The sequence below is a fragment of the Pseudorhodoferax aquiterrae genome, from assembly GCF_014652235.1.
GTDB lineage: Bacteria > Pseudomonadota > Gammaproteobacteria > Burkholderiales > Burkholderiaceae_C > Pseudorhodoferax > Pseudorhodoferax aquiterrae.
Map to the genome: position 1 here is coordinate 1 of NZ_BMYK01000036.1, position 47,795 is coordinate 47,795.

Below are 47,795 nucleotides of genomic sequence, written 5' to 3' on the forward strand. Positions count from 1 at the left end.
GCTGCCCGCCATCGTCTGGAATGGGTGCCCGCGATCAGTGGAATGCGCACTTATCATCGGCTGCTCAACATATCTATTCAGCAACTCAGAAATTATCAATGAAACCGGAAGCGAGCAACAAATCAACAAAAATACATAGAGAGGCCTGGAGTCGACTTGCACGACTTCGATAAGGAATTTTGCAACCATGAAAATCACTATCATATGCACACAATAAAATGCATATGACAGTCGACCCAACCATTCAGAAAGTGGATTGGTTAGAAACCATTTGAAAAACCTATGGACAGGCCCACCCATAAAATGCAGAACTGAGAAGGTCACACACCAAGCCAATGCACCCAAACCCTGGCGCCAGCGACTTATCGTCATAAGCGCGATGCATCCAAAAATTAGCATTGCCTGGCGCCTCGACATGCGGCCATGAGCGACTTCTCGATATACACAGCAACTAACATAGCCGATAAAAAAAAGATAAAGGTTGCTCAGCAAAAATGAGCCCTGCATCCCATAGCGCGTAAGAAACAAAAGAACCCCGAGTCCAACCACCACAACTGCAATGCCGATTTTGAATCGTTTTGCAAGGAAAAGCAACAAAGGCGCGACAATGTAGAACTGCCACTCGAGCGTCAAGCTCCACGCCTGCCCCACAAATGCATAAGACGTAGAGTTCAAAATACTTTCCGGGACCAATCCATGGAGCAAAAATATATGCAAGACAAGGTGTAGTAGAAAGTTCTTTTTACTTTCAAGCAAATACCGCAACCGCCCCTCCGTTCGCAGTGAATCCCACGGCATAGTCTGCAATACCTGAATGGACCAGTCCAGAATCAGGACCGACACCGCCAGACAGACCAAGTAAACGGGAAACAGTCGGAAAGCGCGCCTTGTCAAATATTGATAATAGTTATCACGTGACTGCTCGAGATTCAGGGCTATAACAAATCCGCTAATTACGATGAAGACGCCAACTGCGGTATCCCCGTTTGCAAGCACCCAGCCCCAGCCACTGTGCTTTTGGAACGCAAGGGTGGCCATGGTTGTGACATGCGTCACCCATACCCACAGGGCCAGATAGCCTCGCATACCCTCTAGCCCATACACCTTGTTGCTCATCATTCCCCCTTGTGGTTCAGCAATGCTAACGTCGCTTCGCATCAGCGGGCATGCAGGTTCCGCGCCATCCAGCGATGTGGGCGGAACCAGGTGCACGACTGTCTGAAGGCGCGTCCGGTAGACGTGAACTGCCCCCCGCAAAGTTCGGTGAATTTAAAGGGGTCATGGGCAGCGATGCAAAAATGAGGCGCGGGAACGAGGCCGCATCCCCACCGATATGGACAAGCCTGTCAGGACGGACGGCCATCGAGGACAAGGGCTGCCGCAGTGTGATCGAAGGCGTGCGCATCTCGCTTGCCAGACAATGCCACGGCATCACCACAATGCTCGACGCCATGATCAGACGGCGCATCGCTATTGAGGCGGCTATCGGGCACATGAAATGGACCCGCAACAGGGACACAATCCGTTCAAGGATTATCTTGGCGGCGCGTATCACTGTGTGATATGCGGCGCTGGACGTAACCTGCGCCTGATCATTGCCACACTACGGCTCGATTTCGTCCGATTTAGGCCATCGATGCGAGCACCCATGGCAGCGCTGATGGCCCCTCCGCTTGAAAACCGAGCGGCCTTCGACTGAAAACGGAGTGTTCTGAGCAAACTCAGAAATTGAAGTAGATGAAGCCCCCGGAGCCGCTCTGGATCGCGAGTAACAGGTAGAAGCATCCAACAAGTGCTCCAACCTTAAGTAGGCGCGGCCAAGCCAGCACGGAACGCCGCAGACCAGCCTCCAAGCGATCAGGAACAGCATGCAGCAGTGCAGCCAACACGAGCAGCACGCACGCCTGCATTGGCAGGGCCGGCGTGGTGCCACCGCCCGAGAACAGGGCGCTGACGAATTCGACGGCCGAAGAAAGCCCGTCGGCGCGGAACAGGATGCGCGAGAACGATACGATGCTGAAGGTGAGCACGATGCTCCAGACGACGGCCAACGGGCTGAAACCGGCGACTGCGCCGCTGTTGCGCCGGTAGCGCTCATAGCCCACCACAAGGCCGTGAATGAGCCCGTACAGTGCGAAATTCCAACCCGCGCCATGCCATATTCCGATCGCCACAAAGGTAATGAGCAGGTTTAAATAGACGTTGCCGTACTTGGATCCACCGACAGCGAAGTAGAGGTAGTCACGGAAGAAGCTGGACATCGAAATATGCCAGCGCTGCCAAAATTCGGAGATGGAGCGCGCAGCGTACGGCCGGTTGAAATTTTCCATCAGCTCGAAGCCGAATATCTTCGCAACCCCACGCGCAATGTCGGTGTATCCAGACAGGTCCATGTAAATCTGGAACCCGTATGCATAAACCGCCATGACTAGGAACCAGGTGGAATAGCCGTGCGGGCTGGCGAATGCCGGATCGACGATCTGCGAGGCCAAGGCATCGGCAAAGATGATTTTCTTGGCGAAACCGCGCACCACAAGGAAAAGCCCATCTTCGCACGCAGGCCCGGTGATATTGCCGCCCCGCTCGATCTGAGGAAGCAGCTGGGCCGCGCGGCTGATGGGACCGGACAGAACCGTGGGAAAGAACGAGACGAACAGTGCGAAATCCCTGAGGGAATGCGTGGCGTCGATCTTGCCGCGGTAGACGTCCAGCACGTAGGACAGAGACTGGAAGGTATAAAACGAAATACCTATTGGCAGCACCACCCTGAGCAATTGCTGCTCACCCGGCAGGCCGAACTGCGTCAGGAGGTGGGCGAGCTCCTCCACGAAGAAGTCGGCGTACTTAAAGAAGCACAGTGTCAGCAGCGAAATGCCTACCGCCACTGCCAGCACCAGCCGGGGATGCCCCGCACCTGAATGCCGGCAACGCGCCAGCGCAGTGCCGGCCCGGAAATTGACCAGGGTCAGCAGCAGCAGGATGGCCGCGAACTGGACATCCCAGGCCATGTAGAAGTAATAGTTGGCCACGAGCAGGATGTTCTTGCGGGCACCGACCCGGGGGCCGGCCCAGAAACAGGCACACCACGCCACGAGCGCGAACACGAAAAATCCCGCCGATTGGAATGTCATGGGCGCTCCACCTTCAGGCCTGCCTGCGCAAGCGCCTCGAACAACAAGCCGCTCACCAATTCCTCTCCACGGGGGCTGAAATGCGTGGCGTCACCGAAGAACGCCTCTCCCCGAGGCACACGGCGCGCCAAGTCGAGCAATGGCACTCCGGCCGCCTTGGCGGACTGTTCGATCACCGTGTTCAGGCTGTCATAGAGTTCGATCAGCCCCGTGGGTGACAGGCAGTTGGCGAAACTGAGGGCTGACCGCGCAAGGCGCGCCTGGGTGGTTGCATCCTGCTCCGCGCCGAACGCACGCCCGTTGGTCGCTACCAGCACGTGGGGCGCCGCGGTCATCGCCACGCGCAACAGGCTGTCCATCCGCTGGCGATATCCAGCGGCGTCGAACCCCTGCACCGGAGCGGCCGATTTGGGGGCTGGCGGCCGCATGAACGACGTGAGGCGCCGGACCGTATTGAAGGACAACCACCAATCGGGCATCTTGAAGACGGGAACACGCTGTGGGACGGGAGCGTCGGAGCGCGCTCGGGTGCAGAAGTCGGATACGTCGTTGAAACCCGGCAGCACGACGATCCAGTCGGGCGCCAGCGGTCGGATCACGCGGTCGATCAGCGTCTGCTGGTTATCCAGGCGATAGCCGGCGATCCCGGCATTCACCACTTCGAACCGGCTCCCGCCTGCAGCCTCGTTGAGTTTCCTTTCCAGCCGCGCACTGAACATGCTTTCGTTCGTCGCAGCCAGTTCGCCCATCACCGTCGACGCACCCACCACCACGATCCGCACCTTGCCGCTTGGGCCAGGGGCCACTGCATTACTGCGGAACCCCAGGCTGTTGATCCGGAATGCCGGGCGCGTAGCGCGCGGATTCAAGAGTTTCAATCCGGTATCCGCATCGATTCGGTACCGGGTGGTGTCGTTCATGACCGCGATGAGCCCCTGCCCTGTGCGCTGGTATTGGCGCACCTGCAGCACCACCTCGACCGACAGCACGACGAGGAGCGTGGCCAGCACCACGAGCACGAAACCCGCCACTCCGCGGCTACCCCTGCCGTCCCCCAACCACGCGCGCTCACACAGCTTCATGTCCAATGTCCTTCCAGGCCTGTCACGGGCGGCTGAACACCGGCGCCAGGGCTTGGGCGATCGCCTCATCACCGAACGCATCGTTCAGGCGGCGTCCCGCATCGGCAGGTAGTTCATGTGGGGCGTGGGTGCCGATGCGCTGCGCCAATGCGTCCAAGTTCGGCGCCAGGACCAGGAGGTCGTCACCCACCTTGGGGGCAATCCATCGAAGGAAAGGCGTTTCAACCGCCAGCACAGGCACGGGCAACGACATGGCATAGAAAAACGAACCGCTCACGACCGTGCTCTCGCCTGCATGTGCGAGCACGATCCCATCGCTTGCGCGGATCAGTGCCTGTGCCTGGGCTTCTTCCAGATACCCAGGCCGGTAGAAGATGTTGGGACGATCGACGGCTCCGATCTCGGCGCCATAGGCATCGTCCTTTACGAAGCCGATGATCAGCAGATTCTTGTTGTCCGGAAACGCGCGCGCCATTTCCAGGATCTGCTTGTACGCGACGATTCTTCCGAACATCACGTAGTACTCGCGCGGGAGATCCCACCCTGCGGCCGCCGCTGCCGATACGCTGCACGCCACACGTCTGTACAGCGGGTGGGGAACATAGAGGTACCGCTGCGCGGGCTCGGCGCCGGAATGGCTGATCACCGAATGAAACATCCGCTCATATCGGTCGATCATTCTTTTGGCGGCATTCTCCTGCCCTCGGTGGATCAGGTGCGGATAAATGTTGTGCCGCACGAAGACCAGCCTGCGTGAAACCAGCCGGGCAAACACTGTTCTCAAAAACACGCGGAAAGCCTTGCGGGCGTTTATCTTCCCTGACCCTTCCTCCAGCGCATCGTTCTCGGTCCAGTTGAAGAAGGTAACATCGTAACGCCGCATTTTTCCGGCCAGGAGCAGGCCCAGGAATTTCTTGATTGGGACCATCTTCTCGACGGAACCAAATCGCGCCAACACGTCCTGCATTCGACTCACATACGCATTGTTCGGCTCGATATATGGGATGTAGGCAATCCGGCGCTTCGCCTCACGCATCCTCTCCCCTCCCCCGCCAGATATCGATAGGGAAGGCATCCAGCAACGGCTTGGGATCGAATCGCGGCCCTGCCATGCCGCCCATTTCCAAAGCCTCCTCAATACTTTTTGCGGCCTCCATTTCCGCACGACCAGTGCCCATCATGTAATCGTTGTACTTAAATGGTTTCTCGGTTTCGGTATAACGGACGTAGCGGGCAGGAATGCCATACGCCTCGGCAATCACAATCCCATGCAGGGAGCTTGAAATCACCAATTCGGCCTGCAGAATTTGCTTAACACAGTTGTTCCAGCTGTCCAAAGGCGATACAAGGTGTTGCACCTTCTCTTCCTGAAGTTTTTTCAGGTCGTGGAGATTAGGTACTACAGCATATCTTTTCCTGGGATCGGCACGAAACCGTCCTGGAAAGACATGCGGCAGAAGCAGCGCCGGGTCACCATAGATCTCAGGCACATCAATACCGCGCTGCATCAGGAACTCGCGGGTCAATGGGCCTCGAACCGCCCTCACGTCGAGATCGGCATACCGGTGGTGGGTGTCGTCCGTCGCCTTGCCGTTGACTCCCGAACCCCAGACCACATCGCCGGTGCGGCCGAAATGCACAACCGATCCGATGGTCAGAAGCCTTCTCGGTGCCGGCACAGATTCCTCGATCACGTGACCATGATCGGCCAGGATTTTCGTGACAAGGACGCGCGCCAAATGGTCGCCGAAATTCCGATGGCCAGAACTTGGCGACCAGCTGAATACCTCAACTTCGGCGTGGTCCGGCGCAGGTTGCTGCGGCGGTTCACGTCTGAATAGGTTGCGAACGCGTTGTTGGAGTGTCTTCATAAATATTGCGAAACCATTCTCGTTCGGGTGTATGACACCCGATGAGCCCGATGGACGCTGCCCCCGCCCCGACGAGGGGGCGCGTCTGCGTCACCCTCGCGATGCTCCCCAGCACGCCTGCCAGCATAGAGCGAAGCAAGAGACGGACCGGATTCGGTCCGCTGGCCGCTGGCCTGCATCCACGCACACACGGTGCCGCCATCACCGACGCCGCATCTGCCGCAGTGCGGCGAAGCCGCTGCGCAGCCGGAAGAAGCCTTGCGGCCACAACAGGTTGAACAGCAGCCACGTCAGGAAAAAAACCAGCAGCTTAAAGCCCAGCACCACCACAGCGAGGTGCTGGAATGGGTGCAGCAGACCGCTGGCCAGCAGCACTGCGCCGCCAGCGCCCACGGAGGCGGCAGCAGATTGCGCCACAGATCGGCCAAAGTCCTGCATGCAGATGCCCGTGCCGCGGAACGTCAGTCGCAGCGTGGGCCAGAGCAGTGCGTACACGGCGATGCCATAGCCGGTCGCCACGCCCAGGGGCCCCCAAGGCAAACCCACAGCGAATGCGGTGCAAACCGCCACGGCGTTGATGAAGCCAAGCTTCAGATAGTCACCCGACCGGCCTGCAGACAACGCGACCAAGCCTCGCAAGCTCGCGACCGGCTGGATGAACGCAGTTGCCGCCAGCACCTGGAAGATCGGCACGACTTCCATCCACCGGGAGCCCAGCAGCAGTGCGATCACCTCCTCGGCCGCGACGGCCAAAAAAGCGACCAGCGGCATTGACACCATCGCCAGAAGAAAGCTCACCTTGCAGTAGTAGGCTCTGAAATCCTGCGGGCGGTCTTTCAGATGAACCATGGCCGAGAAGGCCACCGCGTTGATGGGCGCACGCAGGTTGGTGATCGGGAACATCAGTAGCTGGTACGCCCGACTGTAGAGGCCCAGGGCCTCGGCCCCCCAGAACCGCCCGATCAGTACATTGTCCAGGTTGCGGTGGAAGTAGTTGACCAACTCGAACGCGGTCACATGCCCGCCGAACCGGAGCAGATCGCGCGTGTGCGGATCGCGCCGCGGCCGCTGAACTCGGAGCGGCGACAAGGCCACGGTCAGCAGGCTGGTGGCGGCGGTGCCCGCGAGCGCCCCCCAGACCAGCGACCAATAGGCGCCCCCGCGGAATGCCAGCACCACCGTCACGGCCAGCGTGAGTGCGGCCCCCACGATATCAGCGAGCGCCCTGCGGTGAAAAAGCATCAGCCGCTGCAACGTCGCCGCATGCTGATTACCCAGCCCCGCCAAGGCGAACGACAGCGAAAGCGCAAGGGTAACAGGCACGGCTTGCGGCGCAGCGAACAGCCAGCCAACGGCGGGCGCGGCAGCGGCGACGATGGCCGTCAGCGCCAGGCCAACCAGGACATTGAGCCAGAACAGGTTGCTCGCCTCCACCGGGCCGAGTTGCGCACCTCGCTGCACCGAGGCCGTCGACAGACCGAAGTCCCTGAAGACGCCGACGAAGGCGGTGACCGACAGCACCATGGCCAGGACGCCGAAATCGTCGGGCGTCAGCAACCGGGCCAGCACCACCGTGGAGGCCAGGTTGATGAAGACGATGACCATCCGTGCGCCCACGGTGACAAGGCCGCCCCGGATGGAGCGCTTGGTGATGTCGCCCATCTCCGCCGAAGGAGCGGCCTTCATCGGTTCGGCCCCGCTTGTCCTTCGCGGCCACTCGCGCGGCACCCGCCATGCATAGAGAGGCACCTGCTCACTTGCGTTGCTGCACGCGGCGTTCGTACATCTGCAACAGCCTTGCGGCGATCCGGGCCAGTTGCCAACGCACCACCCCCATTGGCGGGTAGACCCGCTTCAACGTCGGCGACGGCAGGCTGTGGCAGGCGAACTGCGCCTGGCGCACCAGCGCTGGGAACTCCGGCAGCATCGCGATCTGCCGCAGTCCCGCCCGGATGCGCCGCCGCTTCTGGAACAGTGCTCGCAAGGTGCTGCGCGCAGGATGCTCGACCACCATGGCAGGGCTCCATGCGATGCCGTAGCCGTTCGCCAATGCGCGGATGCCGAACTCGTAATCCCCGCCGCTTTGCAACCGCCGGTCGAAGCCGTTCATGGCCTCGAATGCATCGCGCCGCATGGCCATGTTGGCGGTGGCAGCCCAGCCCTGGCCGGCATAGACGTCTTGGTTCAGGTGCATCCGTGCGTCCAGCAGCTCGACGATCGACGGAGGGCTGTGCTCGTACGTCATCACGATGGGACCGGTGATACGCGCATGCGCCTGCGGCTGGCCATGAAAATGGGCACGGATGGCATCGACCCACCCACTTGCTGGCACGCACCCGGCGTCGGTGAACGCCAGGATATCGCCGCGCGCCTGTGCCGCGCCCGCATTGCGCGCCGCGTAGCTGCCACGCTCGAGGCACACCAGCACGCGTACGTTCTGGTGCACATGCTGCCGGGCGAAGTCCTCGACCGGACCGCGGTGCACCGCATCCGAGCCGTTGTCGACAAGCAGGAGCTCGTCCTGCGCCCCGAGTTGCGCCCGCACGGCCTCGGCGGTCAGCAGTGCGGCCGGTCCGTCCTGGTAGGCCGGGATGACGACCGATATGCAGGACTCGCTCATGGCTGTACCGCGGCAGTCTGCGCAGGGTGCCTGCGGCGCAGCAGTTCGAACACGCTGGCCCACATTGCCTCGCCCAAACTTCGCTGGCGCGCCACCGCCGCCTGCAGTTGCTTACGCACGGCGTCGTCCTGCGCGGCTCGCTCGAGCAGCGCCAGCTTGCCCGTCCAGCTGGCGCGGTCGGCCATGTCGATGTTGAGCTCGGGGCAACCATAGTCTGTCATTAAGGCCTGGTACTTGTGCGTCCAGCCGCAGGCCAGCGTAGGCACCGCCGCCGACAGGGCACTGACCAAACCGTGGAACCGGGAAGAAACGACGGCATGCGCCGCTCCGATGACAGCCTTTGTGACGACCGGGGATGGCTCGTCGATGACTGCGAGGGGCCGCGGGAGCAAAGCGTTCAGCTCGCGTGCCAGCTGCCGGTCCTGCGCACCTTCGTGCACCAGCACCATCACCTTGCGGCCCATGCCGGCAAGGCTTTCCGCGCAGCAGCACAGGAAGGCCAGGTAGTCGTCGCGCAGCGGCGCCCGCTCGCCAGCGACCATCTTTTCGTTGGGGATGATCAGGACCGCGCCGCGCACGTGCCCCAGGCGCGCCGGCAGCTCGGCCTTCAGCAGCGGAGTGAAATCAGGACTCAGGCGGACTGTGTCATGCGGCATTTGTGCCAACACGCCCTGCACGTGCTGCAGCGACAACAGATCTCTGGCGAACACCAGGTCGGCCTTGCGCAGCGCGGCGCGAAGCGCCTCGGCGATGCCAGGGCTCTCGAACGGGCCGAACGCCTGCGGCAGCAAAACCAGGGTCTTGCGCTCCGTCTTCCATTGCCCGGCGGTCCGGCCCAGCCGCCGCTGTAACTTCTGCAGACCCCAGTAGTCGCCGTAGGCGAAGCCGGAGGCATCGAGCACGACGTCGACATCGTTCGGCGACATGAAGCCGACGCTCCGCCGAAAACCGCGCGGAAGCAGTTCCATGAGCCGCGATTTGTCCAGCCCGCTGCGTTCGCGCGGGTAGGTGCAATACAGGCCCAGCTCCAGCCGCTGGTCGGACGGCCAGGACGATGGAACCGCCAGGCGTGCCTGCGGCAGTTGCTCCCGAAACTTCTGCCGGATGGCCTCCAGCATGAGGACGGCGCCCTTGTTGTATGGAGAAATCCCCAGGATCTCGATATTCAGGCGCGTCGAGGATTCGGTCACGTCACTTCCAGCTCAGCATTTCATGGACGCTCTTCTTTTCCGAGTGCGGCACCAGTCCCGAGGCGCGTGGATAGCCGACGGCGATCAGCATCACCACGCGCTCGAAGACCGCGAGCCCGAGCAGTTCCGCGATCCTTGCGTCACGCTGCTCCATCTCAGGCCAGTTGATGGCGCACGAAGCCAGCCCCATGGTCTCCAGCGCCAGCATGAATTGCATGTTCGCCAGGCTGGCATCGACATAGATCAGGTGGCGGTCCCGCTCGTGCGGGTAGGCGCTCAGGTCGCCGACGACGGCCAGCAGCACAGGAATATCGTCCGCGTAGCCTGCGGTCCCCATGGGCAGCCGGGCCAACTGCTCCTTGATCGGACCGTCAGCCGCGGCGACGTAGCGCAACGAGTGGCGATTGCAGGCCGAAGGCGCCTGCGCGGCCGCCGCCACCGCCTGGTCAATCAGGTGGCGCGCAACCGGCCGCGACTCGAAGCTGCGCACCGACGCCCGCCGCTGCACCAGCGCGAGGAATTGCGCGTAGCCAACGTCGCTGGCGGGGAGTTGCTCGTAGGGCGCAGGCACGGCCAAGGTGCGCACGGGCAGCGGCGCGTCCGCGGGCATTTGCGTGCTGAGCCGCGCGAACTCCCGAGGCTGGCGCGCATTCGCAGGCCACACCGTCACGCCGAAGTAGCGGGTGAGTACGTCGTGCGCGTAGCGCAGCAAGGGTTGGTCGGCCAGTTGGCCTGCCGTGAGCAAGTTGCCGAAGGCGCGCAGTGTCTCGTCGATGTAGTCGAGCGCGAACACCTCCCGCTGCGGCACCATGCACAAGCCCTTCTCGATGCGGTGGATGTTGCGGCGCATGACCACAGCCGCCACCCCTGCAGAGGCCTGCCGGCGCGCATGGTGTAGACGCCCAGCAACGACCGCCTGCTGTTCGCGCGCGAACGCGCTGCTGGCGAAGAAGTAATAAGCCTTGGCCATGAACTGGCTGCGCGCCGCCATCGACAGCAGCGCCAAATCGATGCGGTCCAGCGCCAGCCGCGTACGGTGCCGCACGAAGCCCTTTGCCCGGGCGACGAAGGTGCGTCTGACCACGGGCTGGCTAGCTTGCGCAGGGGCCACAGCGCCCCCGGCGTGCGGGTCACGGGTTGCATGCATGCGATTGCATCCTTCATGAAATGGCGAAGCCAGCGTAGATTCTCGATTAGTTTAGTGTTGTGGTGCGATGCCGCACCGAAGCGTCGGGGCCCGCCGCGGATCAGTCGATGTGCGCCACGGCCTGTCCGGCGACCCGCAGCAGGTCCGCCCGGGTCACCCGTTCGGGCGCGATCTCGGCCAGCGGCACCAGCACGAACGCCCGCTCCGTCATGCGGGGATGCGGCAGTTGCAAGCGCGGCAAGTCGATCTCGGTGCTGCCATACAGCAGCAAATCCAGGTCCAGCGTACGCGGGGCGTTGCGGTAGGGCCGCTCGCGGCCGGCCGCCGTTTCCAGGGCCTGCAACGCGTCCAGCAGCTCCAGCGGCGCCAGTTCAGTCGCCAACTCGGCCACGGCATTGATGTAGTCCGGCCCGCCGGCATCCATGGGCGCGCTACGGTACAAGGACGAGGCGCGCACCAACCGCGTCGCAGGGAGGGCGGCGAGTTGCTCCAGCGCAGCCAGCACGCTTGCGCGCGCCGCGCCCAGGTTCGCCCCCAGGCCGACGAAGGCCGTGACGGCCGGCACGGCTCAGGCGCCGCTGTCCGGCGCGGGTGCGGCCGCTGCGCGTTCGCCGGCCGGCTTGCGGCGGCGACGCCGTTTTTTGGGCGCCACGGCGAGCTCGTCGCCTTGCGGCACTTCCGCAGCTTCCGACGCCTCGGCTTCGCGCCTGCCCCCCTTCACCACCCGTACACGCGCCCGCCCCGACTCCTCGCGGGCCTGCTCCAGCAGGTCCTGCCGCCGCTCGTCGCTGGCCTGGCTGAACTCCTGCCACCATTCGGCCAGCGCCTCGTCGACCTCGCCGCAGTCGGCACGCAGGCGCATGAAGTCGAACGCGGCGCGAAAGCGCGGCTGCTCAACCAGGCTCCAGGGCGCGCTGCCGGTGCGCTTGTCGAAGCGCGGCTGCATGGTCCAGGTCTCGCGCATGTCGCCGGCCAGCTTGCCGCGGCCCGAGACGTCGCCGATGCGTGCGCTGAACACATCCTCGATCGCGTCCTGCAGTGCGGGGAACGGCGGCTGGCGCTTGTGCTCGATGCGCAGCTTCCAGCCGTCGCGCACGTCGGCCCACAGCACGCAAGCCAACAGGAAGCTGGGCGCCACGGGCTTGCCCTCGCCGACGCGGCGGTCGGTGTCCTGCAGCGCGGCACGCACGAAGGGCTGGTCGGCACGCTCGACCACCAGGTCCAGCAGCGGGTAGATGCCGGTCGCCATGCCCAATTCCTTGAGCTTCTCGATGGTGGCGATGGAGTGCCCGGTCTGCAGCAGCTTGAGCATCTCGTCGAACAGGCGGCTCTGCGGCACCTCGGCCAGCAGCTTCTGCGACTGCACCAGCGGCGCCGCCGTCTTGGGGTCGATCGTGAAGCCCAGCGCGCCGAGCTTGGCCGCGAAACGCACGGCGCGGATGATGCGCACCGGGTCTTCGCGGTAGCGCGTGGCGGGGTCGCCGATCATGCGGATGCGGCGGCTCTGCACGTCCTTCAAGCCGTCGTGGTAGTCCACCACGATCTGGCGCTTGGGGTCGTAGTACATCGCGTTGATGCTGAAGTCGCGCCGCGCCGCGTCTTCCTCCTGCGGGCCCCAGACGTTGTCGCGCAGCACGCGGCCGGTGGCGTCCACGGCATGCTGCATGCCGGCCAGCTCGGTCTTGCTGGTGCGCTCGTTGCCGGCCACCTGCTCGGCCGCGCTGTTGTCCAGGTAGGCACGGAAGGTGGAGACCTCGATCACCTCATGCTCGCGCCCGCGGCCGTAGACCACGTGCACGATGCGAAAGCGCCGGCCGATGATGAAGGCCCGGCGGAACAAGGCCTTGACCTGCTCGGGCGTGGCGTTGGTGGCCACGTCGAAGTCCTTGGGCTTGAGGCCTACCAGAAGGTCGCGCACGGCACCACCCACGATGTAGGCCTCGTAGCCGGCCTGCTGCAGCTGGCTGACGACGTTGTTGGCGCGCTCGTCCACGAGGTTCGGGTCGATCTTGTGGACCTCGGCCGGGATCTCCTGGCGCTTGCCGAACTTGGGGCGGCCGCGGGGGGCGGATGCGCTCTTGCCCAGCAGCTTGTCGATGAGTTTCTTGATCATTGCAGTTTTTCGAACAGGTCCAGGATGCGCCAGCCGCGCGCCTGCGCGATCGCCCGCAGGCGGTCGTCGGGGTTGGTGGCCACCGGGACCTGGACCTTCTCCAGGAGCGGCAGATCGTTGATGGAGTCGGAGTAGAAGGTGCAGTGCACGCGGTCCCAGTCAAGGCCGCGTTCGGCCAGCCAGGCCTGCATGCGCGTGACCTTGCCCTCGCGCGCCGAGGGCACGCCGCGGATCGCGCCCGTGATCCAGTCGCCGCTGCCGTCGGGCAAGGGCGCGCGCTCCAGCTCCACGGCGATCAGGTGATCGATGCCCAGCGCCTGGGCGATGGGCCGGGTCACGAACTCGTTGGTGGCGGTGACCAGCAGCAGCGTGTCGCCGCGCGCGCGGTGCTGCTCCACGAGCGCGCGTGCCACCGGCAGCAGGGCCGGCAGCACCATCTCGCGCATGAAGTCGGCATGGGCGGCGGCGGCGGCCTGCGGACCACGCTCGCGCACGGCATCGGTGGCGAAGCGCACGTAGTCGTGGATGTCCAGCGTGCCGGCCTTGTAGTGCGCATAGAACTCGTCGTTGCGCCGGGCGAAGGCCTCGGGGTCGGTCCAGCCGATGCGGGTGGTGTGGACGCCCCAGGCGTGGTCGGAATCGATCTGCAGCAGCGTGTGGTCCAGATCGAACAATGCCAGGTTCAAGTGTGCTCCAGCATGGACTTGATCAGCGGAATGGTGATGGCGCGCTGGGTCTGCAGCGCATAGCCGTCCAGGTGGTCCAGCAGTTGGACCAGGCTGGCCAGGTCGCGGCTGAAGCGCCGCAACATGAAGTCCATCACCTCGTCGGACAGGAAGATGCCGCGCGCGTCGGCCTGCTGGCGCAGCACGGCGCGGCGCTCGGCCTCGGACAGCAGCTGCAGCTGGAACACATGGCCCCAGCCGAGCCGCGAGCGCAGGTCGTCGCGCAAGGGCAGGTCGGCCGGCGGCAGGCTCCCGGCGCCCAGCACCCAGCGCTGCAGGCCCTGGGCGTTGACGAACCAGTTGAAGGCCGCGTGCTGCTGCACCGCCGAGTAGTGCTGCACGTCGTCCAGCAGCACGGCGGCCCAGTCCTCGTCGAATTCCGGCGGCTCCGCCACGCTGGGGTCGAGCCAGCCCACCTTGCCACCCTGGTCGCGCAGCGCCGCGCGCACGGCCTCCAGCAGATGCGTCTTGCCGCAGCCCTCCGGCCCCCACAGGTAGGTCGGCACGGGCGAGCGCGTGGGGCTGCCGGACCACAGCTGCAGATGCTCCAGCGCAGCCTGGTTCGGCCCGGCGAAGAAGTTCGTGAGCAGGGGGCCGGAGGCCAGGCCGATGTCGAGGGCCAACTGTTGCATCAAGGGGATGGAGCGGGTAGCGGGGGGAGCCCCCGTAGAATTCGCGCGGATTTTAGTCTCCTACGCGTACCCATTTGCCCCCTGTGCCGTCGCAGGCACCCTGCCCCCATGAGCAACACCCCCGCCTCCCCCGCCCCGCTGTCCTACAAGGACGCCGGTGTCGACATCGATGCCGGCGACGCCCTGGTCGAGCGCATCAAGCCGCTGGCCAAGACGACCATGCGCGAGGGCGTGCTGGCCGGCATCGGCGGCTTCGGCGCGCTGTTCGAGGTGCCCAAGCGCTACAAGGAGCCGGTGCTGGTCTCGGGCACCGACGGCGTGGGCACCAAGCTCAAGCTGGCCTTCGAATGGAACATGCACGACACCGTGGGCATCGACCTCGTGGCCATGAGCGTCAACGACGTGCTGGTCCAGGGCGCCGAGCCGCTGTTCTTCCTGGATTACTTCGCCTGCGGCAAGCTGGACGTGGACACCGCCGCGGCCGTGGTCGGCGGCATCGCCAAGGGCTGCGAGCTCTCGGGCTGTGCGCTGATCGGCGGCGAGACCGCCGAGATGCCCGGCATGTACCCGGCTGGCGAATACGACCTGGCCGGCTTCGCCGTCGGCGCGGTGGAAAAGAGCAAGATCCTGACGGGCCGCGACGTGGTCGCAGGCGACGTGGTGCTGGGTCTGGCCTCGGCCGGCGTGCATTCCAACGGCTTCAGCCTGGTGCGCAAGTGCATAGAACGTGCCGAGGCCGCCAGCGCCGTGCCGGCCCAGCTGGACGGCAAGCCCTTCAAGCAGGCCGTGATGGAGCCCACCCGCCTGTACGTCAAGACCGTGCTGGCCGCGCTGGCCCAGCACCCGATCAAGGCGCTGGCCCACATCACGGGCGGCGGCCTGCTCGAGAACATCCCGCGCGTGCTGCCCGAGGGCCTGGCCGCCCACCTGAAGGCCGGTAGCTGGCCCCAGACCGAACTGTTCGCCTGGCTGCAGGCCACGGCCGGCATCGACGACATCGAGATGAACCGCACCTTCAACAACGGCATCGGCATGGTGGTCGTGGTGCCGGCCGCCGACGCTGAAGCCACGGCCGCGACGCTGCGCGCAGCCGGCGAGACGGTCTATGCCATCGGTACCATCGCGCCGCGCGGCAATGGCGCCGCGGTGGTGGTGGCCTAAGCCGCCTGCCGGCTCTTCACCCAGTCCATGAAGGCCCGCAACGCCGGGCTCACCTGGCGCCGGCCCGGGTAGTACAGGTGAAAGCCAGGCTCGGGCGGACACCAGTCCGCCAGTGCCTGCACCAGCTGGCCTGCCGCCAAGGCCGGCGCCGCCATGGCCTCGTAGATGTAGGCCCAGCCCACGCCGCCCAGTGCGGCACCCAGCGCCAGGCGCTGGTCGTCCACGGTCAGCGGGCCGGACACATCCAGTGCCTTCGCCACCTCGCCTTGGCGGAACTGCCAGTGGTACAGCGCCCCGCTCGGAAAGCGCTGGCGCACGCAGGGCCGCACCAACAGGTCTTCCGGCACCAGCGGCAGGCCCTGGGCCTGCACCACGTCGGGCCGCGCCACCACGCAAAAGCGCTGCATGGGGCCCACGGGAACCGCGACCATGCCCTGTGGCAGGGCTTCGGGAAAGCGCACGCCGGCATCGAAACCGCCCGGCACGATGTCGGCCATGGCGTCCTGGCTGCTGACCTCCAGCTGGATGCCGGGATGGGCGCGCAGGAAGTCGCCCAGCAGCGGCTCCAGCCACAGGCTCGCGGCGCTGCGCGGCAGGTTCAGCCGCAGCGTGCCGCGCACCAGGGCCTGGAACCGGCCCACGTTGGCCAGCGCACTGTCCAGCCCGGCCAGCAGGGGCTGCAGTTCGGCCAGCAGCGCACGGCCGGCCTCGGTGGGCGCCACGCTGCGCGTGGTGCGCTGCAGCAGCGGCACGCCCAGCGCCTGCTCCAGCGTGCGCACGGCCTGGCTCAGCGCCGAGGGCGAGACGTTCATTGCCTGAGCCGCGCGCCGGTAGCTGGACCATTCGGCCACGGCGGCCAGCGCGCGCAGATGCAGGAGTTCGGGAGCGGCCATGGCCACCGATTGTGCAGTTAGGCCGCACAGTGTGTGAACATCACTGATGATTGTGCGCCTGCAATTGACGATGGATGATGCAGCCCTCAACGCACAGGGAGCTTTCCATGACCACCACCGCCGCAACCGCCACCCGCCCGCTCGCCGGCCACGCCGTCCATCCGCTCGGCCTGGGCTGCATGGGCATGAGCGAGTTCTACGGGCCATCGGACGAGGCCGAATCGCTGGCCACGCTGCGCGCTGCACGCGACCTGGGCGTGCAGCACTTCGACACGGCCGACACCTACGGCCTGGGCCACAACGAGGCGCTGCTGGGCCGCTTCCTGCGCGGCCTGGCGCCGTCCGAGCGGGCCGGCCTGGTGGTGGCCACCAAGTTCGGCATCGTGCGCGCGCAGGGCACGTACGAACGCCGCATCGACAACTCGCCGGCCTACATCCGCGCTGCCTGCGAGGCCTCGCTCCAGCGCCTGGGCGTGGAGCGCATCGGGCTGTACTACTGCCACCGCCGCGATCCGCAGGTACCCCTAGCAGAGGTCGTGGGCGCCCTGGCCGACCTGGTGCAGGCCGGCAAGGTCGCGGCGCTGGGCTTTTCCGAGATCAGCGCAGACAGCCTGCGCCAGGCCCATGCCCAGCACCCCATCGCGGCCGTGCAGAGCGAGTATTCGCTCTGGGAGCGCGGCGCCGAGACGGCCGTGCTGCCGACGGCACGCGAACTCGGCGTGGCCTTCGTCGCCTACAGCCCCCTGGGCCGGGCGGTGCTGACCGACCAGCCACCCGCTGCGCAGACGCTGGCCGCCGACGACTTCCGCCGCGCGCTGCCACGCCTGCAAGGCCAGGCCGGCGCGGCCAACCTGCAGCTGCGCGAGCGCCTGGCCGCCCGCGCGGCCGAGATCGGTCAGCCCGTGGCCGCGCTGGCCCTGGCCTGGCTGCTGCAGCGCCAGCCGCATGTGCTGCCGATCCCGGGCACGCGGCGCCAGGCCCATTTGCGCCAGAACCTGGCGGCCTGCGCGCTGCAGCTTTCCGAAGCACTGCTGGCCGAGCTCGACGCGCTGTTCGCACCCGGTGCGGTGCAGGGCGAACGCTATCCCGATGCCGGCTTCGCCGGGGTCGAAACGCGCTGATCAGCCCCCGGCGCTGCCCTCGTCGGCGCTGAGCGGCTGCGCCAGCACCTTGTCGATGCGCCGGCCATCCAGGTCCAGCACCTCGAACACCCAGCCCGCGCATTCGATGCGCTCGCCTGTCGCTGGCAGGTGGCCCGAGACGGCCATGAGCAGGCCGGCCACGGTGTTGTAGCGGCCGCGGTCTTCCTCGGGCAACTCCTCGATGTCCAGGCGCGCCTTGAGCTCGCCCACCGGCATCAACCCGTCCAGCAGCCAGGAGCCGTCGCCACGCGCCGTGGCCCAGGCCTCCGTCTGGGTCGCGGGCTGCAGTTCACCGGTGATGGCCTCCAGCAGATCGCGCGGCGTCAGCACGCCCTGCACCACGCCGTACTCGTCGACCACGAAGACCATGCGGCCGGCGCGCGCGCGGAACTGCTCGAGCAGTTCCAGGCCCGACAGGGTCTCGGGCACGAAGGTGGCGGGCAGCGCATGCGCACCGATCGGCGCCTTGGGATCCTGGCCGGCCAGCGCCAGCAGCCGCGCCACGCTGACGATGCCGACCACGTCTTCCAGCGAACCGCGGCACACCGGATACCAGGAATGGCCGGCATGCTCGGCCTCGCCACCGGCCAGGCGCAGCGCGTCGAGCACCGGCAGGCCGGCGTCGAGCCAGCCGACCTCGTCGCGCGGCACCATGATGGAGGTCAGCGGCCGCTCGTCCAGGTGGAACAGGTTGCGCACCATGCGGTGCTCGTGGGCCTCGATCACACCCGCGTCCACGCCTTCCTCCAGGCTGGCGGCGATCTCCTCCTCGGTCACGGCGCGGCCGGCCGCGGTGTCCACGCGCAGCGCGGCCAGCACGCCCTGGGTGCTCAGCGAGAGCAGGCGCACGAAGGGCTTGGCCACGGTCGCCACCCAGGCCATGGGCCGCGCCACCCAGTTCGCCACTGTCTCCGGATACAGCTGGGCGATGCGCTTGGGCACGAGCTCGCCGAACACGATGGTCACGAAGGTGATGGCGGTGACGACCAGGGCCGTGGCCACGATGTCGGCCACGCGCTCGCCCAGGCCCAGTGCCGCGAGCCAGCCGGCCACCACGCTGCTGAACGCGGCCTCGCCCAGGATGCCGTTGAGCATGCCGATCAGCGTGATGCCGACCTGCACCGTCGACAGCAGCTGCGTCGGGTTGGCCAGCAGTGCCAGCGCCGCGGCCGCGCCCTTGTCGCCGCTCTCGGCCATGGCCACCAGGCGCGCCTTGCGGCTCGTGGCCAGCGCCATCTCCGACATCGCGAACACGCCGTTGAGCGCGGTCAACAGCGCGATCAGCAGAAAGTCCATCAGGGCAGCGGCGTGGGAGCCGGCAGGGGCAGGGCCACGCCGTAGGCCTTGTCCAGTGCCATCCAGGTCACGAGCGCGGCACCCAGCACCATCACGCCGTACAGCATGCGGTGGATGTCCTCGCGCGGCCGCGCGATCGACCAGATCTCCTGGAACGGACGGCCGAAGTACGCGCGCACGCGGTCCAGCCGGCGCCGCCCGACCGCGATGGAGATCTGCATGCGCTTGATCGCGAGCAGCCCGTACAGGCAGATGGCCCAGGTGATGGCCACCAGCACCCAGTGGCGCCAGCTTGCTTCGGTGACCGGATCGACGAGCTGGTGCACGGCGGCCAGCAGCAGCGCGTAGATCACCAGCGCGTAGGCACCGGCCCACCATTGCTGGCGCGTGAAGAGTTCGATGTCGGCCACGCAGGCGCCGTAGGCCATCTGCAGCTCGGAGCGGTCGAGGTCGCTGAGTTCCCCGAAACCCGAAGTCGAATCCATGGCTGTCCTCCCTGATGGCCATGCAATCTACCGCATTCGGCACGTGTAGAGTCGCGCGTCGTTGTTGGAGTACACATGGCGTCTTATCTGATCGGGGATGTGCAGGGCTGCGACGAGCCTTTGGGCCGGCTGCTGCAGGCCATCGATTTCTCCCCCAGCCGCGACACGGTCTATGTGCTGGGCGACCTGGTCAACCGCGGCCCGGCTTCGGCCGAGGTGCTGCGCCGGCTCATGGCGCTGGAGGGCAGCGCGCGCTGCCTGCTCGGCAACCACGACATGCACCTCTTGGCCTGCGCCTGGGGCGTGCGCCGGCCGCACAAGCGCGACACGCTGGACGCTCTGCTCGCCGCGCCCGACCGTGCCGCGCTGCTGGACTGGCTGCGCTGCCAGCCGCTGGCCATCCACGAAACCGTGGGCGGCCGCGAAATGCTGCTGGTGCACGCCGGCGTGCTGCCCCAGTGGACGGCGCAGCAGACGGCCGCGCTGGCCGCCGAACTGCAGGACGTGCTGCGTGGCCCGCACATCGGCGACTTCCTGCACGGGATGTACGGCAACCAGCCCGACCGCTGGGACGACGCACTGAGCGGCAACGACCGCCTGCGCGTGGTCATCAACGCGCTCACGCGGCTGCGCTTTTGCAGCGCCGACGGCCAGATGGAATTCGAGACCAAGGAGGGCGCCGGCGCGGCGCCCGCGGGCTTCATGCCCTGGTTCGAGGTGCCGGGCCGGCGCACGGCCGGTGTGGCCGTGGCCTTCGGTCATTGGTCCACCTTGGGCTGGCTGGACCGCGACGACCTCTACTGCCTGGACACGGGCTGCGTCTGGGGCGGCCCGCTCAGCGCGTTGCGCGTGGGCACCAGTGCAGCGCAGCAGGCGCTGGTGCAGGTGGACTGCCCGCAGGCACAGAAGCCGGGCTGAGCCCGACTCAGCCGGCCGAGGTTTCCGGCTGCGGTGCGGCGACGGGAGCGGGTGCCGGCGCGGGCGCCGGTTCCTTGAACAGGGCCGCCAGCTTGCGCTTGGGCTTGATGTTGGCCGACACGCCGCTGCGCGCCGCGGGCTTGGCGCCCTTCTCCCAGGACGCCGCGGCATCCTGCGCGCGCGGCTGGGCCTCGTAGGGCTGGTCAAAGAAGGGATCGACCGGCGCAGCCGCACGGCGCGGACCGCGCTCGCGGCCTTCGGGGCGCGCCCGCTGGCTGTCCATCACGTCGCGCGGATCGTCGCCACCCCAGGCGCGGCGGCCTTCGTTGAAGCGGCCCTGCTCGCGGATGCGCGGCATGTCCTCGTCGTATTCGAAGGGCTCGATCTCGATCTTGGTCTTGATGAGCTTCTCGATCTCGGCCACCAGGCGCGCATCGTTGCCGCCACCGGCAAAGCTGACCGCCAGGCCCGAGGCGCCGGCACGGCCGGTGCGGCCGATGCGGTGCACGTAGTCCTCGGCATTGAACGGGATGTCGAAGTTGAACACCGCCGGCACGTCCTTGATGTCCAGGCCGCGCGCGGCCACGTCGGTGCAGACCAGGAGGTCGACCTCTCCCTTCTTGAACGCGTCCAGCGCCTTCAGGCGCTCGTCCTGGCTGCGGTCGCCGTGCAGCGCATTGGTCTTGAGGCCTTCCCGCTCGAGCGCGCGGGCCAGCCGGGCGCAGCCCAGCTTGCTGTTGACGAACACGAAGGCCTGGCGCAGCTGGCGCTGGCGCAGGATCTGCCGCAGCGCGCGGCGCTTGTTCTCGTCGGGCACGCTGTAGAAGTGCTGCTCCACCGTGGAGGCCGTGGCGTTGGAGCGCGCCACCTCGATGGTGGTCGGGTTCTGCAGGTAGCTGCCGGCCAGGCGCTTGATCTCGGGCGAGAAGGTGGCCGAGAACAGCAGCGTGGTGCGCTGCTTGGGCAGGTACGACAGGATGCGCTGCAGGTCGGGCAGGAAGCCGATGTCCAGCATGCGGTCGGCCTCGTCGAGCACCACGTACTCGACCTGGTTCAGCACCGCGTTCTTGGCCTCGATGTGGTCCAGCAGCCGGCCCGGCGTGGCCACCAGGATCTCCACGCCCTTCTTGAGCTCCAGCGTCTGCGGCTTCATGTCGATGCCGCCGAACACCACGGCGCTGCGCAGCTGGGTGTACTTGGCGTACAGCTTGATCTGCTGCGCCACCTGGTCCGCCAGCTCGCGCGTGGGCAGCAGCACCAGGGCGCGCACGGGGTGGCGCGCGGGCGAGGTCGATGCGTTCTCGTGGCGCAGCATGCGCTGCAGCAGCGGCAGCGAGAAGGCGGCGGTCTTGCCCGTGCCGGTCTGGGCGGCGCCCATCACGTCGCGGCCCGTCAGCACCACCGGAATGGCCTGCGCCTGGATCGGCGTCATGCTGCTGTAGCCCATCTCGGCCACGGCGCGCGCCAGGGGCTCGGCGAGGTTCAGCTGCGAGAAGGAAGCGGTCGGCGGTGCGGAAGCGGCGGGGGTGGAACCCGCCTCGGGAGCGGTGGTGGAGTCGGTCATCAATACCTGGGTTCAAGCGCTACCAAGCGGATAGCAGGCCGGCCCGCCAGGATGGGGCCGACCGGCGATTATCGCGCAAGGGGGGCAAACCCGTGTGACAGGGGCCGTTTCAGGCCGTTCAAGCGCTCGCCGGGATTGGCCCAACCGCCTGGCGCACGTCACCGCACTGGGCGCGCTGGCGCAGCGCATGCTCCATGACGACCAGGGCCAGCAGGGCCTCGACGATGGGCGTGGCGCGGATGCCCACGCAGGGGTCGTGCCGGCCCTTGGTCACCACTTCCACGCTCTGGCCGGCGGTGTCGATGGACTCGCGCGGCGTGATGATGGAGCTGGTCGGCTTGATCGCGATGGACACGTCCAGGTCCTGGCCCGTGCTGATGCCGCCCAGCACGCCGCCGGCGTTGTTGGACAGGAAGCCCTGCGGCGACAGCGAGTCGCCGTGCGTGCTGCCGCGCTGCGCCACGCTCGCGAAGCCCGCGCCGATCTCCACGCCCTTGACCGCATTGAGGCCCATCATGGCGAAGGCGATGTCGGCGTCGAGCTTGTCGAACAGCGGCTCGCCCAGGCCCACGGGCATGCCGCTGGCCGTCACGCGCACGCGGGCGCCGCAGGAATCGCCGGCCTTGCGCAGCTGGTCCATGTAGGCCTCCAGCTGCGAGACATCGGCGATCGGCGCGAAGAAGGGGTTGTTCGGCACATGGTCCCAGCTCTCGAACGGGATCGCGATCTCGCCGACCTGCGTCATGCAGCCGCGGAACTGCACGCCGTAACGCTCGCGCAGCCACTTCCTCGCCACCGCGCCGGCCGCCACCGTGGGCGCCGTGAGCCGGGCCGAGGAACGGCCGCCGCCGCGCGGGTCGCGGATGCCGAACTTGTGCCAATAGGTGTAGTCGGCGTGGCCGGGGCGAAAACTCTGCGCGATCGCGCTGTAGTCCTTGCTGCGCTGGTCGGTGTTGCGGATCAACAGCGCGATCGGCGTGCCGGTGGTCTTGCCTTCGTAGACGCCCGACAGGATCTCGACCCGGTCGGGCTCGGCGCGCTGGGTCACGTGGCGGCTGGTGCCGGGGCGGCGGCGGTCCAGTTCGACCTGGATGTCGGCCTCGGACAGTTCCATGCCCGGCGGGCAGCCATCGATCACGCAGCCGATGGCCGGACCGTGCGATTCCCCGAAGTTGGTGACTGCGAAAAGTGTGCCGAAGGTGTTGCCGCTCATGGCGCGATTATCGGCCAGCCCCTCGCGATGGACGGTGGACAGACTGGGAACGGTTCATGCTTCGCATGCAAGGCACCCCTCACCGGTGTGGAACCCCTTCACAGCGAAAGGCAAGCCATGTTGGACCGCACAAGCACCAAGTTTTCCCACGTCAAGGAGGGCGACACGCCCTACGTGAGCGGCGGATTGCGCGACTTCTTCCTCTACCGCGACCTCGGCATCGCCGACGCCACGCACGGAAAGGTGATCGCGCACCTCGTGAAGGCCAACATGGCACCAGAGCAGGGCACCGGCTGGCACCGCCATGAGGCGGACTTCCAGATCGTCATCATGGTCAAGGGCTGGGCGCGCTTCATGTACGAGGACAAGGAGACGCTGGTCGAGGCCGGCGACGTGGTGCACCAGCGCCCCGGCATCCGCCACTACCTGTTCGACTATTCGCCCGACATGGAGTATCTGGAGATCGTCTCGCCGGCCGACTTCAAGTCGGTCGACGTGGAGCCGGTCTGCGCCGTGCCGGCGCCCACGCCCTGGAAGTGAGGGCCGCGGCGGCCCGGCCGCCGCCCGGCTCAGAATTCCGCGTCCAGCTCGTCGATCTCGTCGGGCTCCTTGCGCGCCTCGGCGATCCATTCCTTGAGCGCGGGCAGCGCCATCATCTGCTTGCAGTAGTCCACGCAGGCCGGCGGCAGCGGCACGTCGTAGGTCAGAAACCGCGTGACCACGGGCGCGTACATCGCATCGGCGATGCAGGGCTTGTCGCCGAACAGGTAGGGGCCGCCATAGGTCTCAAGGCACTCGGTCCAGATCTCCAGGATGCGGTCCACGTCGGCCTGCGCGCGCGACCAGATCTTGAAGCCCGGAAAGTGCGCCTTGATGTTCATGGGCAACGAGGAGCGCAGCGCCGAGAAGCCCGAGTGCATCTCGCCGCAGATCGCACGGCAGTGCGCGCGTGCCGCCTGGTCGGCCGGCAGCAGGCCGGCCTTGGGCTTGATCTCGTTGAGGTACTCGCCGATGGCCAGCGTGTCCCACACGTGCACCTTGCCGTGCTGCAGTGCGGGCACGCGCATCGAGGACGACAGCAACAGCATCTCGGCCTTCATGGCCGGATCGTCGGGCGACACCACGTGCTCGTGGAACTCCAGGCCGGCGAGCTTGGCCATGAGCCAGCCGCGCAGTGCCCAGGCTCCGTAGTTCCTGCTGCTGATCGTGAGTTGCGCCTTGCTCGCCATGTCGTCGCCTCCAGTGGCGGCATGTTCAGCAAACGCTGTGCCAGCCATGTGACAGCCGGCATGCGAGGGGCCGGCACGATATGGCCCGCAACTTGCCTGGGCACAGCAGACCGATCGACTCCACGAGACATTGCATGCTGTACCAGGCCTACCAGCTCCAGTCCGACCTCACGTCGCCGATGCGGCTGCTGGCCCAGTCCCTGGGCGCCTCGCTGTGGTTCGAGGACACGGACCGCAGCCCGCTGCGCTCCTGGGCCGCGGCCTGCACCGTGCTCTCGCGCATGCGCCTCACGCACAGCCGGCCCGCCTACGGCATCGACCAGGCCATCGTCGACGGTGTGGCCGTGCCCGTCACCGAGGAGGTGGTGCTCAAGAAGCCTTTCGGCAGCCTGTTGCACTTCCAGCGCGCACTGCAGCCGCACACGCCGGCCCAGCCGCGCATGCTGCTGGTGGCGCCGCTGTCGGGCCACTTCTCCACGCTGCTGCGCGACACGGCGCGCACGCTGCTGCGCGACCACGACGTCTACATCACCGACTGGCACAACGCGCGCGACGTGGGCCTCAGGCATGGCGCCTTCGGCCTGGACGACTACATCGCCTACATGATCGAGTTCATCGCCACGCTGGGCCCGGGCACGCACGTGATGGCGGTCTGCCAGCCCTGTGTGGCCGCGCTGGCGGCCACGGCCCTCATGGCCGAGGACGACCACCCGGCCCAGCCGCGCAGCCTCACGCTGATGGCCGGCCCGGTGGACTGCCGCGTGAACCCCAGCAGCGTGAACGAACTGGCCACGAGCAAGCCCATCGAATGGTTCGAGCAGAACCTGATCAGCCATGTGCCGCTGCCGCATGCCGGTTTCATGCGCCGCGTCTACCCCGGCTTCGTGCAGCTCACGGCCTTCATGAGCATGAACCTGGAGCGGCACCAGCAGCAGTACAAGGACATGTACAAGTACCTGCTGGAAGGCGAGATCGAGAAGGCCGAGACCATCCGCGTGTTCTACGACGAGTACCTGGCCGTCAACGACCTGCCGGCCGAGTTCTACCTGGAGACCGTGGAGAAGGTGTTCCAGACCTACGACCTGCCGCTGGGCAAGCTGACCTGGCGCGGCCGCAAGGTCAACCCCAAGGCCATCCGCCGCACCGCGCTGATGACGGTGGAGGGCGAGCGCGACGACATCTGCTCCATCGGCCAGACCCTGGCTGCGCAGGACCTGTGTTCCAGCGTGCGGCCCATGCTCAAGATCCACCATGTGCAGACCGGCGTGGGCCACTACGGCGTGTTCAGCGGTCGGCGCTGGAACCAGGAGATCTACCCGCGCGTGCGGGACATGGTGTACGCGTTGGAATAGCGCTCCCGCCCTCACCCTGGGGGAGATAGCGCTGCCCGGATGCGTCCCGGATGCCGCCGGCAGTCGAGGACACGCCACACCTGAATGCTGCTGCCGTCCAGCTTGTAGTAGATCGCAAATGGAAAGCGCTTGGACAGCGCACGGTAGTAACCGAAACGCCGTTCATGGACGCCGGCATGCAACAGCAAGGCATCGATGTCCGAAAACAGGCTGTCCAGGAAGTACTCACCGAGCCCTTCCTGTTGCGCTTCGTAGAAATCCCGCCCCTGTTCAAGGTCCTGGACCGCAAGATCCAGGACCCGGATGCGTTTCACCGCTCGCGCAGCACCTTCTTGGCGTGCTGCCAGTCGACAAAGGTGGCCGCGCCAGCGGCATGGGCCTGGGCCGCAGCATCCAAGGCCTGGGCGTGCCAGGCCGGCGACGCAAACGCCGGTGCATCAGCCGACAAGTCAGACCACAACGCCTCCATGAGCCGCAGCTTCTCCGAACGCGAGAGGTTTTCCAGCATGTGCGTGGCCATGGTCATCACCCAGGGAGCGTCAGGCCTTGCTGTCTTCGTCCTCGCCCGGCCAGTCGCGGATGTAGGCCTTGAGCATCTTGTTCTCGAAATTCTGGCTGTCCACCACGGCCTTGGCCACGTCGTAGAAGCTGATCACGCCCATCAGCATGCGCTTGTCCATCACGGGCATGTAGCGCGCGTGGCGTTCCAGCATCATGCGGCGCACCTCGTCGAGCTCGGTCTCGGCCGTGCAGGTCAGTGGCGCGTCGTCCATGGCCGTGCGCACCAGCGTCGTGCCCAGCGCACCACCGTTCTTGACGATGGTCTGGATCACCTCGCGGAAGGTCAGCATGCCGACCAGGTCACCGTGGTCCATGACGACCAGCGAGCCGATGTCCTTTTCCGACATGATGGTCACGGCGCCCGCCAGCTCTTCGTCCGGCGTGACGGTGTAGAGCGTGTTGCCTTTGACGCGCAGAATGTCGCTGACTTTCATGGGGCCTCCTGTTGATCATCCGCGACGCGGAACTGTCGAAGGAATATAGCCCACAATCACGCCCCAAAACCGACCCCGTTCCCCCTGGAGGAGACCCCCGCATGCCCGGTTATTCGGACCCCGGCTTCGACACCTTGGCGCTGCATGCCGGCGCCGCGCCCGACCCGGCCACGGGCGCGCGTGCCGTGCCCATCCACCTGTCCACGTCCTTCGTGTTCGAGTCCAGCGACCATGCGGCCGCGCTGTTCAACCTCGAGCGCGCGGGCCATGTGTACTCGCGCATCAGCAACCCGACCAACGCCGTGCTCGAGCAGCGCGTGGCGGCGCTGGAAGGCGGCATCGGCGCCATCGCCACGGCGAGCGGCCAGGCCGCGCTGCACCTGGCCGTGGCCACGCTGATGGGCGCGGGCGGCCACATCGTCGCGAGCACGGCGCTGTACGGCGGTTCGCAGAACCTGCTGCACTACACGATGCGCCGCTTCGGCATCGCCACCACCTTCGTGAAGCCCGGCGACATCGACGGCTGGCGCGCCGCGATCCGGCCCGAAACGCGCCTGCTGTTCGGCGAGACCGTGGGCAACCCGGGCCTGGACGTGCTGGACATCCCCACCGTCTCGGCCATCGCGCACGCGGCCGGCGTGCCGCTGCTGGTGGACTCCACGCTGACCTCGCCCTGGCTCATCAAGCCCTTCGAGCTCGGCGCCGACCTCGTCTACCACTCGGCCACCAAGTTCCTGTCGGGCCATGGCACCGTGATCGGCGGCGTGCTCGTCGATGGCGGCAGCTTCGACTGGGCCGCGTCCCATGCTGCGAGCGGTCGCTTCGCCGAACTGGCCCAGGCCTACGACGGCTTCCACAACATGGTGTTCACCGAGGAGAGCACGGTCGGCGCCTTCCTGCTGCGCGCGCGCCGCGAGGGCCTGCGCGACTTCGGCGCCTGCATGAGCCCGCACACGGCCTGGCTGATCCTGCAGGGCATCGAGACGCTGCCGCTGCGCATGGAACGCCACATGGCCAACACACGCAAGGTGGTGGAGTTCCTGGCCGCCCAGCCCTTCGTGGCGCGCGTGGGCCATCCGCTGCTGGAAAGCCATCCCAGCCATGCGCTCGCCAACAAGCTGCTGCCGCGCGGTGCCGGTTCGGTGTTCAGCTTCGACCTCAAAGGCAACCGCGAGCAGGGCAAGAAGTTCATCGAGACGCTGAAGATCTTCAGCCACCTGGCCAATGTGGGCGACTGCCGTTCGCTGGTCATCCACCCGGCCAGCACCACGCACTTCCGCATGAGCGACGAGGCGCTCGCAGCCGGCGGCATCACGCAAGGCACCATCCGGCTCTCGATCGGACTGGAGGACGCCGACGACCTCATCGACGACCTCAAGCGGGCCCTGAAGGCGGCGGAGAAAGCAGCATGATTCTTCAAGTCCAAGGCGCGCCCACCTACTGCTACACGGGCGGCAAGCCCTTCGATGCGGCCAGGCCCACCGTCGTCTTCATCCACGGCGTCCTCAACGACCACAGCGTCTGGATCCTGCAGAGCCGCTACCTGGCCCACCACGGCTTCAACGTGCTGGCCGTGGACCTGCCCGGCCACTGCCGCAGCGCCGGCGAGGCGCCCGCCTCGGTCGAGCAGGCGGCCGACTTCATCGCCGCGCTGCTGGATGCGGCCGGCGTGCAGCGCGCCGCGCTGGTCGGCCACAGCTGGGGCTCGCTGATCGCGTTGGAGGCCGCGGCCCGGCTCGGCGAACGCGTCACGCAGCTGGTGCTGGTCGGCACGGCCTTTCCGATGAAGGTTTCGCAGGCCCTGCTCGATGCCTCGCAGAACGACCCCGAGGCCGCGCTCAGGATGGTCAACCTGTTCTCGCGCTCCACGCTGGCCGCGCCGCCCTCGGCACTGGGCCCGGGCACCTGGGTCTATGGCGCCAGCCTCGCGCTGGGCCGGCGCGTGCTGCGCAGCAACCGCGATGCCAACGTGTTCCACCGCGGCTTCCTGGCCTGCGACCGCTACGGCAATGGTGAGGCCGCGATCGCGCAGATCACCTGCCCGGTGCTGTTCGTGCTCGGCGCCCAGGACCAGATGACGCCGCCCAAGGCTGCCCAAGGCCTGATCGCCAAGGCCCGCGCCGCCGGCAAGACCGTGCAGGTGGTGCTGCCGCCCGTGGGCCACCACCAGATGACCGAGACCCCCGACGACACCCTCTTCGCGATCCGCGAGTTCCTGTCGCGCTGACGGCGGCCCCGTTGCGCCTGGCGCAGGCTGCGGGGCATGCTGGCCGTCGCGTCCGCGCCGCGGCCGACGCCCAGGCGTTACGATGGCCGCCAGCCCTGCCGCGACAGGGCCAAGGAGACATCGCATGAGCATTCTTCCCTCGGTCGTGGTCGTCGATCCGCGCCAGTTCAAGAGCTTTGCCGAGTTCTACCCGTTCTACCTGTCCGAGCACCGCGACCGCACCTGCCGGCGGCTGCATTTCGTGGGCAGCACGCTGGGCCTGCTCTGCCTGGCCGTGCTCGCGGCCACCGGGGACTGGCGCTGGCTCTTCATCGGCCTGGCCTGTGGTTACCTCTTCGCCTGGATCGGCCATTTCGGTTTCGAGAAGAACAAGCCCGCGAGCTTCAAGCGCCCGCTCTACAGCTTCCTGGGCGACTGGGCCATGTACCGCGACATCTGGCTGGGCCGCATCAAGCTGTGATGGCACCGGCGCTATAGCGCATCACGCAGCCGCAGCGCGTCCCAGCGGCCACGGTCCCAGAGCCCGGCCAGCGGCGCACTGCGGTCCACCAGCAGCCGCTCGATGAGCGGCGCCAGCGGTGTGCTGTCGGGGTCGGCCAGCAGCACGTAGCGCGCCTCGGCCGCGCCGTCCGTGCCGTGTGCGGCCTCGTCCAGCCGCGCCACCCAGTCCAGGCCCGCCAGCGCCTGCAGCACGGGCTCCAGCTGCAGCGGGGTCGTGCCCAGTGCGCGGCCGAGTTCGCCGGCCGACCGCCCATGCGCCTGGCCGCTGCGCGCGCGGTGCAGATGCTGCAGCACCTCGATCGCCAGGTGGAAATGCCAGCCGTAGGCGGCCGTGGGCCGCGCCACGCCGGCCAGCAGGCTGGGCAGGTAGGCCGCGATCACGGCGCCCAGCAGCACGATGATCCAGGCCAGGTAGATCCACAGCAAGAGGATGGGCGCCGTGGCGAAGGTGCCGTACATGGCCGAATAGGTCGGCACCGACCCGATGTACAGGGACAGCAGGCGCTTGGCCAGCTCGATGCCCACCGACACGAAGATGCCGCCGGCCAGCGCGTGGCCCCACCTCACGTCGGTATTGGGCACATAGCGGTAGACCGCGGCCATGCCCAGCGCGAGCAGGCCGAACTCCAGGGTGTCCAGCAGCACGCGCACGCCGCCCGGCAGGCTGTCCACCAGACCGCGCGAGGACGAGACCGCGTAAGAAGTCATGGCCAGGCTGGCGCCCAGCAGCAGTGGCCCCAGCGTGATCAGCGCCCAGTAGATCAGCACGCGCTGGCCCAGCGGCCGCGGCGGCACGCGCCAGATGCGGTTCAGCGTGCGGTCGATGGTCAGCACCAGCGCCAGCGCCGTGACCAGCACCACCGCCAGGCCCAGGCTGCCGAGCCGGCTGGCCTGGCTCGCGAACTGCGTGAGGTAGCCCAGCACCTGGCGCGCGATGGTGTGGGGGATCAGGCTTTGCACCAGCCAGCGCTCCAGGCCCTGCTGCAAGGTGCCGAACATCGGGAACACCGTGAAGATGGCCAGCGCCACCGTGAACAGCGGCACCAGGGCCAGCATGGTGGTGAAGGTGAGGCTGCTGGCGGTCAGCGCGAGCTGGTCCTCGCGGAAGCGCTCGCGCAGCGTGTGCGCGGTGGTGCGCCAGGGGAAATGCGCCAGATCGCCCAGCAGCGCGTGCAGGCGCTCGGGCAGGTGGCGGGGGGCGGCAGACATGCTCGGTATCATGCCAGCCCCATGCCTAGCGCCCCCCTGGATCCCACCGTCGCCTGGACCCGCCGCATCGCCGTCGCGAGCCTGCTGGCCATGGTCGCGCTGGGCCTGGCCTGGGAACTCTGGCTGGCGCCGCTGCGCCCGGGCGGCAGCTGGCTCGCGCTCAAGGTGCTGCCGCTGTGCATCCCGCTGGCCGGCCTGCTCAAGAACCGCATGTACACCTACCGCTGGCTGAGCCTGCTGATCTGGCTGTATTTCACCGAAGGCGTGGTGCGCGCCTGGAGCGACCCGCTGCCGGCCGGCCGCTGGTGTGCGCTGGCCGAGTTGCTGCTGTGCCTGCTGCTTTTCGCGGCCTGCGCCATGCATGTGCGGCTGCGCTTTCGCAATGCCCGGCTGGCGGCCGCCGCCGGCGAATGAACGAGGACTGGACTCCATGACCGCTGCCCTGCTCGACTCCCTGCGCGCCATCGTCGGCGATGCCCATGTGCTCACCGATGGCGACCTCTCCGCCTGGGAGCAGGACTGGCGCAAGCGCGAGCGCGGCCGCGCGCTGGCCGTGGTGCGGCCCGCCAGCACCGAGCAGGTGGCGGCGGTCGTCAAGGCCTGCGCGGCGGCCGGCGTCAGCATCGTGCCGCAAGGCGGCAACACCGGCCTGGTTTGCGGCTCCACGCCCGACGCGAGCGGCCGCCAGGTCGTGCTGTCCACCAGGCGCATGAACGCCGTGCGCGCGATCGACCCGGCCAACCTCACCATCACCGTGGAGGCCGGTTGCGTGCTGCAGTCGCTGCAGGAAATCGCCGAGAAGGAAGGCTTCCTGTTCCCGCTGAGCCTGGGCGCCGAGGGCAGCTGCACGATCGGCGGCAACCTCTCGACCAACGCCGGCGGCACCCAGGTCGTGCGTTACGGCAACACGCGCGAGCTGTGCCTGGGCCTGGAAGTCGTGACGGCCGAGGGCGAGGTCTGGAGCGGCCTGACGGGCCTGCGCAAGGACAACACCGGCTACGACCTGCGCGACCTGTTCGTGGGCGCCGAAGGCACGCTGGGCATCATCACCGCCGCGACCATGAAGCTCTACCCGCTGCCTGCCGTGCAGCTGACGGCCTGGGCCGCCGTGCCTTCGATGGAGCACGCCGTGGAGCTGCTGGGCCTGGCCCACCGCACGCTGGGCGCGGGCCTCACGGGCTTCGAGGTCATGGGCCGCTTCGCGCTGAGCCTGGTGGCCAAGCATTTCCCGCAGCAGCGCGTGCCCTTCGTCACCGCCGCAGCGGAGGCCGCCGACGAGACGCCCTGGTGCGTGCTGCTGGAGAACTCCGACGACGAATCGGAAGAGCACGCGCGCAGCCGTTTCGAGAAGCTGCTCGAGGTCGCCTTCGAGGCCGGCTGCGTCAGCGATGCCGTGATCGCCGAGAACCTCACGCAGGCGCGCGCGCTCTGGCACGTCCGCGAGAGCATCACGCTGGCGCAGGTCGAGGAAGGGCTCAACGTCAAGCACGACATCTCGATCCCAGTCTCGCGCATCCCCGAGTTCGTGCGCACGACCGATGCACTGCTGGCAGAGAAGATCCCCGGCGTGCGCATGGTGGACTTCGGCCACCTGGGCGACGGCAACCTGCACTACAACGTGCAGGCGCCCGAAGGCGTCGATGCCAAGGCCTTCCTGGCCGCGCAGGAAGAGCACATCAACACGCTGGTGTTCGACGCGGTCAAGGCCTTCGACGGCTCGATCTCGGCCGAGCACGGCGTGGGCAGTTTGAAGCAGCACAAGCTGCCGCACTACAAGTCGCCCGTGGCGCTCAAGCTCATGCGCGCGATCAAGGGTGCGCTGGACCCGGAGAACCGCATGAACCCGGGGCGCGTGCTCGAGGCCTGACATGCGCCTAAAATCTGCGCATTCCATTTGCGCAGAAACGATGCCATGCCGCGCTTCGACAACGCTCCCAAGAAGGCCACCAACCTGTCGCTCAACGCCAAGGTGCTGGAGATGGCGCGCGAGCTGGGCATGAACCTCTCGCAGACCGTCGACGAGCTGCTGGCTGCGGAGGTCAAGCGCCGTTATTGGGAGCGCTGGAACGAGGAGAACAAGGAAGCCGTGGCCGCCTACAACGCCCGGATCGCCAAGGAAGGCCTTCCGCTCGCCAAGTACCGCAGCTTCTGAGATGGCCCGCTTCGACGTCTACCGGCATCCCGATGCCGGACTGCGCAAGTTCACGCCCTACCTGCTGGACATCCAGAACGACTACATCGACAGTATCGATACGCGCGTCGTGCTGCCGATGCGCTCCGCCAAGCTGTTCGGCCCGCCCATGCGCGACCTCAATCCCGGTTTCGAGATCGATGGCATGGCCGTCGTGCTCGACACACCGGCCATCGCAGCGTTCCCTGCCGCGGAATTGCGCCAGCCGGTGCTGAGCCTGCGGTCGCAGTCCGATGCGATCGTCGGCGCACTCGACACACTTTTCGGCTCGTACTGACATGACCATCCCATCCACCTCCCGCCCGATCCGTTCCCAGTACGAAGACTTCATGCGCCATGTGCACAGCCATGGCGTGGCCAAGGGCGACCGCACCGGCACGGGCACGCAGAGCGTGTTCGGCCACCAGATGCGCTTCGACCTGTCCGAGGGCTTCCCGCTGGTCACGACCAAGAAGGTGCACCTCAAATCCATCATCGTGGAACTGCTGTGGTTCCTGACCGGTTCGTCCAACAACAACTGGCTCAAGGAGCGCGGCGTGTCGATCTGGGACGAGTGGGCGCGGGAAGACGGCGACCTTGGCCCGGTCTACGGCGTGCAGTGGCGCTCCTGGCCCACGCCCGATGGCGGCCACATCGACCAGATCGCCGAGGTGGTCAAGCAGCTCAAGAGCAACCCCGATTCGCGCCGCATCATCGTGAGCGCCTGGAACGTGGCCGACCTGTCGAAGATGGCGCTGATGCCCTGCCACGCCTTCTTCCAGTTCTACGTCGCCGAGGGCAAGCTGAGTTGCCAGCTCTACCAGCGCAGCGCGGACATCTTTCTGGGCGTGCCCTTCAACATCGCCAGCTACGCGCTGCTCACCCACATGCTGGCCCAGCAGTGCGACCTGGAGGTCGGCGACTTCATCTGGACCGGCGGCGACTGCCACATCTACAGCAACCACGTGGAGCAGGTGGAACTGCAGCTCTCGCGCGAGCCGCGCCCCTACCCCCTGCTGAAGATCCTGCGCAAGCCCGATTCGATCTTCGACTACCGGTACGAAGACTTCGCCATCGAGGGCTACGACCCGCACCCGGCCATCAAGGCGCCGGTGGCCGTCTGAGGCACTGACATGCCCACACTGCACCTGATCTGGGCCCAGGCCGAAGGCGGCGTCATCGGCTACCACAACACCCTGCCCTGGCGCCTGCCCGAGGACATGGCGCACTTCAAGGCCACGACCATGGGCTGCCCGGTGCTGATGGGCCGCAAGACCTGGGATTCGCTGCCGCCCAAGTTCCGGCCGCTGCCGGGCCGCATCAACATCGTGCTGACGCGCCACCCCGACTGGCAGGCCGACGGCGCGTTGCGCGCGGCCTCGCTTGAGCAGGCCATGGGCCTGTGCCCGGCAGACGCCAAGGTCTGGGTGACGGGCGGTGCCGATGTCTATGCGCAGGCGCTGCCGCTGGCCAGCACGGCCGTGGTGACCGAGATCGAGGCGAGCTTCGAAGGCGATGCCTTCGCGCCGCGCCTGGGCGCCGCCTGGACCGAGGTCGCGCGCGAGCGCCATGTCTCGGCCACGGGCCTGGCCTTCAGCTTCGTGCACTACCGCAACAGCGCGCTCACGGCCACGGGCCTGTAGTCCCGCTCCGACCTCCACGCGGCGCACGGGCCGCTGGAAACACGCGCACTGCGGGCGCGAGACTGTGCGCACCGCCATCGGCACGCGCAAGACCTACTCCAACCAGCGCGCCCGGCCCATCGGCCGAGCAACCGTCGGCACCGCCCTGAATGCCGCATGGACCTGCTCGCCGTCTGGATGCCCTGGATCAAGTTCGTGCACCTGGCCGCCCTGTTGACCTGGTGCGCCAGCCTGCTGGCGCTGCCTCCCTTGCTGGCGCTGGTTCCATCGACCCACGGCCGCGTCGCGCGGCACCGGTTGCGCGCGGCCATGCGCTTCGTCTACATCGCACTGGCCTCACCGGCCGCCGTGCTGGCCGTGGTCTCGGGCACGGCGCTGATCCACCTCATGAACGTCTACGCGCCCTGGTTCTTCGCCAAGCTCACGCTGGTGGCGGCGATGGCCTTGTTCCACGCGGGTTGCGGCAAGCTGATCCTGGTGCTGCGCGAGCGGCCGCGTGCCTGGCCGCCGGGGCTGCTGCTGGCCATGGCGGGGCTGCCGATGGCGCTGATCCTCGGCGTGCTGTGGCTGGTGCTGGCCCAGCCCGCGTGGCCCTTCAGTCTTCCTCGTCTTCGTTGAGGACGCCCACCCGATGCTCGAACACCAGCGTCCCGCCCAGCCAGCCCGCCACCCCCACCAGCAGCACCCCGAGGCCGGAGAGGTACATCCCCATGGGCACGATGGCCGCCTCGGCATCGCCCAGCCGCAGGCCCCAGTTGGCCATGCCGACCGACAGCAGCATCACGGCCACGACGAAGTGGCTCCAGGCGGCGGCGCGGCGGCGGATGTCGCGCACGACCAGCAGTTCGGCCGTGCCGACCAGGCCGGCCGCGATGCCGCTCAGCGCACCACCGCCGGCCAGCCACAGCGACATGCGGGCCCAGAACGGGTCGCTGAAGTACCACCAGGCCAGGTCGCTCGCGAACACGCTGACCAGGAAGGCGATCGGGAACGGCACCAGCATCGCGTGCGCGGGATGGCCGAAGAAGTGCACGCTGGTCGTCGTGCCGTGCGGAATGGGGTCGGCGTAGTGCTTCATGCTGCGCACCACTGTAGAAGGCGCGCGGCGCGGCGCGCTGCCGGCGCACACGCCGTGGCCCTGTGCGCAACCACCCTGCTGGCCGGTTGCGGCACCAGCGGCCCGCTGTCCGCGCTGGACCCGGCCGGCCCGGGCGCCGCGCCCATCGCACAGGTCTGGTGGTGGATGTTCTGTAGCGCCAGCGTGCTCACGCTGGGCATGACGGTGCTGGGCCTGGCCGCCGCGTTGCGGCGCCGGCCCGGCGGGGTGTCCACGCCGCGCGCGGAGCGCGCCTGGCTGCTCGGCGGCGGGCTGCTGCTGCCGGGCCTGGCGATCGGGGCGCTGCTGCTGTGGGGCCTGCGCGCCGGCCACGCCTTGCTGCCCTTGCCCGGCGCAGCCCCCGTGTTCACGGTGGAGGTCACGGCGCGCCAGTGGCAGTGGGACGTGCACTACCCGGCCCATCCGCTCGCATCGACGCAGCCCAACCGCATCGACATCCCGGCCGGCCAGCCCGTGGACGTGCGCGTGCGCACGGTCGACGTGATCCACGGCTTCTGGGTGCCGCGCCTGGGCGGCAAGATCGACACGATCCCGGGCCGCACCAACGTCGTCCGCCTGCAGGCCGATGCACCAGGCATCTACCGCGGCGTCTGCGCCGAGTACTGTGGCACGGGCCACGCGCGCATGCCCATGGAAGTGCATGCGCACGCGCCCGAAGCACTGGCCGCACGCATGGCCGGGGGGACGCCGTGACGCAGCGCTCTCCTCGGCCGGTGGCCCTGCACCGCCGTCTGCAACAGGTCTGGCACAACCCGCCTGGCTGGCGTTCGCTCTCGGCGGTCAACCACAACATCGTGGGCCGGCGCTTCATCGCCACGGCGCTGCTGTTCTTCTTCGTCGGCGGCCTGCTGGCCATGCTGATCCGGGCCCAGCTGGCGACGTCGCAATCGGCCTTCCTGGACGACGCGCTGTACGCCCAGGTCTTCACGATGCACGGGACCATCATGATGTTCCTGTTCGCGATCCCGCTGATCGAGGGCTTCGCGATCTACCTGCTGCCCAAGATGCTGGGCGCGCGCGACCTGGCCTACCCGCGCCTGGGCGCCTTCGGCTACTGGTGCTACCTGCTGGGCGGGCTGATCCTGCTCGGCGCGCTGGCGGCCGGGCTGGCGCCCGACGGCGGCTGGTTCCTCTACACGCCGCTGTCCAACGCCACGCACACGCCGGGCGTGAACGCCGACGTCTGGCTGCTGGGCATCACCTTCGTGGAGATCTCGGCCGTGGCCGCGGCGGTGGAGATCATCGTCACCATCCTGACCATGCGCGCGCCGGGCATGCGGCTCGTGGACATGCCGGTGTTCGCCTGGTACATGCTGGTCACGGCCGGCATGATGCTGGTGGGTTTTCCGCCGCTGATTCTCGGAAGCCTGATCCTGGAGCTCGAACGCGCGGCCGGCTGGCCCTTCTTCGACGCCGCACGCGGCGGCGACCCGCTGCTGTGGCAACACCTGTTCTGGCTGTTCGGCCACCCCGAGGTCTACATCATCTTTCTGCCCGCGGCGGGCATCGTCTCCACGCTGATCCCCACCTTCGCGCAGCGTCCGCTGGTGGGCCGCAGCTGGGTGCTGGCCAGCGTGGTGGCCATGGGCTTCATCAGCTTCGGGCTCTGGGTGCACCACATGTTCACGGTCGGCATCCCGCACCTGGCGCTGGTGTTCTTCTCGGCCGCGAGCATGCTGGTGGCGATTCCCACGGCGGTGCAGATGTTCGCCTGGATTGCCACGTTGTGGCACGGCCGGCCGAAGCTGGCGCTGCCCATGCTGTGGCTGCTGGGCTTCCTCGTGGTCTTCGTCTGCGGCGGGCTCACGGGCGTGATGCTGGCGCTGGTGCCGTTCAACTGGCAGGCCCACGACACGCACTTCGTCGTCGCGCACCTGCACTACGTGCTGGTCGGCGGCTTCCTGTTCCCGTTCCTCGCGGGCGTGTACTACTGGTTCCCGCACCTGTTCGGCCGCCAGACGCTGCCGCGCCTGGGCAGCTGGGCGTTCTGGCTCGTCTTCGTCGGCTTCAACACCACCTTTTTCGTGATGCACCTCACCGGGCTGCTGGGCATGCCGCGGCGCGTGGGCAGCTATGTGGCCGGGCTGGGCTGGGATCTGCCGAACCTGGTGTCCTCCCTCGGCAGTTTCGTGATGGGAATCGGCTTCTTCCTGCTGCTGATCGACCTGGTGGTGAGCGCCTACCTGGGCCGCATCGCCCCGCAGAATCCCTGGCGTGCCTCCACGCTGGAATGGGCCATGCCCACACCGCCGACCTTCTACAACTTCGCGAGCCAGCCGCGCATACCGGGCGCCGAGCCGCTGTGGACGGAACCGGACCTCGGTGCACGCGCAGCGGCGGGCGAAGGCCTGCTGGCCGAGGCGCAGGCGGACGAGCAGCGCAGCCTGGGGAGCGATCCCGTCAGCGGCGAGCCCACCCACGTGGTCCGCCTGCCGCGCCCCAGCTGGCTGCCGCTGGCGGCCGCCCTGGCCGTCGGTGGCGTGTTCATGGCTCTGCTGACGAAGAACTACGGGCTCGCGCCGCCGGCGGCGCTGCTGGCGCTCGCGCTGTTCTGGTGCTGGGCGTGGTCCATCGGGCTGCGGCAGGATCCCGCCGCCGTAGACGTGGGGCCGGGCCTGCAGCTCCCCGTGCACGACGTGGTCGACCGCGCCCCCGGCCGCGCCGGCCTGCTCTGGACGCTGGTGGCCAATGGCAGCTTCTTCGTCTCCCTGCTGTTCGGCCACGCCTATCTCGCGACCGTGGCGCCGGGCTGGCCGCCGCCCCGCTGGCTGCACGCCGGCTGGACCACGCCGCTGGCCGGCGCCGCCGCGCTGGCCCTGGCCTGTGGCGCCATGCACTACGCCGAGCGCGCCAACGCCCGCGGCGATGCGCGCGGGCGCCAGCTGGCCCTGCTGGCGGCCCTCATCGCCGCGCTGTCCGCCACGCTGCTGCTGCCAACCGGTGTGCTGCCCGGCATGCCCTCGCCACGCGAACATGCCTACGGTGCCATGCTGGCCTTCAGCCTGGCCTATGCGGTGCTGCACACGGCCCTGGGCGCGGTGTTCGCGGCCTATGCGCTCGCCCGCGGGCAGACCGGCTACCTGTCGGCCCGGCGCAGCGTGGAACTGCACAACGCGCGGCTCTGGTGGGACTACACGGCCGCCACGGGCGCCGTGCTGCTGCTGGCCATGCACGTGCCGGGCTGGAGGCACTGAGCATGCAGGCCACCACCCCCATCCGCTGGCTGTGGGGCAGCACCGCCGCGCTGCTGGTCTGGGCCAGCTGTTTCGTCGTGCTCTACGCCGGTCTGACGCTGGGATGCGAAGCCGGCTGGCACGCGCGCCGGCTTGGCGGCGTCAACCTGCTCACAGGCGCATTGGCGCTGGCCTGGTGCGTGCACCTGCTCGCGCTGGCCGCGTTGTGGTGGTGGTTCGGCCACTGGGCCGAGCCGCTGCGCCGCCTGGCACGCATGCTCACGGTGGTGGCTGCCGCCGCCACGGTGTGGACCGGCTGGCCGCTGCTGGCCTTGCCGCCGTGCGCCGGCCAGACGCTGGCATCGACCATGGAGGACGCCACATGTTCGAGGACCTGATCTCCCTGTGCCTGGCCGGCAGCGCGCCGGCCCTGCCACAGGACTGGTGGCTGCGCTGGAGCCTGGCGCCGGCCACGCTGGCGCCGCTGCTGGGCCTGCTGGCCTGGCTGCTCGTACGCCGCAGCAGCCTGCGCGCGCTCGCGGGCTGGAGCCTGCTGGCGCTGGCCCTGGTCTCGCCGCTGTGCCGGCTCGCGGCCACACTGGCCTGGGCCCACATGGCGCAGCTCATGCTGCTGCTGGGCGGCACCGGACTGCTCGCGCTGGAAGCGCCGCCGCGCGCCCGCCTGCCCCAGCCCGGCCCCGCGGCCGCCGTGCACGGTGCCCTGCTGTGGTTGTGGCACTGGCCACCGCTGTACGCGGCCGTGCTGGCGCATGCGGGCCTGCATCTGTTCGCGCTCGCACTGCTGCTGGCATCGGCCTGGTGGTTCTGGGGCGCCGTGCTGCTGGCCCCCGTGCCGCAGCGCGGCGTAGCACTGCTCGCGCTGCTGGCCACCATGGCCCACACCGGCCTGCTGGGTGCGCTGCTGACCTTCGCGGGCGAGCCGCTGTACGTCTTGCAGGCGCCGGGGGCGCGCGCCTGGGGCCTGGAGCCGCTGCAGGACCAGCAACTGGCCGGCCTCTTGATGTGGGTGCTCGGTGCGCTGGGCTACCTGCTGGCCGCCGTGGCGCTGGCGCTGCGCTGGTTCGCAGCGCCGGCCCACCCAGTCCGGCGCGCGACACCGGCGCATTGAGGCACGGGCATACTGGCCCGGCCCACGACCCGGACCACCGCCCCACCATGCAGCTGGATGCAGCGCTTCGCGACCAGATCGCCCACCACCTCGCCCGCTTCGAGCTGCACGGCGTGCCGGCCGCCGGGCAGCGCGCCGCCGTCGCGCTGGCGCTGGTCGAGGAAGGCCTGGGTGCCGAATTTCCGGGGCTGCCGCGCCCCACCGGCTGGAGCCGGGAGGCCGCCGTGCTGCTCACGCGGCGTGCCCTGCACCTGCGCAACCACCCGGGGCAATGGGCGCTGCCTGGCGGCCGGGTCGAGTCCGGCGAATCCGCCGCCGACGCGGCGCTGCGCGAGCTGCACGAGGAAGTGGGCCTGGAACTGGCTCCCGATGCCGTGCTGGGCCTGCTCGACGATTTCCCCACGCGCTCGGGCTTCGCGATCACGCCGGTCGTGGTGTGGGCAGGCCCCGTGCAGACTGCGCTCGCGCCCAACCCCGCCGAGGTGGCCAGCATCCACCGCGTGCGCCTGACCGAGTTGCAGCGCGCCGATGCACCCTTGCTCGAGCCGATCGAAGACAGCCCGCACCCTGTGCTGCGCATGCCGGTCGGCGAGGGCTGGGTGGCAGCGCCCACGGCCGCCCTGCTGTTCCAGTTCCGCGAGGTCTGCCTGGCCGGCCGCGCCACGCGCGTGGCGCACTACGAGCAGCCGCTGTTCGCGCGCAGTTAGGCCGGCTCACCCAGCCGCCCCAAGCGCGGCATCCAGCGGATGTAGACCAGCTCGGCCACGAGCTCCACCAGCGTCTGCGCCACCACCACGGCCGGCAGCAGCGGCAGCGCGCCCGGCACGGCCAGGGCCAGCGGCAGCACCACGAGCGAATTGCGCGTGCCCGCGCTGAAGGCCACGGCACGGGCGGCCGGCACCGGCAGCCGCGCGCGGCGCGCCAGCCACCAGCCCAGCAGCGGCGCCAGCAGCGCGAACAGACCGCAGACCGGCACGGCGCGCCATGCCGCCGGCCCGGCCTGGCCCAGCTGCGGCAGCACGGACGCCACGACCAGCAGCAGCACGAGCGCCGTGGCCGGCACCGGCAGCAGCGCAAGCGCCGCGTTCACGCGCGCACCAGCCCAGCGCTGGCAGGCCAGGGCCAGCGCCAGCGGCGCGGCGATGAGCCAGACGAAGGCCTGCACGAAAGGCCCGGGCCGCACCAGGCCGGCCGCGGCCTCGCCCAGCAGCAGCGCGAGGAACAAAGGCAGCAGCGCCATCTGCAGCAGCAACAGCCAGGGCGTGGCCGCCAGCAGCAGCCGCGCATCGGCCCGGCCCATCTGGGCGAAGGTGACCACGTAGTCGATGCAGGGGCACAACAGCACCAGCAGCACACCCAGGCGCAGCAAGGGATCGGCTGGCAGCAGCGGCAGCAACAGGGCCACCAGCAGCGGCACGGCGACGAAGTTCACGCCCAGCAGCGTGGCCAGGAAGCGCCGCGCCCGCAGCGCCTGGCCCAGCGACGCCAGCGGCAGCTGCAGGAAGGTCAGGAACAGCATGAGCGCCAGCGCCGGCGCGATGGCCGGCTGCCAGGCCGCCGTGCCGCGCAGGCCACACGCGAGCGCGGCGCCGAACAGCACGGCGCCGAAGTAGATCGCCACCTGGCGCGTCTCCAGAAGGTCTTTGAAGGCAGGCACCGGGCCGAGCTTAGCCTGCGCCGTTGGGCGCATATCGACATGCGCAAAGCTGCGTTCACGCGCATGGCTGCGCTGCCTAGCATGGCCATCCGCTTCACCGCCCAAGGAGTTCCCCATGTCTGCCGTTCTCGAGCGCCCACCCCTGCAGAACGACCGCACCGCGCCCTGGCAGCTGCAGCCCATCGTCGGCGCCGCGCTCGGCGCGCTGGCCCAGGGCATCGACGCGCGCCAGCCGCTGGACGCGGCCCAGGTCCGCGCGATCCGCCTGGCCCTGCAGCGCCACCGCATCGTGCTGCTGCGCGGCCAGCAGCTTGACGACGCGCAGTACCTGCGCCTGGCCAGCTACTTCGGCAGCGTGTTCCAGCCGCCGGCCGACGTGCCCGTGCTGGCCTCCGACCTCTACGGCGGCACCACGCCTGCCATCGTGAAGGTCGGCAATGTCGAGGAGGGCGTGCTCGGTCACCACGAGCTGGCCGCGCACTCCGACCACCACTGGACGCCGCAGCCCTCCTCGGGCTCCTTTCTGTACGCGCTGCAGGTGCCGTCCGTGGGCGGCGCGACCACCTGGGTCGACGAGGTCGCGGCCTACGAGGCGCTCGACGGGGCCACGCGCGCGGAGATCGACGGCTTGCAGCTGATCACCTACAACCCCTTCCTGCGCCGGCTGCACCCGCTGCCCTCGGGCGAGCGGCCGCTGTACCGCACACCCGACATCGAACCGCTGACGCCGTTCGAGGTGCATCCGCTCGTGCGCACGCATCCCGACACGGGGCTGCGCCTGCTGTACCTGGGCGCGGCGACCGAGGTCGAGGTCGTGGGCTGGGATGCCGCCCGCGGCCGCGCGCTCATCGAGCGGCTGCGCGCCCATCTCGCGCAGCCGCGCTTCGCCTACACGCACCACTGGCAGGTGGGCGACATCGTCTACTGGGACAACCAGGCCACGCTGCATGCGCGCACCGGCTTCGCCGCCGAAGAGACGCGGCTGCTCAAGCGCATCAGCCTGTCGGGCAGCCGGCCGTTCTGAGCTGGCGACGTAGCATGGGCGCATGACCCCGCCCCCTGCGATGCCCATCGTGGACTGCCATGTCCACGTCTTCGACCCCGAACGCTTTCCCTACGCGGCCGACACGTTTTACCGGCCGACCGCGGCCGAGACCGGCACACCGGCGCAACTGGCCCATGTGCTGGATGCGCACGGGGTGCACCATGCGCTGCTGGTCGGCCCGAACTCGGGCTACGGCCTGGACAACCGGCTGCTGCTGGACACGCTGGCCCGCGGCGGTGGCCGCTACAAGGGCATCGCCGTGCTGCGCAACGATGCCGGCCGCGACGAGCTGCAGGCGCTGAAGGCGCAGGGCGTGGTCGGTGTGGCCTTCAACGTCGCGCTGCTGGGCGTGGACTTCTACCGCGACATCGGCCCCCTGCTCGAACGCCTGCGCGAACTCGACCTCTGGGCCGATGTGCAGGTCCAGGGCGACCAGCTCGTCGCGCTGGCCCCGCTGCTCGCGGACAGCGGCGCGCGCCTGGTGTTCGACCATGCCGGCCGCTTCGTGCCGTCCGCGGGCCGCGGCCAGGCCGGCTTCGCGGCCCTGCTCGCGCTGGCCGGCACGGGCCGGGCGGCGGTCAAGCTCTCGGGCCTGGCCAAGGTCTCGGGCGAGGCCTATCCGCATGCGGACTGCGCGCCCTATGTGCAGGCGCTGGTCGAGGCCTTCGGGCCGCAGCAACTGGTCTGGGCCTCGGACTGGCCTTTCCTGCGGGCGCCCGCGCGCATCGACTACGCGCCGCTGCTGGCGCTGCTGGAGCGCCAGCTGCCGGACGCAGCCGCGCGCCGGCAGGTGCTGTGGGAAACGCCACGGCGGCTGTTCGGCTTCGACTGACCCGCGCCCTGCTCACGCGAAGTCGAACGGCCCCTCGAAATCACCGATGGTGCTGAGGTGGCTGACCATGCCGTCGGCCGCGCTCCACAGGTGCAGCATGCAGGCCGGCGGCGCCATGAACGACGCCGGCCGGGCGTCGGGCTGCAGGCGCAGCGCGATCTCGGTCGTGGTGCTGGGGCAGCTGCAGACCACGGTGCCGGCCCAGCGCCGCAGCATCAGGCGGTGCACATGGCCGCACAGCACGCGCTCCACGTTGTCGAACGCGCCGATCACCTGCGCGAGCCGCTCGGGCGCGCGCAGCGCGTAGCCATCCATGTACGGAATGCCGCTGGCGAACGGCGGGTGGTGCAGCACCACCAGCGTGGGCTTGGCGCGGTCCGCCGCGAGCGTGGTGTGCAGCCAGTCCAGGCCGGCCTCGTCGATGGCGCCATGGTGCGCGCCCGGCACGGTCGAATCGAGCGCCACGATGCGCACCGGATGCGTGTCCACGCAGAAATGCAGCGGTCCGGCCGCGGGCAGCCAGGCATGGTCTGCGAAGGCCGCCCGGAACGCGTCGCGGTGGTCGTGGTTGCCGGGAACCACGAGGCAGGGAATCGCCAGCTCCGCGAGCAGTTCGCGGGCCATGGCGTATTCGTCGGGGTGGCCTTTGTCGACGAGGTCGCCGGTCAGCAGGACGAGGTCGGGGCGCCGGTCCAGCCCCTGCAGGTGGGCGATGGCCTGGGCCAGCATGCGGTTGGAATCGGCGACGCCGTGGTAGCGCTGGCCTTTCGGCCGGATGTGCGTGTCCGAGATCTGGCCGATGAGCAAGCGGGTCTCCTGGTGCATGGGCCGGCAGCCATGCAGGTTTCATTCCACACGCGCCTGGCCGCTCAGGCCGGCAGCAGCCCGGCCGCGCGGTAACTGCCGACCAGCGCGTCGTACAGCGCGATGTCCGACCGGCTCCTGGCGACCAATTGCGCGCCGGCGATGGCCGCGAAGATGGCGCGCGCCCGGTCTTCGCCGTCCTCCGCACGGACCAGCGCGCCGGCCACCAGCAGCTTGGCCAGCCACGCCACGTTGACGTCCGTGAAGGTCTGCACCTGCGTCTTCACGGCCTCGGGCAGGTCGTCGTATTCGGCGGCCATGTAGCTGCACAGGCACATGCGGTTGCCGGTTTCGAGCGCCTTGCGGAACACCTCGGGGTAGCGGGCCAGGCACCGGACCGGGTCTGGCGTGTCGGCCCACATGGCGTCCAGCGTGGCGGCAGTGTCTTCCCAGTAGCGCTGGGCCACGGCCGCACCGAGGTCGGCCTTGGTCGGGAAGTGGTAGTGGATGCTCGCACTCTTGATGCCCACGTCCTGCGCAAGGTCGCGGAAGTTCAGTCCGCTGTAGCCGTGCGCCTGCGCCATTCGCTTGGCGGCGGCCAGGATGTCCTCTCGTGCGTTCGAAGCCATCTGTCGGCCCTCCTTGCTCCAATTATCTACCAAGTGATAGATAGCTCTTGACGCACCCACGCGCACCACCTAGTATCTACCTACCAATTGATAGGTAAACACATGAACACCCTGAGCCACCCCGCCGATGCTGCGCCGCAAGCCACCATGACGGTCCACGACTGGCACACGGGCCCCTACCCGGCCCGCGTCCGGATCGCACTGGCGGAAAAGAACCTCCAGTCGCGCGTGCGCTTCGTCTCGGTCGATCTCTGGAAAGGCGAGCACAAGCAGCCGGGCTTTCTGGCCAAGAACTACTCGGGCACGCTGCCGGTGCTCGAACTCGAGGATGGCAGCTGCATCGCCGAGTGCACCGCCATCACGCAATACCTCGATGCCCTGGACGGCGTGCCCACACTGACCGGCACGACGCCACGCGAGCAGGGATTCATCCACATGATGAACAAGCGCGCCGAGATCGAGCTGCTCGATGCCGTCAGCGTGTACTTCCACCACGGCACGCCGGGGCTCGGGCCTGATGTCGAGCTGTACCAGAACGCCGAATGGGGATTGCGCCAGCGCGACAAGGCCGTGCGGGGCATGCGCTACTTCGACACGGTGCTGCAGCAGCAGCCCTTCGTGGCCGGCGACCGCTTTTCGATGGCCGACATCGCCGTCATCGGCGGCTTGATCTTTGCGGAACTGGTGCAGCTGCCCATCCCCGCGGACTGCGCGGCGCTGCGCGCGTGGTGGGCCGACATGCAGCAGCGGCCGAGTGTGAGGGACCGGGTGGCGATGTCTGCGCCGGCCAAGGCGCCAGGGCCGGTGGCCGCTACGCGGCCAGCGATTCGATGATGGTCCAGCCCTTGGCCTGGGCCACCTGCCGCAGCGCATCGCTGGGGCTGACGGCCACCGGCCGGCTCACCACGTCGAGCAGCGGCAGGTCGTTGACCGAATCGCCGTAGAAGCTCACGGACGCGAAGGCGTCCAGCCGCAGGTCCTGCGCGGCCAGCCAGGCGTGCACGCGGTCCACCTTGCCCACGTGGAAGGACGGGATGCCCAGGATGCGGCCCGTGATGCGCCCCGCGTCTGCGCGCTCCAGCTGCACGGCCAGCACATGGTCGATGCCGAAGGCCGCGGCGATGGGCGCGGCCAGGAACTCGTTGGTGCCGGTGACCAGGGCCACGAGGTCGCCGGCCTGCTGGTGCTGCGCCACCAGGCGCCGCGCCGCCACCGGAATCGCGGGCACGATCACCTCGGCCACGAACTCGGCGCGGATGGCGAGCTGCTCGTCCTCGCCCCGGTCGCGCCAGGGCGCGGTGGAGAAGTCGATGAAGCGGTGCAGGTCCAGCCGGCCCAGGTGGTGGTCTTCGAGGAAGGCCGCGTTGCGGGCCTGCCAGGCCTGGGCGTCGACCCAGCCGCGGCGGGCGAGGAACTGGCCGAAGGCCTGGTTGGTGTCCAGCGGCAACAAGGTGCCGTCGAGGTCGAACAGCGCCAGGTGGCGCTTGTCGGGGGGCGTGTCCATGCGCGGATTGTCCCAGCCTTCGCACCATGACCGCGTGCGCGCCATGGGCGATGCCCGGCCGCAGGGACGGTCTCGGTAATATAGCCCCCCACACTATATTGAGGCCCACCCATCCATGTCCCACACCTTGCGGCAAAAGGAAAAACTGCTGGCCCGCGTGCGCCGCATCCGCGGCCAGATGGAGGGCATCGAGCGCGCGCTCGAAGGCGGATCGGCCTGCGGCGAGGTGCTGCGCCAGCTGGCCTCCGCGCGTGGCGCCATGGCCGGTCTCAGCGCCGAACTCATGGCCGACCACCTGCAGGAACACGTGGTCGACGCCGCGACCGAGGCCGAGCGGCGTGCCGGCGGCCAGGAACTGCTGGAAGTGATCCGGACGTACATGAAATGAGCACCGCACCCCACACCCCGTTCCAGGCGCCGCACGCGCATGTCTACCTGGGCCGCGACCACCGTCGCAACGAGCGCCGCGTCTGGTGGGTCATCGCGCTGACGGCCGCCATGATGGGCGTGGAGATCGTCGCCGGCACGGTCTACGGCTCGATGGCGCTGGTGGCCGATGGCTGGCACATGGCCACCCACGCGGGCGCCATGCTGATCACGGCGCTGGCCTACCGCTACGCCCGGCGCCACGCGGGCAACCCGCGCTTCGCGTTCGGCACGGGCAAGCTGGGCGACCTCGCGGCCTTCGCAAGCGCTGTGGTGCTGGGCTTGATCGCGCTGCTGATCGGCTGGGAGAGCCTGCTGCGCCTGGCCCGCCCCGTGCCGATCGACTTTGCCCAGGCCATGGCCGTGGCCACGGCCGGCCTGGCCGTGAACCTGGCCAGCGCCTGGCTGCTGCGCCAGGACCACGGTCACCACCACCATGGGCATGGGCACCACGACGACGACCACGACCACCACGCGCATGGCGAGGGCCCGCGCGACAACAACCTGCGCGCCGCCTACATGCACGTGCTGGCCGATGCGCTGACCTCGGTGCTGGCCATCGCGGCGCTGGCGCTGGGCCGCAGCCAGGGCTGGCTGTGGGCGGATCCGGCCATGGGCCTGGTGGGCGCACTCGTGATCGCGCGCTGGTCCTGGGGCCTGGTGCGCGATGCGGGCAGCGTGCTGCTCGATGCGCCCGTCCAGGGGCCGCAGGTGCGCGAGGAGATCCGTCACGCCCTCGCGCCCACGGGCGACCGCATCGAGGACCTGCATGTCTGGCAGCTCGGTCCTGGCCACTTCGCGGCCATCGTGTCCATCGCTTCGGCGGCGCCGCGCGAGGCGTCGGCCTACAAGGCGCTGCTGGCGCCGATCCACGAACTCGCGCACGTGACCGTGGAGACGCAGCGGCTGCCGGCGGCTTAGCCCGGATCTTTCGTGAAGGCAGCGCCGAGGCGGCCACGTGGCTGCGGGG

Annotated in this window: 54 protein-coding genes; 26 read left to right on the forward strand and 28 right to left on the reverse strand. The window is 68.3% G+C overall.

Annotated features, from left to right (window positions below):
- Positions 1-1,116 (reverse strand): acyltransferase family protein (locus IE209_RS29995; protein WP_189690559.1); only part of this gene is annotated, 1,116 nt, incomplete at its 3' end.
- Positions 1,117-1,166: 50 nt separating this feature from the next.
- Here IE209_RS29995 and IE209_RS30000 point away from each other — a divergent pair.
- Positions 1,167-1,562, forward strand: coding sequence for a hypothetical protein (locus tag IE209_RS30000; RefSeq protein WP_189690560.1), 396 nt, complete (start codon positions 1,167-1,169; stop codon positions 1,560-1,562).
- A 159-nt stretch (positions 1,563-1,721) separates the two neighbouring features.
- On the opposite strand, the gene IE209_RS30005 is transcribed toward IE209_RS30000, so the two are convergent.
- The 12 genes from IE209_RS30005 to hda all read right to left on the reverse strand — a co-directional run bounded on the left by IE209_RS30005 (position 1,722) and on the right by hda (position 14,511).
- Positions 1,722-3,131 carry an MBOAT family O-acyltransferase gene (locus tag IE209_RS30005; protein WP_189690561.1) on the reverse strand — a complete coding sequence of 470 codons (1,410 nt, stop codon included), beginning with the start codon at positions 3,129-3,131 and terminating at the stop codon, positions 1,722-1,724.
- On the reverse strand, positions 3,128-4,213 hold the full coding sequence (locus tag IE209_RS30010; protein ID WP_189690562.1) for an SGNH/GDSL hydrolase family protein: 1,086 nt from the start codon (positions 4,211-4,213) through the stop codon (positions 3,128-3,130). The genes IE209_RS30005 and IE209_RS30010 overlap by 4 nt, the downstream gene beginning before the upstream one ends.
- A gap of 22 nt (positions 4,214-4,235) precedes the next feature.
- Positions 4,236-5,249: a glycosyltransferase family protein gene (locus tag IE209_RS30015; protein ID WP_189690563.1), complete on the reverse strand. Its 1,014-nt coding sequence runs from the start codon at positions 5,247-5,249 to the stop codon at positions 4,236-4,238.
- Complete coding sequence (locus tag IE209_RS30020) at positions 5,242-6,084, reverse strand: polysaccharide pyruvyl transferase family protein (RefSeq protein ID WP_189690564.1); 843 nt, start codon at positions 6,082-6,084, stop codon at positions 5,242-5,244. The genes IE209_RS30015 and IE209_RS30020 overlap by 8 nt, the downstream gene beginning before the upstream one ends.
- A 201-nt stretch (positions 6,085-6,285) precedes the next feature.
- Positions 6,286-7,746: a lipopolysaccharide biosynthesis protein gene (locus IE209_RS30025; RefSeq protein ID WP_189690565.1), complete on the reverse strand. Its 1,461-nt coding sequence runs from the start codon at positions 7,744-7,746 to the stop codon at positions 6,286-6,288.
- A gap of 91 nt (positions 7,747-7,837) precedes the next feature.
- Positions 7,838-8,704 carry a glycosyltransferase family 2 protein gene (locus IE209_RS30030; RefSeq protein WP_189690566.1) on the reverse strand — a complete coding sequence of 289 codons (867 nt, stop codon included), beginning with the start codon at positions 8,702-8,704 and terminating at the stop codon, positions 7,838-7,840.
- Positions 8,701-9,894 (reverse strand): polysaccharide pyruvyl transferase family protein, encoded by a 1,194-nt coding sequence (locus IE209_RS30035; RefSeq protein WP_189690567.1) that lies wholly within the window; start codon positions 9,892-9,894, stop codon positions 8,701-8,703. Before IE209_RS30035 ends, IE209_RS30030 begins: the two co-directional genes overlap by 4 nt.
- Position 9,895: 1 nt before the next feature.
- Entirely contained in the window at positions 9,896-10,978 is a 1,083-nt protein-coding gene (locus tag IE209_RS30040) for a nitroreductase family protein (protein WP_189690568.1), read from the reverse strand.
- 163 nt (positions 10,979-11,141) lie between these two features.
- A complete protein-coding gene (gene folK / locus IE209_RS30045; protein ID WP_189690569.1) occupies positions 11,142-11,606 on the reverse strand; it encodes a 2-amino-4-hydroxy-6-hydroxymethyldihydropteridine diphosphokinase in 465 nt (154 codons plus the stop codon).
- A gap of 3 nt (positions 11,607-11,609) precedes the next feature.
- Positions 11,610-13,154 carry a polynucleotide adenylyltransferase PcnB gene (pcnB, locus tag IE209_RS30050; RefSeq protein ID WP_189690570.1) on the reverse strand — a complete coding sequence of 515 codons (1,545 nt, stop codon included), beginning with the start codon at positions 13,152-13,154 and terminating at the stop codon, positions 11,610-11,612.
- Positions 13,151-13,840 (reverse strand): histidinol-phosphatase, encoded by a 690-nt coding sequence (locus IE209_RS30055; protein ID WP_189690571.1) that lies wholly within the window; start codon positions 13,838-13,840, stop codon positions 13,151-13,153. Before IE209_RS30055 ends, pcnB begins: the two co-directional genes overlap by 4 nt.
- The gene (hda, locus tag IE209_RS30060) at positions 13,837-14,511 is read right to left on the reverse strand and encodes a DnaA regulatory inactivator Hda (RefSeq protein WP_189690572.1); all 675 of its coding nucleotides are present in this window, start codon (positions 14,509-14,511) and stop codon (positions 13,837-13,839) included. Before hda ends, IE209_RS30055 begins: the two co-directional genes overlap by 4 nt.
- Before the next feature lie 108 nt (positions 14,512-14,619).
- On the opposite strand from hda, the gene purM reads away from it, so the two are divergent.
- The gene (purM, locus tag IE209_RS30065) at positions 14,620-15,672 is read left to right on the forward strand and encodes a phosphoribosylformylglycinamidine cyclo-ligase (protein ID WP_189690573.1); all 1,053 of its coding nucleotides are present in this window, start codon (positions 14,620-14,622) and stop codon (positions 15,670-15,672) included.
- Here purM and IE209_RS30070 read toward each other — a convergent pair.
- On the reverse strand, positions 15,669-16,565 hold the full coding sequence (locus tag IE209_RS30070; RefSeq protein WP_189690574.1) for a LysR family transcriptional regulator: 897 nt from the start codon (positions 16,563-16,565) through the stop codon (positions 15,669-15,671). The two genes, purM and IE209_RS30070, sit on opposite strands and share 4 nt — an antisense overlap.
- A gap of 107 nt (positions 16,566-16,672) precedes the next feature.
- On the opposite strand from IE209_RS30070, the gene IE209_RS30075 reads away from it, so the two are divergent.
- Positions 16,673-17,686 (forward strand): aldo/keto reductase, encoded by a 1,014-nt coding sequence (locus IE209_RS30075; RefSeq protein ID WP_189690575.1) that lies wholly within the window; start codon positions 16,673-16,675, stop codon positions 17,684-17,686.
- Here IE209_RS30075 and IE209_RS30080 read toward each other — a convergent pair whose 3' ends face one another.
- Both IE209_RS30080 and IE209_RS30085 read right to left on the reverse strand, forming a co-directional pair.
- Positions 17,687-19,003 (reverse strand): hemolysin family protein, encoded by a 1,317-nt coding sequence (locus IE209_RS30080; protein ID WP_189690576.1) that lies wholly within the window; start codon positions 19,001-19,003, stop codon positions 17,687-17,689.
- Positions 19,003-19,488, reverse strand: coding sequence for a hypothetical protein (locus IE209_RS30085; RefSeq protein ID WP_189690577.1), 486 nt, complete (start codon positions 19,486-19,488; stop codon positions 19,003-19,005). Before IE209_RS30085 ends, IE209_RS30080 begins: the two co-directional genes overlap by 1 nt.
- Before the next feature lie 75 nt (positions 19,489-19,563).
- Here IE209_RS30085 and IE209_RS30090 point away from each other — a divergent pair, with 75 nt between their 5' ends.
- A complete protein-coding gene (locus IE209_RS30090) occupies positions 19,564-20,406 on the forward strand; it encodes a symmetrical bis(5'-nucleosyl)-tetraphosphatase (RefSeq protein ID WP_189690578.1) in 843 nt (280 codons plus the stop codon).
- 7 nt (positions 20,407-20,413) lie between these two features.
- Here IE209_RS30090 and IE209_RS30095 read toward each other — a convergent pair whose 3' ends face one another.
- Positions 20,414-21,970 carry a DEAD/DEAH box helicase gene (locus IE209_RS30095; RefSeq protein WP_189690579.1) on the reverse strand — a complete coding sequence of 519 codons (1,557 nt, stop codon included), beginning with the start codon at positions 21,968-21,970 and terminating at the stop codon, positions 20,414-20,416.
- A gap of 118 nt (positions 21,971-22,088) precedes the next feature.
- The gene (aroC, locus tag IE209_RS30100) at positions 22,089-23,183 is read right to left on the reverse strand and encodes a chorismate synthase (RefSeq protein ID WP_189690580.1); all 1,095 of its coding nucleotides are present in this window, start codon (positions 23,181-23,183) and stop codon (positions 22,089-22,091) included.
- A gap of 117 nt (positions 23,184-23,300) precedes the next feature.
- On the opposite strand from aroC, the gene IE209_RS30105 reads away from it, so the two are divergent.
- Positions 23,301-23,723: a cupin domain-containing protein gene (locus IE209_RS30105; protein ID WP_189690581.1), complete on the forward strand. Its 423-nt coding sequence runs from the start codon at positions 23,301-23,303 to the stop codon at positions 23,721-23,723.
- A 29-nt stretch (positions 23,724-23,752) separates the two neighbouring features.
- On the opposite strand, the gene IE209_RS30110 is transcribed toward IE209_RS30105, so the two are convergent.
- On the reverse strand, positions 23,753-24,412 hold the full coding sequence (locus IE209_RS30110; RefSeq protein WP_189690582.1) for a glutathione S-transferase: 660 nt from the start codon (positions 24,410-24,412) through the stop codon (positions 23,753-23,755).
- A gap of 134 nt (positions 24,413-24,546) precedes the next feature.
- On the opposite strand from IE209_RS30110, the gene IE209_RS30115 reads away from it, so the two are divergent.
- Positions 24,547-25,764 carry a polyhydroxyalkanoate depolymerase gene (locus IE209_RS30115; RefSeq protein ID WP_189690583.1) on the forward strand — a complete coding sequence of 406 codons (1,218 nt, stop codon included), beginning with the start codon at positions 24,547-24,549 and terminating at the stop codon, positions 25,762-25,764.
- An 11-nt stretch (positions 25,765-25,775) separates the two neighbouring features.
- On the opposite strand, the gene IE209_RS30120 is transcribed toward IE209_RS30115, so the two are convergent.
- From IE209_RS30120 to IE209_RS30130, 3 genes are read right to left on the reverse strand one after another with little or no spacing between them, the layout of a single operon-like run.
- On the reverse strand, positions 25,776-26,078 hold the full coding sequence (locus IE209_RS30120; RefSeq protein WP_189690584.1) for a type II toxin-antitoxin system RelE/ParE family toxin: 303 nt from the start codon (positions 26,076-26,078) through the stop codon (positions 25,776-25,778).
- Positions 26,075-26,284, reverse strand: coding sequence for an addiction module protein (locus tag IE209_RS30125; RefSeq protein WP_229883136.1), 210 nt, complete (start codon positions 26,282-26,284; stop codon positions 26,075-26,077). The genes IE209_RS30120 and IE209_RS30125 overlap by 4 nt, the downstream gene beginning before the upstream one ends.
- Before the next feature lie 19 nt (positions 26,285-26,303).
- A complete protein-coding gene (locus IE209_RS30130) occupies positions 26,304-26,759 on the reverse strand; it encodes a CBS domain-containing protein (protein WP_189690585.1) in 456 nt (151 codons plus the stop codon).
- Positions 26,760-26,860: 101 nt separating this feature from the next.
- Between IE209_RS30130 and IE209_RS30135 the strand changes: the two genes are divergently transcribed.
- The 3 genes from IE209_RS30135 to IE209_RS30145 all read left to right on the forward strand — a co-directional run bounded on the left by IE209_RS30135 (position 26,861) and on the right by IE209_RS30145 (position 29,446).
- Positions 26,861-28,171 (forward strand): O-acetylhomoserine aminocarboxypropyltransferase, encoded by a 1,311-nt coding sequence (locus IE209_RS30135; RefSeq protein WP_189690586.1) that lies wholly within the window; start codon positions 26,861-26,863, stop codon positions 28,169-28,171.
- Positions 28,168-28,986: an alpha/beta fold hydrolase gene (locus tag IE209_RS30140; protein WP_189690587.1), complete on the forward strand. Its 819-nt coding sequence runs from the start codon at positions 28,168-28,170 to the stop codon at positions 28,984-28,986. Before IE209_RS30135 ends, IE209_RS30140 begins: the two co-directional genes overlap by 4 nt.
- Positions 28,987-29,110: 124 nt before the next feature.
- On the forward strand, positions 29,111-29,446 hold the full coding sequence (locus IE209_RS30145) for an Mpo1-like protein (protein WP_189690588.1): 336 nt from the start codon (positions 29,111-29,113) through the stop codon (positions 29,444-29,446).
- An 11-nt stretch (positions 29,447-29,457) separates the two neighbouring features.
- Here IE209_RS30145 and IE209_RS30150 read toward each other — a convergent pair whose 3' ends face one another.
- A complete protein-coding gene (locus tag IE209_RS30150) occupies positions 29,458-30,696 on the reverse strand; it encodes a YihY family inner membrane protein (RefSeq protein WP_189690589.1) in 1,239 nt (412 codons plus the stop codon).
- Between the two features lie 21 nt (positions 30,697-30,717).
- Here IE209_RS30150 and IE209_RS30155 point away from each other — a divergent pair, with 21 nt between their 5' ends.
- The 7 genes from IE209_RS30155 to IE209_RS30185 all read left to right on the forward strand — a co-directional run bounded on the left by IE209_RS30155 (position 30,718) and on the right by IE209_RS30185 (position 35,127).
- Complete coding sequence (locus IE209_RS30155; protein ID WP_189690590.1) at positions 30,718-31,110, forward strand: DUF2069 domain-containing protein; 393 nt, start codon at positions 30,718-30,720, stop codon at positions 31,108-31,110.
- A 16-nt stretch (positions 31,111-31,126) separates the two neighbouring features.
- Entirely contained in the window at positions 31,127-32,563 is a 1,437-nt protein-coding gene (locus IE209_RS30160) for an FAD-binding oxidoreductase (protein WP_189690591.1), read from the forward strand.
- Positions 32,564-32,608: 45 nt separating this feature from the next.
- Positions 32,609-32,848 carry a type II toxin-antitoxin system CcdA family antitoxin gene (locus tag IE209_RS30165; protein WP_189690592.1) on the forward strand — a complete coding sequence of 80 codons (240 nt, stop codon included), beginning with the start codon at positions 32,609-32,611 and terminating at the stop codon, positions 32,846-32,848.
- Between the two features lies 1 nt (position 32,849).
- On the forward strand, positions 32,850-33,164 hold the full coding sequence (locus IE209_RS30170) for a CcdB family protein (RefSeq protein ID WP_189690593.1): 315 nt from the start codon (positions 32,850-32,852) through the stop codon (positions 33,162-33,164).
- 1 nt (position 33,165) lies between these two features.
- Positions 33,166-33,990 (forward strand): thymidylate synthase, encoded by an 825-nt coding sequence (locus tag IE209_RS30175; RefSeq protein WP_373305461.1) that lies wholly within the window; start codon positions 33,166-33,168, stop codon positions 33,988-33,990.
- A 9-nt stretch (positions 33,991-33,999) separates the two neighbouring features.
- Positions 34,000-34,509, forward strand: a complete 510-nt coding sequence (locus tag IE209_RS30180) for a dihydrofolate reductase (protein ID WP_189690594.1) — start codon at positions 34,000-34,002, stop codon at positions 34,507-34,509.
- A gap of 156 nt (positions 34,510-34,665) precedes the next feature.
- Positions 34,666-35,127, forward strand: a complete 462-nt coding sequence (locus tag IE209_RS30185) for a CopD family protein (RefSeq protein WP_189690595.1) — start codon at positions 34,666-34,668, stop codon at positions 35,125-35,127.
- On the opposite strand, the gene IE209_RS30190 is transcribed toward IE209_RS30185, so the two are convergent.
- Entirely contained in the window at positions 35,105-35,587 is a 483-nt protein-coding gene (locus tag IE209_RS30190) for a DUF2231 domain-containing protein (RefSeq protein ID WP_189690596.1), read from the reverse strand. The two genes, IE209_RS30185 and IE209_RS30190, sit on opposite strands and share 23 nt — an antisense overlap.
- A 54-nt stretch (positions 35,588-35,641) precedes the next feature.
- Here IE209_RS30190 and IE209_RS30195 point away from each other — a divergent pair, with 54 nt between their 5' ends.
- The 5 genes from IE209_RS30195 to IE209_RS30215 are packed head-to-tail and all read left to right on the forward strand — an operon-like array spanning position 35,642 to position 40,635.
- Positions 35,642-36,319 (forward strand): cytochrome c oxidase subunit II, encoded by a 678-nt coding sequence (locus IE209_RS30195; RefSeq protein ID WP_229883137.1) that lies wholly within the window; start codon positions 35,642-35,644, stop codon positions 36,317-36,319.
- Positions 36,316-38,820 (forward strand): cytochrome c oxidase subunit I, encoded by a 2,505-nt coding sequence (ctaD, locus tag IE209_RS30200; protein WP_189690597.1) that lies wholly within the window; start codon positions 36,316-36,318, stop codon positions 38,818-38,820. Before IE209_RS30195 ends, ctaD begins: the two co-directional genes overlap by 4 nt.
- 2 nt (positions 38,821-38,822) lie before the next feature.
- The gene (locus IE209_RS30205; RefSeq protein ID WP_189690598.1) at positions 38,823-39,197 is read left to right on the forward strand and encodes a hypothetical protein; all 375 of its coding nucleotides are present in this window, start codon (positions 38,823-38,825) and stop codon (positions 39,195-39,197) included.
- The gene (locus tag IE209_RS30210) at positions 39,182-39,928 is read left to right on the forward strand and encodes a cytochrome c oxidase assembly protein (protein WP_189690599.1); all 747 of its coding nucleotides are present in this window, start codon (positions 39,182-39,184) and stop codon (positions 39,926-39,928) included. The genes IE209_RS30205 and IE209_RS30210 overlap by 16 nt, the downstream gene beginning before the upstream one ends.
- Before the next feature lie 47 nt (positions 39,929-39,975).
- The gene (locus IE209_RS30215; RefSeq protein ID WP_189690600.1) at positions 39,976-40,635 is read left to right on the forward strand and encodes an NUDIX hydrolase; all 660 of its coding nucleotides are present in this window, start codon (positions 39,976-39,978) and stop codon (positions 40,633-40,635) included.
- Here the strand turns inward: IE209_RS30215 and IE209_RS30220 are convergent.
- Positions 40,632-41,585 (reverse strand): arsenic resistance protein, encoded by a 954-nt coding sequence (locus IE209_RS30220; protein WP_189690601.1) that lies wholly within the window; start codon positions 41,583-41,585, stop codon positions 40,632-40,634. The two genes, IE209_RS30215 and IE209_RS30220, sit on opposite strands and share 4 nt — an antisense overlap.
- A gap of 115 nt (positions 41,586-41,700) precedes the next feature.
- On the opposite strand from IE209_RS30220, the gene IE209_RS30225 reads away from it, so the two are divergent.
- On the forward strand, positions 41,701-42,609 hold the full coding sequence (locus IE209_RS30225) for a TauD/TfdA dioxygenase family protein (RefSeq protein ID WP_189690602.1): 909 nt from the start codon (positions 41,701-41,703) through the stop codon (positions 42,607-42,609).
- A gap of 22 nt (positions 42,610-42,631) precedes the next feature.
- Positions 42,632-43,462, forward strand: coding sequence for an amidohydrolase family protein (locus tag IE209_RS30230; protein WP_189690603.1), 831 nt, complete (start codon positions 42,632-42,634; stop codon positions 43,460-43,462).
- A 12-nt stretch (positions 43,463-43,474) separates the two neighbouring features.
- Here IE209_RS30230 and IE209_RS30235 read toward each other — a convergent pair whose 3' ends face one another.
- Entirely contained in the window at positions 43,475-44,287 is an 813-nt protein-coding gene (locus IE209_RS30235; RefSeq protein WP_229883138.1) for a phosphodiesterase, read from the reverse strand.
- Positions 44,288-44,331: 44 nt separating this feature from the next.
- On the reverse strand, positions 44,332-44,895 hold the full coding sequence (locus tag IE209_RS30240) for a TetR/AcrR family transcriptional regulator (RefSeq protein ID WP_189690604.1): 564 nt from the start codon (positions 44,893-44,895) through the stop codon (positions 44,332-44,334).
- A 102-nt stretch (positions 44,896-44,997) separates the two neighbouring features.
- Here IE209_RS30240 and IE209_RS30245 point away from each other — a divergent pair, with 102 nt between their 5' ends.
- Complete coding sequence (locus tag IE209_RS30245) at positions 44,998-45,729, forward strand: glutathione S-transferase (RefSeq protein ID WP_229883139.1); 732 nt, start codon at positions 44,998-45,000, stop codon at positions 45,727-45,729.
- Here the strand turns inward: IE209_RS30245 and IE209_RS30250 are convergent.
- Positions 45,707-46,399 carry an HAD family hydrolase gene (locus IE209_RS30250; RefSeq protein WP_189690605.1) on the reverse strand — a complete coding sequence of 231 codons (693 nt, stop codon included), beginning with the start codon at positions 46,397-46,399 and terminating at the stop codon, positions 45,707-45,709. The two genes, IE209_RS30245 and IE209_RS30250, sit on opposite strands and share 23 nt — an antisense overlap.
- Positions 46,400-46,514: 115 nt before the next feature.
- Here IE209_RS30250 and IE209_RS30255 point away from each other — a divergent pair, with 115 nt between their 5' ends.
- Both IE209_RS30255 and dmeF read left to right on the forward strand, forming a co-directional pair.
- Positions 46,515-46,787, forward strand: coding sequence for a metal/formaldehyde-sensitive transcriptional repressor (locus IE209_RS30255; RefSeq protein WP_189690606.1), 273 nt, complete (start codon positions 46,515-46,517; stop codon positions 46,785-46,787).
- Entirely contained in the window at positions 46,784-47,746 is a 963-nt protein-coding gene (gene dmeF / locus IE209_RS30260; protein ID WP_189690607.1) for a CDF family Co(II)/Ni(II) efflux transporter DmeF, read from the forward strand. Before IE209_RS30255 ends, dmeF begins: the two co-directional genes overlap by 4 nt.
- The last annotated feature ends 49 nt before the right edge of the window (positions 47,747-47,795 follow it).

Excerpts from the sequence above, each read along its gene's own strand:
- IE209_RS30145 (WP_189690588.1), top strand. The coding sequence starts at position 29,111 with ATGAGCATTCTTCCCTCGGTCGTGGTCGTCGATCCGCGCCAGTTCAAG.
- IE209_RS30160 (WP_189690591.1), top strand. The coding sequence starts at position 31,127 with ATGACCGCTGCCCTGCTCGACTCCCTGCGCGCCATCGTCGGCGATGCC.
- IE209_RS30140 (WP_189690587.1), top strand. The coding sequence starts at position 28,168 with ATGATTCTTCAAGTCCAAGGCGCGCCCACCTACTGCTACACGGGCGGC.
- IE209_RS30075 (WP_189690575.1), top strand. The coding sequence starts at position 16,673 with ATGACCACCACCGCCGCAACCGCCACCCGCCCGCTCGCCGGCCACGCC.
- IE209_RS30005 (WP_189690561.1), bottom strand. The coding sequence starts at position 3,131 with ATGACATTCCAATCGGCGGGATTTTTCGTGTTCGCGCTCGTGGCGTGG.
- IE209_RS30115 (WP_189690583.1), top strand. The coding sequence starts at position 24,547 with ATGCTGTACCAGGCCTACCAGCTCCAGTCCGACCTCACGTCGCCGATG.
- purM (WP_189690573.1), top strand. The coding sequence starts at position 14,620 with ATGAGCAACACCCCCGCCTCCCCCGCCCCGCTGTCCTACAAGGACGCC.
- IE209_RS30080 (WP_189690576.1), bottom strand. The coding sequence starts at position 19,003 with ATGGACTTTCTGCTGATCGCGCTGTTGACCGCGCTCAACGGCGTGTTC.
- IE209_RS30250 (WP_189690605.1), bottom strand. The coding sequence starts at position 46,399 with ATGGACACGCCCCCCGACAAGCGCCACCTGGCGCTGTTCGACCTCGAC.
- IE209_RS30110 (WP_189690582.1), bottom strand. The coding sequence starts at position 24,412 with ATGGCGAGCAAGGCGCAACTCACGATCAGCAGCAGGAACTACGGAGCC.
- IE209_RS30185 (WP_189690595.1), top strand. The coding sequence starts at position 34,666 with ATGGACCTGCTCGCCGTCTGGATGCCCTGGATCAAGTTCGTGCACCTG.
- IE209_RS30225 (WP_189690602.1), top strand. The coding sequence starts at position 41,701 with ATGTCTGCCGTTCTCGAGCGCCCACCCCTGCAGAACGACCGCACCGCG.
- IE209_RS30085 (WP_189690577.1), bottom strand. The coding sequence starts at position 19,488 with ATGGATTCGACTTCGGGTTTCGGGGAACTCAGCGACCTCGACCGCTCC.
- IE209_RS30245 (WP_229883139.1), top strand. The coding sequence starts at position 44,998 with ATGAACACCCTGAGCCACCCCGCCGATGCTGCGCCGCAAGCCACCATG.
- IE209_RS30150 (WP_189690589.1), bottom strand. The coding sequence starts at position 30,696 with ATGTCTGCCGCCCCCCGCCACCTGCCCGAGCGCCTGCACGCGCTGCTG.
- IE209_RS30105 (WP_189690581.1), top strand. The coding sequence starts at position 23,301 with ATGTTGGACCGCACAAGCACCAAGTTTTCCCACGTCAAGGAGGGCGAC.
- IE209_RS30010 (WP_189690562.1), bottom strand. The coding sequence starts at position 4,213 with ATGAAGCTGTGTGAGCGCGCGTGGTTGGGGGACGGCAGGGGTAGCCGC.
- IE209_RS30215 (WP_189690600.1), top strand. The coding sequence starts at position 39,976 with ATGCAGCTGGATGCAGCGCTTCGCGACCAGATCGCCCACCACCTCGCC.
- aroC (WP_189690580.1), bottom strand. The coding sequence starts at position 23,183 with ATGAGCGGCAACACCTTCGGCACACTTTTCGCAGTCACCAACTTCGGG.
- IE209_RS30090 (WP_189690578.1), top strand. The coding sequence starts at position 19,564 with ATGGCGTCTTATCTGATCGGGGATGTGCAGGGCTGCGACGAGCCTTTG.
- IE209_RS30235 (WP_229883138.1), bottom strand. The coding sequence starts at position 44,287 with ATGCACCAGGAGACCCGCTTGCTCATCGGCCAGATCTCGGACACGCAC.
- IE209_RS30230 (WP_189690603.1), top strand. The coding sequence starts at position 42,632 with ATGACCCCGCCCCCTGCGATGCCCATCGTGGACTGCCATGTCCACGTC.
- IE209_RS30165 (WP_189690592.1), top strand. The coding sequence starts at position 32,609 with ATGCCGCGCTTCGACAACGCTCCCAAGAAGGCCACCAACCTGTCGCTC.
- IE209_RS30170 (WP_189690593.1), top strand. The coding sequence starts at position 32,850 with ATGGCCCGCTTCGACGTCTACCGGCATCCCGATGCCGGACTGCGCAAG.
- hda (WP_189690572.1), bottom strand. The coding sequence starts at position 14,511 with ATGCAACAGTTGGCCCTCGACATCGGCCTGGCCTCCGGCCCCCTGCTC.
- IE209_RS30130 (WP_189690585.1), bottom strand. The coding sequence starts at position 26,759 with ATGAAAGTCAGCGACATTCTGCGCGTCAAAGGCAACACGCTCTACACC.
- IE209_RS30155 (WP_189690590.1), top strand. The coding sequence starts at position 30,718 with ATGCCTAGCGCCCCCCTGGATCCCACCGTCGCCTGGACCCGCCGCATC.
- IE209_RS30125 (WP_229883136.1), bottom strand. The coding sequence starts at position 26,284 with ATGGCCACGCACATGCTGGAAAACCTCTCGCGTTCGGAGAAGCTGCGG.
- IE209_RS30095 (WP_189690579.1), bottom strand. The coding sequence starts at position 21,970 with ATGACCGACTCCACCACCGCTCCCGAGGCGGGTTCCACCCCCGCCGCT.
- IE209_RS30025 (WP_189690565.1), bottom strand. The coding sequence starts at position 7,746 with ATGGGCGACATCACCAAGCGCTCCATCCGGGGCGGCCTTGTCACCGTG.
- IE209_RS30190 (WP_189690596.1), bottom strand. The coding sequence starts at position 35,587 with ATGAAGCACTACGCCGACCCCATTCCGCACGGCACGACGACCAGCGTG.
- IE209_RS30000 (WP_189690560.1), top strand. The coding sequence starts at position 1,167 with ATGCAGGTTCCGCGCCATCCAGCGATGTGGGCGGAACCAGGTGCACGA.
- IE209_RS30175 (WP_373305461.1), top strand. The coding sequence starts at position 33,166 with ATGACCATCCCATCCACCTCCCGCCCGATCCGTTCCCAGTACGAAGAC.
- IE209_RS30240 (WP_189690604.1), bottom strand. The coding sequence starts at position 44,895 with ATGGCTTCGAACGCACGAGAGGACATCCTGGCCGCCGCCAAGCGAATG.
- IE209_RS30210 (WP_189690599.1), top strand. The coding sequence starts at position 39,182 with ATGTTCGAGGACCTGATCTCCCTGTGCCTGGCCGGCAGCGCGCCGGCC.
- IE209_RS30135 (WP_189690586.1), top strand. The coding sequence starts at position 26,861 with ATGCCCGGTTATTCGGACCCCGGCTTCGACACCTTGGCGCTGCATGCC.
- dmeF (WP_189690607.1), top strand. The coding sequence starts at position 46,784 with ATGAGCACCGCACCCCACACCCCGTTCCAGGCGCCGCACGCGCATGTC.
- IE209_RS30015 (WP_189690563.1), bottom strand. The coding sequence starts at position 5,249 with ATGCGTGAGGCGAAGCGCCGGATTGCCTACATCCCATATATCGAGCCG.
- IE209_RS30180 (WP_189690594.1), top strand. The coding sequence starts at position 34,000 with ATGCCCACACTGCACCTGATCTGGGCCCAGGCCGAAGGCGGCGTCATC.
- pcnB (WP_189690570.1), bottom strand. The coding sequence starts at position 13,154 with ATGATCAAGAAACTCATCGACAAGCTGCTGGGCAAGAGCGCATCCGCC.
- IE209_RS30030 (WP_189690566.1), bottom strand. The coding sequence starts at position 8,704 with ATGAGCGAGTCCTGCATATCGGTCGTCATCCCGGCCTACCAGGACGGA.
- IE209_RS30020 (WP_189690564.1), bottom strand. The coding sequence starts at position 6,084 with ATGAAGACACTCCAACAACGCGTTCGCAACCTATTCAGACGTGAACCG.
- IE209_RS30070 (WP_189690574.1), bottom strand. The coding sequence starts at position 16,565 with ATGGCCGCTCCCGAACTCCTGCATCTGCGCGCGCTGGCCGCCGTGGCC.
- IE209_RS30255 (WP_189690606.1), top strand. The coding sequence starts at position 46,515 with ATGTCCCACACCTTGCGGCAAAAGGAAAAACTGCTGGCCCGCGTGCGC.
- IE209_RS30205 (WP_189690598.1), top strand. The coding sequence starts at position 38,823 with ATGCAGGCCACCACCCCCATCCGCTGGCTGTGGGGCAGCACCGCCGCG.